The organism is Actinoplanes couchii (genome assembly GCF_016862075.1).
GTDB classification, from domain to species: Bacteria; Actinomycetota; Actinomycetes; order Mycobacteriales; family Micromonosporaceae; genus Actinoplanes; species Actinoplanes couchii.
Window position 1 is genome coordinate 55,082 of the sequence record NZ_BOMG01000027.1, and the last position, 57,671, is coordinate 112,752.

Sequence of the window (57,671 nt, forward strand, 5' to 3'; positions counted from 1 at the left end):
GTCCTCGGCGCGCAGGTCGGAGCGGACGGTCAGCCGTCGGCGTTCCTGGCCGCCCGCCTGGAGATCGCCCGCCAGCTGCTGGAAGCCGGCAAGGTCAAGGCGATCCTGGTCTCCGGCGACCACGGCGCCTGGGCGTACGACGAGCCCGGCGCCATGCAGAACTGGCTGGTGGCCCGCGGAGTCCCCGCCGACCGGGTGGCCCAGGACCACGCCGGCTTCGACACCTACGACTCGTGCGTGCGGGCCAACAAGATCTTCGGCGTCCGCGAGGCCATCGTGGTCACCCAGGACTTCCACCTGCCCCGGGCGGTGGCCCTCTGCCGGGGCCAGGGCATCGACGCCACCGGAGTGGGCGACTCGACGGTCCGGGTCTTCAAGCAGATGTGGCTACGCGGCGAGGTCCGCGAATACGGCGCCGCGGTGAAGGCAGCCGCCGACGTCCTGACCGCCCGCGACCCGATCTTCCTGGGCCCGTACGAGACAAGCGTCGACCAGGCCGTGAGCCGAGGCTGACCGCCCTCCATCCCGCCCGCTCCGCCCGCCCTGGCCCTCCTGGCCCTCCTGGCCCTCCTGGCCCTCCTGGCCCCGCGACCTTGCCGGCCGCTCGGCCTTCCCTGCCCTTCGGTCTTCTCGCGCAGGGGTGGTGCGGCCGTCTCCTCGTCGGCGGTCGCCTCGATCTCAGGACATCAGGTGGGCGGTCCGGCCGTGCATGATCAGGGTCTCGGCGGTTCCGGAGATCGTTCCGGCGTGCCAGACGTGCTGGTGCGGTCCGATCGTCGCGAAGCCCAGGCGGTGGTAGAGCCGGATCGCCCCGGCGTTGCCCACCTCGACCTCCAGGGTGATCTCGGTGCGTCCCCGGGCCGCGACCAGGCTCGCGACATGCCTGATCAGACCGGTACCGATCCCCCGGCCACGCCGATCCGGCCGGACCTCCAGCGCATAGAGCAACGGTCGCACCGGATCGTCACAGCCGCCGCTCCACCGGATACTGACGATCCCGGCCGCACCCGCACCCGGATCCGGCAGGTCGGCCACGAGCAGCACCTCCTCGCCCGCCCGGGAGAGGATCAGGCGCCGGTCGAAACGGTCCGGGTGCGGCCAGAAGGTCAGCACCGCCGCCCGGTCGTCCGGTACCGCGTCGCGGATCACCAGGCCACCGGGCACGGTTCCTCCGTCAGAGAAGGTCGGCTGCGAGACTCACCCGCAGGTAGGCATCGGCCCAGGCGTGGGCGGTCTCCATCCCCGGGTCGGGGCTGAGCCGCGCGGACAACTCGTCGAAGGCCGAAGCCACCCGATGCAGCCCGACCCGATTCAGCGAACCACGGGCGGTGTCCAGCCGTGCGGCATAACCGGGTGGCAGATGAGCGAGCCCGCTGTGCGCCGCCTCAGCCAGCGCCTCCCGAGCCGACGCGACCACCGCCGCCAGCACATCAGTGGTCTCGTCATCAACCGGAACGACACCACCACCAGCACTCCCGACACCCGCGGCCGCCCCCAATCCCGCCCCGACGGCGTCACCGACCGACGTCCCATCCCCCGCAGCAGGGACCGAACCGTCCTCAGGAGCATCCCCCGTTGCCGGAACCGAGCCGTCTTCCGGAACCTCTCCCGCCGCCAGGTCCGCAACCGCCTCCGGGCCATCCACCGTCGCCGGGCCCGGATTCGCCGCCGGGCCACCGTCCCCCGCCGGGACGGGATTCACCCCCGCGTCGCCTTCTCCCGCCGGGACCGGACTCGCCTCCGGGTCGCCCTTCCCCGCCGGGGCCGGGACGGACTCCGCGTGTGGGGCGAGGAACGGTGGCAGGTCTGGGCCTCCGGGCAGGGACATGGCGGGGAACGTGTCCGGGGATTCCAGGTCGGGGACCACCGGTGGGCCGTCGGCGGCGATCGCGTAGGGGTCGATGACCAGGGATCCGCCGCTTCGGTGGACGGTTCCGGCCACGAAGCGGGGGCGGCCCCGGGCACCGAGCAGGGCCGCGGCCACCGCGTCCAGGCGGGCCGGGGCCACCGACGTGTGGGTGGCGGTCACCGTGGCCTGGTTGCCGTGGGTGTCGCGGATCTCCACCGTCAGCCGCTGGGCACCGGGCTCGTAGTGGCTCCCGCCCACCTCGGCGATCTCCAGCACCCGGACCAGATCCGCCCGGACCCGGGCCCGGACCGGCCGGGGTGGCATGGCGTCCAGCTCGGCGGCGAGCTTCGCGTAGTCCCCCACCCGCAGACCGGGCGGCAGATGCTCCCAGGCGCCGGACGAGACCGTCACCGTGGACTTCGCGACCCGGCTCGCGGTCAGGCGCACCGACCGGCTGGCGCTCCGGACCGCCGACTCGGTCACCAGGGTTCCGGCGGCCAGCGCGGCGACCGTCGCTCCGGCCAGGCGCCGCTTCGACAGGGCCGGGCCGTCGTCGGGGCCCGGCCACTGCCGGTGCGACACCAGGACCACACCACTGGCCGCCTGACCGTGGAAGATCTCCACCCGGCGTTCGTCGTCGATCGCGGTGACCCGGGCGCCGAGCCCGTCCAGGCGTACCCGCCGCAAAGGGGTTTCCGCTGCCTCCTCCGAACCGAGAACCCGGGAGCGAACCGACACGCCGCCACCCGCGGTGACCGCACGGTGCCGGGCGAACAGCTCGGCGATCAGGTCGGCGAGAAGCTCCGGGGAGTAGCGGGCGCCGCGGTCCCGGTAGGCGGCGAGCTGACCGGCCAGTTCGGTGGCGGCGTCCAGCGGCCAGCGCAGGCCGTTCTTCTCCAGGGCGGTGATCTGGCCGGTGGCCATGGCGGCCAGCCCGGCGCCCGCGTGCACGGCACCGGCCCGCAACACCTCGGCGGCGAACTCCACCACCGACTCCAGCCCGGAACCGGAACCCGCGGCCACGGCCCGTGACCCGCCGACGTCGACCACCAGATCGCCGGCGTCCGGCTGCTGCTCGTCGGCGGCCCGGAACGCCCACACGGCCAGGGCGATCACGTCGTCGCGGACGCCCGCCTTGGCATCGGTGTGCACATACCCCAGGTCGTTCGGCACCAGGAACCGGACCGTCGCCGCGGGCAACTCGGCCACCGGAACCGGTCCACGCCGGATCCGGGCGGTGTATCCGCCCCGTTCCGCCCGGCGAGCCGCGTCGACCAGCCGCGACCCGATCCGTTCGATCAGATCAGCGTCGGTGAAAGCACCCGGCGACCACGATCCGGCACCGGCCGGCCCGGCACGGCCCGACTCGGCAGCGGTCGGCCCGGCGGGGGCCGACTCGGCCGAGGTCGTCTCGGTCGCTCCCTCGGTGGCGGTTTTCCCAGCGACGCCTCCGGCAGCAGTCTTCCCAGCTACGGCTCCGGCTGAGGTATTCCCGGCGACAGCTCCGACGGCGGTCTTCCCGGCTACGGCTTCGGCTGAGGTCTCTCCGGCAGCGGCTCCGGCGGCTTCCCCGGATGCGGCATCCGTGGCTGCGGCTTCCGTGGCGGCTGGCGCCGACTCGGCGGCGGGTTCCCGCTGGTAGGCCAGGATCAGGCCGATCAGGTGGCGGCACACTCCGGATGCCCCGCACGAGCAGGTGCCCCGGTCCAGGCCGCCACCGGGAAGCGCGGTGCGAACCCCGTCGGCCCAGTCGGCGACGACCGTGTTCTCCTCGGCGGACAGCTTCGGGGCGTCCCGCTCGACCTCACGGGCGGCCCGCTTCACCAGCCCCCGGTTGGCGAGGGCAGCAAGCGCGCCGTCATCGAGAGCAAGCAGATCAGGCCGGACGGGCAGGCTCATCGCGACACCTCCGCTGCGCTCCGGCCTCGCGACAAGGCATTCCAGACTTCTTTGCGGTACGCCTGCCCGCTGCCCTGTACCTGACCCGCTGATGGCTGACCGGCGGCTGGTGGCTGACCCACGGCTGATGGCTGACCCGCGGCTGGTGGCTGGCCGCCTCGTGACGGGGCGCGGCCCCGCTTCGGCCCGCTCATCGGCCGATCCTCTCGGCGACGAATGCGGCCAACTCGCCCGGGGTCATCGCGCCGACCCAGGCGCCGACGTCGGCAAGCCGTTGCGCGCAGGCCCGGTCGAACGCCGGATCCGCCTGCTCGTCGAGAGCCGCCAGACCGAGAACGATCGTGCCCTGCTCGACGAGTTCCCGAACCGACCGCACCAGGGCCGCCTCCGATCCGCCCTCGTAGAAGTCGCTGATCACCGCCACGATCGTCCGCCGGGGCTGCTCGACCAGCTGGGCGGCGAACCGGACCGCGCGCCCGATGTCCGTACCGCCGCCCAGTTGGGTCTTCATCAGAAGCTCGACGGGGTCACTGACGTCGGAGGTGAGGTCGACGACGTCGGTGTCGAAAGCGATCAGATGAGTACGAACCCCGGGCAGCCCCCACAGGCAGGCCGCCGTGACCGCCGAGTGGATCACCGAGTCGAGCATCGACCCGGACTGGTCGACGAGCAGGATCACCTGCCACTGGGTGAGCTGGCGCCGGGTCCGGGACGCGAAGTACGGCGTCTCGACATAGATCCGCTGCTCATCCGGCCGGTAGTTGCCAAGATTGGCCCGGATCGTCCGTCTCGGATCGAAATCACGGGCCTGTTTGAACCGGCTGGACCGCCGGGACCGGGCACCGGAGAAACTCTGCCGGACCTCGGTGGCGAGCCGTTCCATCAGTTCCCGGACGACCTGCTCGACGATCCGCCGGGCCAGCCGCAGCACCTCCGGGTTCATCAGGTGCTTGGTCCGGAGCACGGCGCGCAGCAGTGACGGGTTCGGCTCGATCCGTTCGAGCACTTTCGGATCGGTGACGATGTCGTCGATCTCGTACCGTTCGACGGCGTCCCGCTGCAGCCGCTCCACGGTCTCCTTCGGGAACAGCCGGGTGATGTCGTCGAGCCAGTCGACCGTGGTGATCTGCGACTCGCCGGAACCACCCTGCCGCCGCCGGATGTCACGCCGGTCCAGCTCACCGTCCCGGCCGTACAGCCAGTCCAGGGCCGCGTCCCGGGCACCCGCGTCACCGGACAGACCACCGAGACTGCCACCGGCGGGTTCCCCCAGAATCAGCCGCCACCGCTCCAGCCCGGTGTCACTCATGACGCCTCCCCCGCGCTGACGAGCCCGGCGCGCACGAGCCGCCGTTCGATGGATTCGTCCAGGGCCATCCCGGCCGCCACGGTCCGCGGATCGACGGTGGCCCGCATCAGATCCCGACCCGACCCGGCCAGCCCACGCCGCGCGAGCAGCCGATCGCCGATGGCCTCCCGCTCCCGAGGCGGGAAGTATCCGAAGGCCTGCCGCAGAGCCGGCAACGCGACCAGGAAGTCATCACCCCCGAACCCGCCGATCAGATCATCGAGCAGGTCAAGAATCCCGCCGGGCGCCAGCACCGGTTCCCGGGCCACCCCGAACAGCCCCGCCAGCCAGTCCCCCGCGGTCCCAGCCGCAAAGGCCCCCCGGACAGCCTGCTCCGGAGCCGGAAACGTCCCACCCCCGACAGCCGGACCAGAGCCAAGATCATCCGCCGGTACGCCGACAGCCAAAGCAGACGCCCCGACGAACGGCGCGGCAGTGGGCGAAGCAGACGCGGCGCTGATGGCCACGGCAGGCGAGGCAGCAGGCGAGACCGCCGCAGACTCGGCCGAGGACGTGGTGGCGGAGGGCGCGGCCGGGGTGGCCGAGGTGGTGGCCTCGAGGATGGTGAGGGCCAGGAGGGTTCGGCCCAGGCCGTAGAAGGCGCCTCGGAGGTCTGGTGGGGCGGCTCGGTCGGCGGCGATGCGGCCGGCCACATCGATTGCGGCGGTACGGTCCACGCCCACCGGGACGGCGTGCAGTGCGGCGTCGCGTACCGCTACGACCGCGGCGATTCTGTTTCGGTCGGCGGGGGCGCCGGGTGCGTGCCAGCCCTCGGCCAGCCACAGGATGCGCCTGGTCGCGGCGGCGATCACCGTGCCCAGGGTGTCGCTGCCCGCGGTGCCGAGCAACCGGTCGTGCCGCCACAGGGCCAGCGTGACCGACAGGACCCGGCCCAGCTCGGTCACGTCGCTACCGGCGGCCACACCACGCTCCAGTAGGGCGGGGACGTCGGCGCCGAGATCGGTGACCCCGCTCAGCGCTGCGTCGAACAGGGCGTCGGCGAGGCCGGCCAGGTTCCCGGCCGCACCGGCGATGCGCTGCGTGATCAGGGTGGCGGTGGCGGCCTCCAGCGTCGGGCCGTAGCCGCCGGCCTCGATCAGGGCGGCGAGCCGGTGCTCGTGCACGCTGATGGTCCATTGTTCCCGCAGCACCGGGTCGATGCCGGTGGCCGGCCCGGTGTCCCGGCGGAAACCCGGCACCCCCAACACCCGGAGACGATGCAGGGCCCGGCTGACGGTACGCCCGTCTGCCTCGGTGAGATCGGCGGTGTGTTCGCCGGGTTTGTCGAGGCGGTGGCGTTCCAGCTCGGCGGTGGCCGAGTGGACCAGCGGCGGCAGCGGGGTGTCCGGGTGCAACCGCCCGACACGTTCGCCACTGAGCGCGGCGGTCATCTCGACCACGGCCGGATGCTGCCCGGCGCTGACGGTACCCCGCACCGCCCATGGGAGCGGAACCTCCAGCGCTTCACTGATCAGCGCGGACGCCAGCCCGTCCAGGATGTCGACCCGCGCCGGCCGATCGTGCCCACGCAGCAGCGCGAGAGCTTCGGCCCCGGCCCGGGCGGCGATCAGATCAGCCGTGGAGACGGGTTGCCCCCGCTTCCGGAGACGCCCGGCGACAGCGCTGACGAGATACCGCCCGGCGTCCTCCGGCCCGCTCTCCCAGAGCCGCTGGTAGTACTCCGGCGACGGCATCCCCGACTGGTATCCCCCGAACGCGTCCAGCCGCCGGAACGAGTAGGGCACCAGATAACTGCCGGCCGTGGCCCCCTCCGGAGGAGCGGGAATCTCCGGCCACACCACATCCGCCACCGCCAAGGCACGACCAGCACCGTCAGCGTCCGTGGAGGTGGAGGTGGAGGTGGAGGTGGCCCCGCCCGGCAAGGAGGAGGAAGGGGCAGCCTCACCCACCAAGGAGGGACCAGAGGTGGTCCCGGGCGTCGGGGAGGGGGGTGCGGAGGTGCCGGAGGAAGCGGAAGGGGCGGAGGGGGCGGAAGTGGCCAGGCGGAGCAGGGCCGGGCGGTGGAAACCGCCGACCACGGCCACCACCGGGCGGTCGCCGGCGGCCTGGCAGGCGGCTCGGAGCCAACCGGCCATGTACGCCTCGCGGGCCGTGTCGGACGGGCCCGCCTCGGTGTCGCCGCGGATCAGGTCGAAGTAGGCGGTCAACCTGTCCTGCAGGCCGTCCGCGGGCGCCATCTCCACGACGTGGTCCCACAGGGCGTCGCTGTTGTCGACGCCGAACTCGGTGCACAGGCGGTCGACGGCCTCGACATAACGCAGCTCGGCGTCGGCGTACCGGTTGTCGCGGTCGGCGAACGCCTCGTGCCAGGCCGGCAGGTCGATGAAGCGGAGCTCGGCCCCGCACTCGCGGCCGGCCCGCAGCGCCTCCCACTCGGGGGAGTATTCGCAGAACGGCGACCACGAGCCGTGCCGCCGCCGGTCGTCGAGGTAGCTGGTGAAGACCGCCACCGGCAGGTCGTGGCCGAGCTGGAGCTCACCGATCCGCTCGTTCATGTCGGCGGGCCCCTCGATCAGCACGTACGCCGGCCGGAGCGCGGCGATCGTGGAACCGACCAGCCGGGCACAGGCGGGGCTGTGGTGCCGGACCCCGATGACGGTGAGGTTCATCCGCCGGGCAGTTCCCGCCGCGCGTCCCGCAGCTCACGCCACTGCGGGCCGGACCGCCACGAGGTGTGCTGTTCCAGGTAGCGGCGCAGTTTCGCCAGGTCTTCCGGGCTGTCCTTGGCAGCGGTGCCGGCCAGGCAGGAGACCAGGTCGGCGGTGGTCCCGGCGGTCCCGTTGAGGAACCAGCCGCGCAGCCCGACGGCGTGCGCGACCGACACCGCCTCGGCGGTGCTCATCACGGACGACAGCTTCTCCATCTCGTCGCCGCGCCCGGTGCGCCCGGTCCGCAGCTCCCGAAAGGCCGTGACCAGCACTTCGAGTACGTCCCGGCGAGGCGGCGCGGTGACCCCGGATCGGCGGAGCAGCGCCCCGGCCTCGGCTTCGACAAGCGCGAGCTCGGTGTCGAAGTCGCCGATCGGGAAGACCGTCTCGAAGTTGAAGCGCCGTTTCAGCGCCGAGCTCATGTCGTTGACACCACGGTCCCGGGTGTTCGCGGTGGCGATGATGTTGAAACCTTCCCGGGCGAACACCATGCTCTCGGCGCCGGGCAGCTCAGGCACCGCGAGGACCCGGTCGGAGAGCGGCGAGAGCAGGCAGTCCTGCACTTCCAGCGGGCAGCGGGTGATCTCCTCGAAGCGGACCACCTTGCCGCGGGCCATGCCCTGCAGCAGCGGCGCCGGGACCAGCGACCGCTGGGTCGGGCCCTCGGCGACGAGCAGGGCGTAGTTCCACGAGTACTTGATCTGGTCCTCGGTGGTGGCCGCGCCGCCCTGGATGGTCAGGGTCGAGTCGCCGCTGACGGCAGCCGCGAGCAGCTCGGACAGCAGCGACTTGGCGGTGCCGGGCTCGCCGACCAGCAGCAGCCCGCGGCTGGTGGCGAGGCTGACCAGGGCCCGGTCGATGAGCGACGGGTCGCCGACGAACTTGCGGGTGACACCGAGTTTCTCGTCGCCGACGACGAACGCGCGGGCGGCCCGCAGGCTGAGCGCCCAGCCGGGCGGGGTGGGCGCGTCGTCCGCGGCCCGGAGCCGGGCCAGCTCGTCGGCGTAACGCACCTCAGCCGGTGGCCTCTGCACATGATCGGCCGAAGCCGCCGCAGCCACCGAAGGAGAGGCGGAGGACGAGGCAGGAGCGGGGGAACGGGTCACGGGAGCACCTCGGAGAGTTCGCGCAACGCCTCGGCGGCGGTGATCGGGTCGAGTTCACTGATGTGGTCGTCCTGGCCCGGGCGGGACCAGTGGTCGGCGGCGGACGGCGCGACGAAGATCGCCTCGATCGTCTGGTCGCCGAGGATATCCACCGCGCCGACCGGGATGCCGGGGTCGATGGCGACGACCAGATGCCGGGCGCCGGGCACGTCGCGCTCGAACCAGTGCTGCACCCCGGCGTCCTGGGGCCGGCCACGCCGCCATCCGCGTCGTTCCAGCCCGAGCAGGGTGGTGCTGGGCGCGGTCCGGCCGACCAGGCCGGCGGCGCGCTCCCGGGTGAGCGGCTCGGTGCCGCGGCCGAGTTGCTCGAAGGGCTGGAGGATCTCGTAGTCGGCGAACAGCTCGGCCCAGGTGGTCAGCTCGGCACTGAGATGCAGCGGATGACCGATCCCGATCAGCGCATCGCCGGGCAGCGTGACGATCTCGTCGGCGCTGTCGGCCAGGGTGCCGTCCTCGGCGAGACGCAGCCCGCCCAACGGCTGCCCGCTCTGGTCGAACCGCACCCAGACCAGCCGCCGGACCAGGTGCCGCAGCAACGGGTGCCCGGCCAGGAACTGCTGGAAGTCGGCGCCGCTCCACCGCCGCTGATCGGCCATCGCCCGCTCCAGGCGGCGCACCTGGTCGGTGGCGATCGCCCGGACGTCCTTCTTCAGGGCGGTGAACCGCTGGTACGCCTCCGGGGCGAGGACCGGGTCGTCGGTCGTACCCGGCTTGGGAAGGGTTTTGAGTTTCTTGCCGGCCGCGTCGGTGACGTAGGGCTTGAGCTGCTCGTCGAAGCCGACGGTGAAGGTGCGCCGCCCGTAGTCGAGGGTGAGGCCGCCGCCCTCGCCGAGACCCAGGTCGGGCACCAGACGATCGGCGAGCTCCTCGGTGCTGAGGCCGAGCCCGGCGGCCAGCTCGGCGATCTTCTCCTCGGCGCGCTCCTTCAGGCCCTTGAACTTGACCTTCTGCGCGATGCCGTGCAGATACATCAGGGCGACGTCGGTGCCGATGGCGGCGAGCACGTCGAGGCCGGTGACCGCGCGGGTGTGGCCGCCCTCGCCGGGCCAGGCGCGGATCACCGGGGCCAGCCGCCGGACCGTCTCGTCGTCGCCGAGCAGGCCGAGGGCGTCGAGCGGCCAGCTCGCCTTGGCCGGGTGCCCGGCCTCGCGCCACTCGGTGAACAGCGCCCAGGCGAACTCGGCCAGGCCGGCCGGCTCGCACTCGGCGGCGACCACGATAAGCCCCGGGTAGACGCTGTCCAGGCGGGACAGGGCAAGCATGGTGAGCAGGTGCCGGACCGCGCCGGCGGGCAAAGCGCCGCGGCCGCCGGTGAGGCGGACCGGCGGCAGCACCGCCGGGTTGGCCCAGTCCGGGACCGGCGGGATCGTCCTGGGCAGGATCGTCACCGGGTCGACGGCCAGGATCTCCTCGGCGGCGGCGACGGTCTCCGGGCCGTAGCCCGCGGCGGCGGTGCGGACCTGGTCGCGGGGCAGCGCCCGGAGCGCGGCCTCGGCCTCGGTGCGGGCCTTGCCGGTCTTCCCCACGGCGACCGGGAGCAGTGCGCGGGCGGCGAAGGCGGTGTGCCGGGCGAACCAGGCCTGGGCGGTGGTGCGGATCGCCCGGGACCGGGGGAGCCAGCCGGCCATCAGCAGCGCCACCTCGGCGGTGGCGACCGGCAGCAGGATCGGCGCGCCCTGGGCCGGGGACCGGCCGGCCAGCGCGACCAGGGTCGGGACGGCGTCGAGCTGGTAGCGGGCGAGCAGCTCGGGGCCCCAGTCGTCGAGGAAGTAGGCCCGCTCCGGCTGCCACCCGGCGATCCGGGGCCGGGTCAGCTCGTCGGGGCCCCGGAGGAAGAAGAACGTCTCGCTCCACGGGTCGGAGCGGCTGGTGCCGAAGTCGGCGACGATGGTGGCCCAGTCGTCGGAGCCGCCGTGCCGGGCCGCCCAGGAGTCGTCGCCCCAGCTCTCGCGCTCGCCCGGCTGCCAGACCACGCTGCCCGGATCGTCGCTGCTCAGGCCGGTGACGACGAGCGGTCTGCGGACCACCGGATCGATCCAGGGCGGGGTGACCAGCAGGGGCGGCAGGTCGGCCGGGGCGGCCGCGTCGGCGCCGGCGGCGGCCAGCACGGCGTGCGCGGCGTCGAACCGGCCGGCCGCCTCGTCGGTGAGCAGCGGCCGGACCTCGCCGGCCAGGTCCGGATGGTTGGCCAGGTGGTTGCGGAGCAGCCGGTCACCGGCGGGCGCCTCGGCCAGCAGGCGCATGGCCGAGGCCGGGGCGCGGCCGGCCGAGTCGGCGATCGCGGCCGTCACGTCCGGCTCGCCGGCCCGGTCGAGCAGGGCGGTGAACGCCGCGTCGCCGCCGACCGCGGTCAGCATGGTGAGGAGCTTGCGCCGGTACTGAGCGTCGTCGACCGTCTCGTCCAGCCAGTGCGCCAGGGCCGGGGCGGCGGCCGGGCCGAGCGTGGCGGTGAAGGTGTAGATCACCTCGTTGAAGTTGAGCACCTGCCACGGATGGAGCCCGAGGGCCAGGCGGACGGCCGGGCCGGCGTCGGTGAGGACGGTGAGCATCAGGGCCTTGAGCCCGTCCCGCCCACCCAGCGCCAGCAGGGCATCGGTGATGCCGGTGGCCCAGCCGGCCTCGTCGGGGGCGATCACCGAAACGGTGACCTGTTGCGCCAGCGACGGCCCGCGCACGGCGGCCAGGGCGGCGACGACCCGCGCATACTCCTCCGGCGGGGCGACGACGGCGGCCCGCCGGAGCCGGAAGGCCATCGGCAGGACCACCCGGAGGCCGAAACTCTGGAAGTCGTGCTCCGGCACGGCCCGGGTGATCTGACGGCCGACCTCGTGGGTGCCGTGGTAGAGGGTGACCAGCTCGGCGACGGCGGCGGCCGCGAAGGGCAGACCGTGCCGCTCGCGCCACAGCTCGGTGAAGACGAGCACCTCGTCCTGCCGCCGCCACTGCAGCACGTTGGCCATCGCCTGGGCCACCACCGCGGCGCCGAGCGGGGTCGGCGCCTCGCCGGAGAGCTGAGCGTGGCCGGCCGCGGATAGATCACCGGGGGTGCGCCGGTTGCCGAGCGAGGCGCGCACGTCGCCGTCGAAGGCGGTCAGCAGGCCCTCGGCCGTGGTGACGTCGACGGCCTTGACCGCGGGGAACGCCGGGGCGTCAGCACGGCGCGGCAACAGGAACCGTTTCCACCCGGACGGCACGACGAAACTCACGGCCCACACTCCCCCGGCATCGCTCGATCGGTCGGCTGAACCCTAGCGACCCCCACCGACAAAAACCCGCAGACATCGACACTCATGGAATTCCCTATAGGGTGGGGGCAGTCGGCGCGGGCCGTGCAGGCGGCCGGCCCGCGCCGGCGCTTGCGGGAGACCACCCGTCCGTGACAGGCTCTGCGGGCGGTCGTGCGACAACGCACGATCCCCCTCGTGATGCTTTCCGAAAGAGTGACGCCAATGCCCTCGGCCCGGCCCCTCGGCCGCCGCTGACGCACGCATGCCCGGCAGGCGGCCCACGCACCGCGTTGGCAACCGTTCCTCTGGCGACAAAGGCTTTCACTCATCATGGATCTGCGCATCCAGCGTTCCGTCGTGTCCCACCTCCGTACCCGTCCGAAGGCTCTCGAGATCGGCCCGTTCGTGGCCGGGCTCGACCCGGACACCGAGAGTCCCTTCATCAACTACGCCTCCCCGGTGCCCGGCGCCCCGATCACCGCGGCCGACGTCGCCGCCCTGGTCACCGCCTTCACCGAGGCAGGTCGCAAACCCCGGCTGGAGTACGTCACCAGCTGCACGCTGGAACTCGAGGCACTGCTCCTCGGGGCCGGTTTCACCGTCGAGGTTCGCAACCAGTACCTGATCTGCACCCCGTCGACGCTCGGCACCCCGCCCGTACCGGCGGATTTCGATCTCCGGGAGCCGGAGACGGACCGGGACCGGGCCGCCGTCATCACCGCGCAGAACGAGGCGTTCGGCGATTTCTCCGGCGACCCGTCGGAGGACGCCGTCGCCCGGATGCGCCGTCATCAGGAGAACGGCGGCGTGACCCTGGGCGCCCGCACGAGAGACGGTGTCTGGGCCGGTGGCGGCCAGGCCGTCCCACCGAACGACGGCCTGAGCGAGGTCGCCGGCATCGCCGTGCGGGAGGCGTTCCGGCGGCGCGGGCTGGGCGGGGCGATCACCGCGGGCATCACCCGGCGGCTGTTCGACCGCGGCGCGGAGGTGGCCTGGCTGGAGGCGTCCGGCGACGACTCCTGGCGGGTCTACGAGCGGATCGGGTTCGTCCCGTCCGGGTACCGGCTGTACATCTCCAGGGACTGACCGGGAACCGCCCGGGTCGGGTGCGGACCGGTGCGACCATGACGCCATGACGGTCGACCACACGGTGCGGCTGCGGTTCTCCGAGGAGTCACGGGCCGCTGCCACCCACACCAACCTGTCCGCGATCCGCCTCGACGGGCGGGCGCTCTGGATCGCCGGCGACGAGACGGCGACCGTCGAACGGCTGCTCGCCGACGATCCGGAGCGCCCCACCGAGTTCGGGGCGGAGGCCCGGTTCCGCCTGGCCGATTTCGTCGATCTGCCGGGCGCCGACGCCGACGAGGAGGCGGACGTCGAGGGCCTGGCCCGGACCGGCCGCTTCCTCTGGGCGATCGGTTCGCACAGCCTGCGCCGCAAACAGATCAAGGAGCACCACGAGGGCCCGAAGGCGCTGCGCCGGCTGGCCCGGGTGGAGGGCCAGGACAACCGGCAGATCCTGGTCCGGCTGCCGATCGCCGACGTGGACGGGCTGCCCACCCCGGTCCGGGAGCTGCACGCCGACGGGGTGGTGCACCGGGCCGCGGCCCTGGGCCGGCGCGACGATCTGCGGCGGCTGCTGCGCGACGACGAGCACCTGGCCCGGTTCCTGCCGATTCCCGGCAAGGACAACGGCCTGGACATCGAAGGGATCGCGGTACGCGGGGACCGGGTCTTCGTCGGGTTGCGCGGCCCGGTCCTGCGGGGCTGGGCGTTCGTGCTGGAACTACGGCCCTACGTGCTCGACCACGACCCGACGAGGCTGCGGCTGCACCGTTTCGAGGACGGGTCGCCGTACCGCAAACACGTCCTTGATCTTGATGGTCTGGGGGTCCGCGACCTCTGCCCGATCGGGGACGACGTGTTGATCCTGGCCGGGCCGACGATGGACCTGGACGGGCCGGTGCGCATCTACCGCTGGCACGGCGCGTTCGCGGCGGAGGTGCCGACGATCGTGCGCGACGACCTGATCAGCCGGGTGCTGGAGCTGACCTTCGGCGAGGGTGACGATCACGCCGAGGGGCTGAGCCTGCTCGGCGGCGACCGGGTGCTGGTGGTCTACGACAGCCCGGCCCCGGTCCGGCTCGGCGCCGACGGCTCGGTCATCGCCGACGTGCTGAAGCTGCCCTGACAAGAAGCCGGCGTGCGGAAACTGCCCTGTGAAGGCCGGGCCACCAGGGCCCGGCCTTCACAAGAGACGGTTACGCGCCGCGCAGGGTCGCCCCGAACCGGTCGGTGGCCAGGGCCACCGCGGCGTCCCGGGCGGCGATCGTCTCCTCCGAGGTGAGGGTCCGATCCGAGGCCCGGAAGGTCAGCTTGTACGCGAGGGACCGCTTGCCCGCACCCAGCTGGGCCGACTCGTAGACGTCGAACAGCGCCACCGACTCCAGCAGCGGCCCGGCGCCCTCGGCCAGCGTGGCCCGCACCTCGGCGGCCGGCACCCCGGAGTCCAGGGTCAGGGCCACGTCGAGCAGGGCCGGCGGGAACGTGGAGATCTTCGGAGCCTCGACCACCGGGGCCTCCGGCAGCGCGTCCAGGTCCAGCTCCGCGGCCGACGTGCGCTTCGGCAGCTCCAGCGCGGCCAGCACGGCCGGGTGCAGCTCACCGGCGTGGCCCACGACGGCGTCGTCGACCAGGATCGCCGCGCACCGGCCCGGGTGCCACGGCGCGAGCTCGGCCGCGCGTACCGAGACCCGGTCCTCGGCGATGCCCGCCGCGGCGAGCGTGACGCGCGCCGCCTCGATGGCGTCCGCCCACGTCGCGGGCCGTCCCGCGCCCCACCAGCCGGCCGGGTCGATGTCGCCGGCCAGGACCACGGCGAGGTGCCACGGCTGCTCCGGGACGATCGCGTTGGCGGCCGCCCACTCGGCGTTGCTGGGCCGGCGGTCGACACCCAGGGTGGGCGGCGCGGTCGAGGTCAGGTGCGGCAGGAACACCGTGCCGGCCTCGAACAGGGCCACGTCCCGGCGGCCCCGGCCCAGGTTCCGCTTGAGGACGCCGAGCAGCGGGCCGAGCAGCGTGGTGCGCAGCAGCGGCTCCTCCTCGGACAGCGGATTGGTGAGCCGGACCGCGCTGCGGCGGGGGTCCTCGGGGGCGAGCCCGAGGGCGTCGGCGGTGCCGGGCGCGGTGAACGGGTACGACAGCACCTCGACGTAACCGTTCTCGGCGAGCGCCCGGCCGATCGACCGGCGCCGCTTCTGCGCGGGGGTGAGCCCACGGCTGGCCCCGGCCGGCGGCAGCACGCTCGGGATCTCGTTGTAACCGCCGAGCCGGGCCACCTCCTCGATCAGGTCGATCGGGGCGACCAGGTCGGGACGCCAGGTCGGCGGCACGACGCTGAGCACCTCGTCGCCGGTGACCTCGCAGCCGACCTGGACCAGGAACGAGTTGATCTCGGACGAGGTGTAGGGCAGCCCGATGAGACGCGCGGGCGCCGACGCGGGCAGGGTGAGCGCGACCGGCGCCACCACGTTGTCGACGTCCAGCACCCGCTCGTCGACGGTGCCGCAGGCGTGCTCGACCAGGATGTCGACGGCCTTCTGCAGCGCGGCGAGCGGCAGCGCCGGGTCGACACCCCGCTCCCAGCGCTTGGCGGCCTCGCTGAACAGCTTGTGCCGGCGCGCGGTGCGGCCGACCATGACCGGATCCCAGTGGGCCGCCTCGAGGAGCACGTTCACCGTGCCCTCCTGCCACTCGCTGGTCTCGCCGCCCATCACGGCGGCGAGCGAGATCGGCCCGGTCTCGTCGCAGATCACCATGTCCTCGGCGTCGAGCACCCGCGCGACACCGTCCAGGGTGGTCAGCTTCTCGCCGGCCCGGGCCCGCCGGACGACCAGGCCGCCACGGAGGCGGTCGAGGTCGAAGACGTGCATCGGCTGACCGAATTCGAGCATCAGGTAGTTGGTGATGTCGACGGGCAGCGAGATGGCCCGGATGCCGGCCTGGATCAGCCGCCGCTGCATCCACTCGGGCGACTTGGCGGCCGGATCGATGCCCCGGACCACGCGGGCCGCGAACCGGTCACAGCCGACGACGTCGTCGATCACGACCGGGTGCGGAACGTCCGCGGTCCCGGTGGGGGAAGAGACCGAGGCAGGATCGACGAAACCCACCTTGAAGTACGTGGACAGCTCCCGTGCGATGCCTCGCACGCTCATCTCGTAGCCGCGGTCCGGGGTGATCTCGACCTCGACCAGCACGTCGTCCAGCCCGACCACCGGCCGCGCATCGATGCCCGGGGTCAGCGAATCCGACGGGGGCAGCACGATGATGCCCTCGTGCTCGTCGGAGATCCCCAGCTCACGAGCCGAGCAGATCATGCCGTTGGAGTTGCGCCCGTAGGTCTTCCGCGCGCCGATCTTGAACCCGCCGGGCAGCTCGCCACCGGGCAGGATGACCACGACGAGGTCGCCCTCGGCGAAGTTCCGGGCGCCGCAGACGATCTCCTGCGGAGCGGACCGGCCGACGTCGACGGTGCAGAACCGGATCGGCTTCTTGAACCCGGTCAGCTCCTCGATCGTCAGCACCCGGCCGACGACCAGGTCACCGAGGATCGTGCCGGCCTGGTCGACGATGCCCTCGACCTCCATGCCGAGGTTCGTGAACGCCGTGTCCAGCTCCGAAGCGGTGATCCCCGCGGGCAGCTCGACGTACTCGCGCAGCCACGACAGTGACGTCTTCATCGCTTCAGGACTCCATTCCGAAGTTCGTGGTGAACCGCACGTCGCCCTCGACCATGTCGCGCATGTCGGAGACGCCGTTGCGGAACATCAGGGTCCGCTCGACACCCATGCCGAACGCGAATCCCGAGTAGACGGCCGGGTCGATGCCGGCCGCGGTCAGCACCCGCGGGTTGACCATGCCGCAGCCACCCCACTCGACCCAGCGCGGGCCGTCGCGGTGCTCGGCGAACCACACGTCGAACTCGCCGGACGGCTCGGTGAACGGGAAGTAGTGCGGCCGCCAGCGGGTCTTCGCCTCCGGCCCGAACATCTCCCGGGCGAAGTGGTCGAGGGTGCCGCGCAGGTGCGCCATCGTGATGCCCTCGTCGATGACCAGGCCCTCGATCTGGTGGAACACCGGGCTGTGGGTGGCGTCCAGCTCGTCGGTCCGGTAGGCCCGGCCGGGGCTGACCACGTAGATCGGCGGCTGCCGGTCCAGCATGGTGCGCACCTGACCGGGTGACGTGTGGGTCCGCATCACCAGGCCGGGCAGGTCCACGAAGAACGTGTCGGCGGCGCTGCGGACCGGGTTGTCCGGGCCGATGTTGAGCGCGTCGAAGTTGGCCCACTCCAGCTCCAGCTGGGGACCGTCGACGATCTCGTAGCCCATCCCGATGAAGATGTCGCCCATGTGCTCCATGAGCGTGGTCAGCGGGTGCCGGGCGCCGCGCGGGCGACGGGACCACGGCAGGGTGACGTCGACACGTTCCTCGACCAGGACGCGGGCGGCCCGGTCGGCCTCCAGCTCGGCCTGGCGGGCGTCGTAGGCGGCCTGCACGGCCTGACGGGCGATGTTGACACGCTTGCCGGCGTCGGATTTCGCGGCCGGCGGCAGCGAGCCGATCTCCCGGCGGGCCAGCGACACCGGGGAACGGTCACCCAGGTGCGCGGGTTTAAGTGCGGTCAGCGCGTCGAGGTCGGCGGCACTGGCGAACGCCTTCTCGGCCTCCGCCACAGCGCTCTCGAGCGACTCGGGCGCCAGCAGGACGGCCTGCTTCGGATCGTACGGATCGTTGCGGTAGGACATGGTAGGGCGAACTCCCTCACACCGGATAAGCCATCGGGCATTTTACGGGCGCGCGGCTGGGCCGCAGCCCGCCGGTCAGGGAGTTACGCGCAGGAGAGTCAGATCCGGCGCCCGCGACCAGCGGGCCGGATAAACAGGTATGACTCCACGCTCACCGGCCCAGCATACTCTCAGCGTTGCGCGCGGGCCGAGGCATATAGACAGACGGCGGCCGCGGCGGCCAGGTTCAGGCTCTCGGCTCCGCCGTAGATCGGGACACGAACACGCCGGTCCGCGGAGGAGAGCAGGTCGGCCGGCAGGCCATGCGCTTCAGAGCCGAACAACCATGCGGTACGGGGGGCGAGGTGCCCGCCGTCGAGCAGCGAGTCCACGTCGTCCTCGCCGGTACCGCTGGTGGCCAGCACCTGCAGTCCGTTGTCCTGCAGCAGGTCGACCACGCTCAGCGGGGAACGGACCACGTCCACGTGGAACAGCGAGCCGGCCGAGGACCGGACACACTTGCCGTTGTAGGGGTCGACGGCGTCACCGGCGAAGATGACCGCCCCGGCCCCCGCGGCGTCCGCGGTGCGCAGCACGGTCCCGGCGTTACCCGGGTCGCGGATCTCGGCGACCACCGCGACCAGCCGCGGCTCCTTGGCCAGGGCCTCACCGATCGAGACGTCGTTCTGTTCACAGATCGCGACCAGGCCCTGGGGCTGGACGGTCTCGGCGAGCGCGGCCAGGGCGTCGTCGGTGACCGGCGACAGCTCCGGGGCCTGCGCGGCCAGGTCGGGGTACCGCTCGATGGCCGCGGGGGTGGCGAACAGTTCGAGCACCGCGTCGGCGGCGAGCGCCTCACGGACGGCCTGCGGGCCCTCGGCCAGGAAACGACCCGTCTGGTCCCGGTCCCGGCGGCGTTGCAGACGGCGGGCGGCGACGATGCGGGGGGTGCGGGGCGTGAACATGGTCTCCTCATCACGAAAGCGCCTCCCGATCCGTGGACCGGGAGGCGCCTCACAAAAGTGCTTCGCGTAAGTGGAGGTCGTTCGCGACGGTGGAGACAGCCGTCGCCGGCCCGCCCTCGAGCGAACTCAAGGTAAGTCGCGAACAACCTCCATCAGGCAGCAGCCTGCTTGGGGGCGCCACCGGTGCCCTCGGCCGCGACGGCCGCACGCGCGACCTCGACGATGGCGGCGAACGCGGCCTCGTCGTGGACCGCGAGGTCGGCCAGGATCTTGCGGTCGACCTCGACCTCGGCCAGCTTCAGGCCCTGGATCAGGCGGTTGTAGGTCATCCCGTTCGCGCGGGCAGCCGCGTTGATACGGGTGATCCACAGCTGACGGAAGTCGCCCTTGCGGTCACGGCGGTCACGGTACGAGTACTGCATCGAGTGCAGCACCTGCTCCTTGGCCTTCCGGTACAGGCGAGAGCGCTGACCGCGGTAGCCGCTCGCGGTCTCGAGCAGGGTGCGGCGCTTCTTCTGGGCGTTTACCGCCCGCTTGACGCGTGCCATTTCTAGTTACTCCTTCAGGAAAAACCGGGTCAGGCGCGCGTCAGCGGCCCAGAAGCTTCTTCACACGAGCGGTGTCGGCCTTGGCCACGACGACCGTACCGGTCATCCGGCGGGTCACACGGGTGCTCTTGTGCTCGAGGTAGTGGCGCTTGCCAACCTGCTCACGCACGAGCTTTCCCTTGCCGGTGACCTTCACCCGCTTACCCATGCCGGTGTGGCTCTTCATCTTCGGCACTTGACGCCTCTTTCTGGTCTTTCCCCGCTACCAGGGGGACGGGGAAAAGCTGTTTACTCTGCGGTGGTCTCGGCCGGAACAGCGGCCTCTGCCTCGACGACATCGCCCTCGCGCGGCTCACGTGCGGGCTTGGCGCCGGCGGCGACGGCAGCAACGGCAGCGGCCTTGGTGGCCCGATGCGGAGCCAGCACCATGATCATGTTTCGGCCGTCCTGCTTCGGACTGGCCTCGACGAAACCGAGCTCCGAGATCTCCTCGCTGAGCCGGCGCAGGAGCCGGAAACCCAGCTCCGGGCGGCTCTGCTCGCGACCGCGGAACATGATCGTCACCTTGACCTTGTCGCCCGCCTTGAGGAACCGCACCACGTGACCCTTCTTGGTCTCGTAGTCGTGCGGGTCGATCTTCGGCCGGAGCTTCATTTCCTTGATGACGGTCTGCTGCTGGTTGCGTCGCGCTTCGCGGGCCTTGAGTGCGCTCTCGTACTTGAACTTGCCGAAGTCCATGAGCTTGCACACCGGCGGCCGCGCCATCGGAGCAACCTCGACCAGGTCCAGGTCGACGTCCCCGGCCAGCTGGAGAGCGCGCTCGAGCGGCACGATGCCGACCTGCTCACCCTCCGGACCGACCAGACGGACCTCACGAGCCCGGATCTGTTCGTTCACGCGTGGTTCGACGCTGATGGGGCCTCCTCAGTTGATACCTCGCCCGGCCGTTGAGGACGGACGCTGCCAATGTCGGTCGGCCCCGAGTGTCCCGCTGGCCGCGGGACGCCGGGAAAGCAGAAGGCCCCGCGGCGGTTTCGAAAAACCGCACGCCGGGGCCCGCTCGACCGGTCATCGGCGCCCACGAGGAGACGCACACCCGACAGGAAATATTCCCTGACAGGGAGACCGGACCCGGCCACACGTGGTGACTCGGGTGGGAACCAGCGGGCTCCTCTTTCGCGTCCATAACGAGGCATGGACGTGGTCGACTGCCCGCAAGCCTACCAGCCTGGCATCAGGCGTGATGTGCCAGGGGCATCACGCCTGATGCGTCAGCCCTCGTGAGAGGCGCTGTGCAGAGCCCGCAGAGTGCGCACCCCGTCGACGGCGTAGTCCTTGTCGACGGCCTGCAGGGCGTGGATCGGCACCTGATCGTCGTTCTCCAGCTCCAGGTGCGCCCACGCCGAGTTCCGGTCGAACCGCACCGCCCGCACCACATCCCACGGCAAGTCGTAACCACCGATGACGTTGCGCACCCGCACACCGGCGTCGTCGGCGGTGACCCGCGGCCGGCAGAACAGCAGCACCCCGAGCCCGAGCAGGATCCCCAGCCCGATCATGGCGAGCTGGTCGCCACGCTGGAAGCTGGCGTTCTGGTTCTGGAAGCCGGCCGAGCCGGTCAGCCCGAAACTGATCACCGTGAAGAACAGCGCGAGGGCGATCGCCAGCGGGACGGCCACCCAGCGGATCTTCTTCGGGCGATAGAGCACTGCGGTCATCTCAGAGCCTGCAATTCGCGATGGCGGTCACCAGGATGGCCCGCGCGCCGAGGTCGTACAACTCGTCCATGATCCGGTGCACGTCGCTGCGCTGGACCATCGCCTGGACGGCCACCCAGCCCTCCCGGTGCAACGGCGAGACGGTCGGTGACTCGATGCCCGGGGTCAGTGCGGTGGCCTGGTCCAGCAGGTCGGCCCGGACGTCGTAGGCCAGCATCACGAAGCTGCGGGCCACCAGCACACCGTGCAGCCGGCGCAGCAGCTGCGCGGCCGGGCCGGCGGCCTCCGCGTCGCGACCGATCAGGATCGCCGACGACTGCATGATCGGGTCGCCGATGGTGACCAGACCCGCCTGGCGCAGCGTCGCGCCGGTCTCCACCACGTCGGCGATCAGGTCGGCGACACCGAGACGGACCGCGTTCTCCACCGCGCCGTCCAGGCGGACCACGTCCGCCGTCAGCTCGTGCTCGGCCAGGTAACGCCCGACCACACCGGGGTACGCGGTGGCGATGCGCCGGCCACCGAACTCGTCGACGCTGGTCAGCGTCCCGGCCGGGGCGGCCCAGCGGAACGTGGCCCGGCCGAAGTTCAGGTCGAGCAGCTCGGCCGCCGGAACGCCGGAGTCGACGAGCAGGTCCCGGCCGGTGATGCCGAGATCCAAATCACCGGAGCCGACGTACGTCGCGATGTCCTTCGGCCGCAGGTAGAAGAACTCCACGTTGTTGGATTCGTCACGGCAGATCAGGTCTTTGGGGTCGGTGCGCTGGCGGTACCCGGCGTCCCGCAACATCTGTGACGCGGGAGCCGAGAGGGTGCCCTTGTTCGGAATGGCGATGCGCAGCATGACGTGCTCCTTCGATCTGTGAACGGGCCGGTGGACGCGCGTTCACAGATGTCGGTAGACGTCCTTCAGCTCCAGTCCGGAGGCGATCATCAGGCACTGGGCCTGGTAGAACAGCTGGGAGATCTCCTCGGCGGTGCGTTCCGGCCCCTCGTGCTCGGCGGCCATCCACGACTCGGCCGCCTCTTCGACGACCTTCTTGCCGATGAAATGGACTCCTCGCTCGAGCGCCTCCACGGTGCCCGACCCGGGTGTCTTGTCCGCCGCCTTGCTTTGCAACTCGGCAAACAGTTCTTCGAACGTCTTCACGAGATCCGATTGTGGCAGCTCATCACGTCTTGACGACGAACGGCCCCAGCCCGTGGGACGTCTTCTAGAGTTCCGGGCATGGTTCGCCGTTTCCCCTTCGTGGCCGTCGGTGGCGCAGCCCTGCTGCTCACCGCCGTGACCGCCTGCTCTCCGATGGACGAAGAGAGCCCTGACACCGCCGCCTCGTCGGCCGCCTCCGCCACCTGTGACCCGGCGTCGATGAAGACACTCACCGCCGGGAAGTTCACGATCGGCACCGACACCCCGGCCTACGAGCCATGGTTCAGCGACAACAAGCCGGACAACGGCAAGGGCTTCGAATCCGCGGTCGCGTACGAGGTGGCCGAGCGCCTCGGGTACCAGAAGACCGACGTGGTGTGGGCCAGTGTGACGTTCAACAACGCGATCGCGCCCGGCCCCAAGAAGTTCGACATCGACATCAACCAGTTCTCCATCACCGACGAGCGCAAGCAGGCCGTCGACTTCTCGTCGCCGTACTACCTGGTGCGGCAGACCGTGATCACCACCAAGGGCTCGAAGATCGCCGGCGCCAAGTCGCTGGCCGACCTGAAGGGCGCGAAGCTGGGCGGCCAGGTCGGCACCACCAGCTACACCGCGATCACCGACCTGATCAAGCCGGACGCCGCCCCGTCGGTGTTCAACAACAACGACGACGCCAAGGCGGCGCTGGTGAACGGCACCGTCGACGGCATCGTGGTGGACCTGCCGACCGCGTTCTACATGACCGGCGCCGAACTGGACAACGGCGTGATCATCGGTCAGCTGGCCCAGGTCGGTGTGCCCGAGCAGTTCGGCCTCGTGCTGGACAAGGGTTCGGCGCTGACCGGTTGTGTCAGCAAGGCCGTCGACCAGCTCCGCCAGGACGGCACCCTCGCCGTGCTGGAGAAGACCTGGCTCGCCGACACCGCCGGAGCCCCTGAACTGTCGTGAAGCACCAGCCCAGTACCAGGCAACTGGAGCGGATCGCCTACCGTCGCGGACGGGCGATCCGCTCCGTTCTGCTGGCCGCCGCATCGACAGCGGTCGTCGGCACCCTGCTCGCCGTCGGGATCACCGGCGCTCCCGGCTGGGACCGGGTCAAGCAGTCCTTCTTCGACCCGGACGCGGCGGTCAAATACCTGCCGGAGATCCTCGAAGGCCTGTGGCTCAACCTGAAGCTGCTGGTGGTCTGCGCGACCCTGGCGCTCACCCTGGGCCTGATCATCGCGGTGCTCCGCACGCTGCGCGGGCCGGTGTTCTTCCCGGTGCGCGCGCTGGCCACCGGGTACACGTACTCGTTCCGTGGCCTTCCGCTGATCATCGTGATCTACCTGTTCGCCTTCGGCATCCCCGGGCTGCGCCTGAACGGCACCCCGGACGTGCTGTGGCTGGGCGCCGCGGCGATCATCGTGACCTACGGCGCCTACCTGGCCGAGGTGTTCCGGGCCGGCATCGAATCGGTGCACCCGAGCCAGATCTCCGCCGCCCGGTCGCTGGGACTCAGCTATCCGCAGGCGATGCGGCACGTGGTGCTCCCACAGGCGGTCCGCCGGGTGTCCCCGCCGCTGCTCAACGACACCGTGGCCCTGCAGAAGGACGTCGGCCTGATCTCGCTCGCCGGGCCGATCGACGCCATCCGCGCCGCCCAGATCGGCGTGGCCCAGGACGCCAACTTCACCCCGTACATCGTCGCCGGGGTGCTCTTCGTCCTTCTCGCCCTGCCGCTGATCGGGGTCACCGACTGGGTGACCCTGCGCGCGGCCCGTCGCCAGAACGCGGGGACGTAAGTGCTGCTCGAATGTCACCAGGTCCGCAAGGTCTTCGGCGATAACGTCATCCTGGACGGACTCAGCCTGGACGTCGGCGAACACGAGGTGGTGGCCCTGATCGGCGCCTCCGGCTCGGGCAAGTCGACCCTGCTGCGGTGCGTCAACCTGCTCACCGAGATCGACGACGGCACCATCCACCTGGACGGCGACGAGATCACCGACCCGCGGGCCGATCCCGATCAGGTGCGCCAGCGGATCGGGCTGGTGTTCCAGAGCTACAACCTGTTCCCGCACATGACAGTGCTCGACAACATCACCCTGGCTCCGGTACGCGTACACAAGAAGCCGTTGACCGAGGCTCGTGACCAGGCGAGGCAGTGGCTGGACCGGGTCGGGCTGGCGGACAAGGCCGGCAGCTATCCGGACCGGCTGTCCGGGGGCCAGCAACAGCGGGTCGCCATCGTCCGGGCGCTGGTGAACAACCCGCGGCTGCTGCTGCTCGACGAGGTCACGTCGGCGCTCGACCCGGAACTGGTCGGCGAGGTGCTGACCATGATCCGGGACCTCAAGGGCGAGGGCATGACCATGGTGCTGGCCACCCACGAGATGGGCTTCGCCAAGCAGGTGGCCGACCGGGTCGCGTTCCTGGACGGCGGCAAGGTCCTCGAACAGGGGCCGCCGGAGCAGGTGCTCGGCGACCCCGTCGAAGCGCGGACCAGGCAGTTCCTGGCCCGCATCATCGAAGCCGGCCGGTTGTGAGAACGGCCCGCATCACCGGAGCCGTTCGGTCGTGAGAACGGCCCGCATCACCGGAGCCGTTCGGTCGTGAGAACGGCCCGGGTCACCGGAGCAGGAAGGCTTTGGCCCGCTTCTTCACGGCGCCGGCCAGGCGCTTCGGGTCACGCAGCCGGGCCACCCGGCTCAGCGTCGAGGCGACCTGGGCCGACCGGCCGCTCTTGAGCCGGCGCAGCTCGTCGCGCAGGTTGCGCAACTGCTGCTCCCGGGTGCGCAGCTGCTGGTCCCGGAAGCGCATGGTCCGCTCCAGGCCGAAGATGTGCCCGGCCTGCTCCTTGATGGTGGTCCGGGCTTCCTCGTCGTCGGCCAGGGCGGTCCGCAGATCGGGCCGCCCGGCCGGCAACGTCGCGGCGATCTCCCGCCCGCGGGCCAGGATCTCGTCGGTCGGCTCGACCCCGGACATCGCCAGCCAGGTCTTGACCAGGTCGTCCCCGTCCGCCATCCACGGCGGCCACGGGTGCCGGTGATGCCCACCGATCAGCCGATCCCGGAATCGGAACCACGCCGCGGCCGGCGTGACGTCACCGTCGGGGCGTCCGGGAACCACGTCGAACCAGGTCGGTTCCACCGTCGCGGCGTAGGCGCGGAAGCCCGGCACGTCCTCGGCGGCGGCCAGCCGGAGCAACACCGTCTCGGCGTCCTCGGCATCCGGCAGGACCCGGTCGCCGACCTTCCAGCCGTCCGCGGTCAGGTCGGCGGTGCCGGTCGCGGTGTAAGCGGTCCGGGTCGTGCCGCCGGTGCCGAGCACCACCAGCCAGCCGGGGGCCACGGCGTCCAGCATTCCGGCGCGGGCCGCGGATTCGACGGCGTCGGCCACCGGCGCGAGGAGCGGCGTGTCCGAGGTCTCCAGCGCGGCGGCCGCGAGGCGCATGGCCGGAAACCCTGCTTGGGTACGGGTGAGCACCCCCGACTCCACCAGGGTGTCCGAACCGAAGCGCGCATACCGCCGCTCCACCCCGCCGAGCAGGTCGTTCACCTGTGCCGCCGAGCCGGGACGCCGCGGGTCGTCGTGCAGCGGCCGGAACTCGTCGTCGCCGTAGCGGTCCTTGAGCGGGCGCCGGTCCAGCAGCCCGGTGATCGAGAAGCCGTTCTCCACCCCGATCACGACAAGCGCCGCCGGTCCGGCCAGCCCGCGCAGCAGCGCCGCCCGCTCCGGCCAGTCCAGGGCCGCCGAGTCCGGGCCGAGCAGCCGGTCCAGGCCGTCCGCGGCGATCACCACGTCGAACGGCTCCGGTTTCGCGTCGGCAAGGCCGTCCAGCGATCCGGTGACCACCGCATATCCGCCGTCCGGCGGCTGGGCGGCGGCCAAGGCCTGTGCGTCGCTGACCGAGCGCAGCAGCACGGTCACGTCGTCGCTACGGCTCGCGGCCAGGGCGAGCACGTCGCTGTCGTGCGGCCCGGCGATCAGCGTCCGCCCGGCCCGGGCCGGCAGCAGGTCGGCGAGGAAACCGGTCAGCGCCGGTCCACCGGCCGGGTTCCGGTCGGTCCACGGCTGGACCTCGCCACGGACAACGGTCGGCATCGTACGGTCAGTCACGAGGGTTCCAATCGAAAAGCATGCGCATCTCGGCCGGCGGCATCAGGTGGTGCCGGCCCAGTTCGACGTCGGTGGTGGCGCGGGCCGCGGCGAGGTCGATCTCCTTGCCGAGCATCTCCGGCCAGAGCCGGGCGATCCGGGCCTGACCGCCGAAGAGCGGGTTGTCGCCCTCCAGCTCCATCGGGTCGCCGTAGACGGCCGGCACACACCCGGCCGCGACGCCGAAGAAGATCGCGGTGCTGAGCCGGTTCGCGGCGACCCGCTTGAACCCGCGGAACGCCTTCAGCTGCTTGTAGAGGAACCGCCGGTCGGTGCCCTCGTAGTTCCAGCCGCGTTTGCCGAAGCAGATCACCTGGAAGCCGGCCTGCTCGTAGGCTCGCCGGACCTCGAGCCGCTCGAACTCGGTGTAGTAGAGGCTGATCGTGACCGGCTCGGTCTCGGTCTCCTTGATCTCGGAGATCAGCCGCGCGTGGTCGCCCTCGATCTTGCCGCCCTTGCCGCCGCCCTCCCAGCCGTGGAAGAGGAACCAGAGCGTGCCCTCGCGCTCCTGCTCCGGCACCGTACCGAGGTCGGGTTCCAGCTCGGACAGGTAGAGGAACGGCGCGCCGACCACGTGGTAGTTCCGGCGCCCGAGGGTGTGCCCGCGCCGCCGCGGCGGGTCGCTCCAGGTGTACCGCCAGGCGCCGTCGAAGAACTCGTGCACCGGGTTCCAGCCGCAGCCGACGTTCCACCCGTGCTGCAGGTAGCCGCGGATCCGGGGCGGGTGCTGGTCGTCCAGGCCGGCCCAGCGGGCCAGGATGTGCGACTGCCCGTAATAGTGGTTGTGGTGATGCATGCCGATCAGCTCGTCTCGAGGTGCAGGGTGCCGGCCCGCGCGTAGAGGCGGTGGCGGGACAGCCGGCGGGGCAGGCCGGTGAGCGCGAACGTCTCGACCTGGACGGCGTACGGCAGCCCGTCCTCCTCGCCGGCGAACAGCGTCCAGTCGGTGACCTCACCCGGCCCGAGATCCACCAGATCCGTCAGGTCCACCCGGGCCGACCAGGTCGCGCCGTCGGTGGCCACCCGGCAGACGGCGTCCACGGCGTCGTCGGAGTTCGGCAGGAAGCGCCGCCACACGATCCGCTCGTGATCGACACCGGGCCGGCACTGGCCGCCGACGGTGATCCGCTCGCCGTCCACCGCGATCTGCGCGGCGCTGACCCGGGCCGGGCCCTCGATCAGGTTCAGGTACTGCCCGGGTGAACGGGAGACGCTGACCACCCGATCGCCGTGCTGCACGCCGACCGACCGGTCCAGGCCGGTGATCAGGATCAGCTTGCCGCCGATCTTGGGGATGAGCACCGTACGGCCGAGGAAAGGATCGTCGGGGTTGGTCGCGTCGACCACGTCACCGACCGGAATCCGGGCGGTGAAGACGTCGCCGGCACCGAACTCCAGGGGCACCCGGATCTCGCCGGCCGCCCGGGTCAGCCGCAGCACCGGGTCGTCGGTGCCGTTCGGCAGCCGACCGGTCAGCACCAGGGTGTCCCCGTCGGCGACCGCACCGGTCAGTTCCGGGTCACCGTTCATCCGGCGCAGCAGCAGGCGGCCGTCGTTGGCCCGGACCGGCTGGATCCAGTCGGTGCCGACCCGGGCGCCGACCGGGTACTGCGCCTGCACGGTGATCAGCTTGCGGCGGCGCACACCGCCGTCGCGCATGGTGGCCAGCAACTGCACCGCGTCGCGGCCGGCCGGCATAGCCGCGAGCAGGGACCGCGGCACCCGGGCGGTGAACCCGGCCGGGCGGTTCTCGCCCCGGGCGTCCGGCACGTCGAACCGCTCGGATTCCAGCGGCGTCTCGCGTATCCCGGCGAGCAGCGAGATCCGCAGGGAGGCGTCGGCGGTGGCCGGCAGGTGGTGGATCTCCGCCGTGCCACGGACCACCAGGGCGTCGTCCTTCCAGCTCAGCTCGGTGACGGCGGCGCGCAGGCTGAGGTCCTCGCGGGACAGCCGGTAGACCTCGGACGGCACCCCGGCGGTCTCCGGCAGACCCGGGTAGTGCCCGCGGAAACGCCACGGCAGCACCGGGTGACGACGGGCGCGCGGCCCGGCGGCCAGCCCACCGTCGGCCCGGAACCGGGCCAGCCGCTGCAGCATCTCCACGTCACCGGACTGCAGCCCGTGGTACTCCATCCGCTGGAACGCCGACGACTTCTCGAACACCTCGGGCAGCAGCCGCTTCGTCAGGCGCCGGCCCAGGTCCAGCAAGGCGGTCAGCTCGTGGTCCGGCGCCGTGCCGAACGCCTGCACCACCGTGGTCAGGTCGATCTGGGCGAGGTGGCCGTGCACGGTGGGCCGCAGGTCGGGGGCCTTGCGGTCGACCACGTCGAGGACCTTCTCGGCCGAGACGACACGGTCCTCCAGGTTGCCGATCTGGAACTTCAGCTGGGTGATCGACTCACCGGACTCGCGCTCGCGCCAGTAGTAGACCGGCGCGGCCAGGCAGTCCACGGTCACCGCGTCGATGTGCGCCTTCAACGTGACCGGGTAGTCCTCGTACCGGATGGCGGGGAACTTGAAGTCGAACTGGTCCCAGAAGCGCCGGCGGTAGACCTTGTTCCAGACCATCCGGTCGATGGCCAGCTCGGGGAGCTCGAGCACGTGCGTGGCGGGGCGGTCCTTGGCGTAGGCGAGCCGGTGCACGTACGACTGGCGTACGCCCGAGGTGTTGTTGAACCTCCGGGCGTTGCCCCCGGCGATCGACGACGAGGTGCGATCCAGGGATCCGACCATCAGCTCGTACGCGTGACGCGGAATGAGGTCGTCGCTGTCCACGAACGTGAGGTACTCCCCCCGCGCGTGCTGCACCCCGGTGTTGCGGGCCGGGCCGAGCCCCTGGTTCTCCTGGGTGATCAGCCGGAACCGCGAGTCGCGCTCGCAGAAGTCACGGGCGATCGCCGCGCTGCCGTCCCGCGAGCCGTCGTCGACCAGCAACACCTCGAAGTCCCGGAACGTCTGCCGGGCCAGGGAGTCGAGGCACGCCGCGATGTAACGCTCTACGTCGTAGAACGGCACGACGATGCTGAGCCGAGGAATCAACTGCTCATCTCCGGAATAGGCGGCGGACCGGGGAAGCTTCCCCGTGCCGAGCGCCTATTCCGGGAACGTGAAGTGTCGTCCGGGTGAAGTCAATCTATTGCTTGGCCACCTCACGGATGGCCAGCGCGGCGTCCAGGACGGCGACGGTGCTCTGCCAGCCCTTGTCCTCGATCGAGTCCTCCAGACCGGCGCGGTCCCGGGCCTGACCGAGGCTCCCCACGGTGAGCACGCCGTGCGCGACCGGGGTGCTCTCGTCGAGCGCCACCCTGGTCAGCCCGGCCGTGACCGCGTCGCAGACGTACTCGAAGTGCTGGGTCTCGCCCTTGATCACGACGCCCAGGGCGACCACCGCGTCCAGCTTGCGGGCCAGCGCCTGGGCGACGACCGGCAGCTCGACCGACCCGGCCACCCGCACCACCACCACGTCGGTCACCCCGCACGCCTCGGCGGCCGCCTCGGCCCGGCTGATCATGTGGTCGACCAGGTCGTTGTGCCACCGGGAGCCGACGATGCCGAGCCGCAGCCCGGCCGCGTCGACGGTCTGCAGATGTGGGTCACCGAAACCTGCCATGTAAAGCCCCCTCTGTCGTCATTCTTCACTCTCCGGCGGGCCGGTCAGGCCAACTCGGCGAAGACGTGATCCCGTTTGGCCCGGACCGGCATCCGCAGCACCGTGCCGACCCGGCCCAGGTGATCCGCCAGGTCCGCGATGGTGATCAGGCTGAGACCGTGCTCGGCGGCGAACCGCTCCAGGTCCGGACGGCGCTGCATGGTGCCGTCGTCGTTGACCATCTCGCAGAGCACCCCGGCCGGCCGGGCCCCGGCGAGCAGCGCCAGGTCGACGGCGGCCTCGGTGTGCCCCGGCCGGCGCAGCACACCACCCGGCTTGGCCCGCAGCGGGACGACGTGACCCGGGCGGTTGAAGCTGTCCGGGCCGCTGTCCGCCGCCGCCAGCAGCCGGATGGTGTGCGCGCGATCGGCGGCCGAGATGCCGGTGGTGATCCCGTGCCGGGCATCGACGGTCACCGCGTACGCCGTCTTCAGGTTGTCCTGGTTCGTCTTGACCATCGGCGGCAGATCCAGCCGGTCGGCCTCGGTCTCCGGGATGGCCACGCAGATGTACCCGGACGTGTAGCGGACCATGAACGCGACCAGCTCCGGCGTGGCGAACTCGGCCGCGAAGATCAGGTCACCCTCGTTCTCCCGGTCCTCGTCGTCCACCACGATCACCGGCTTACCGGCCGCGATGTCCTTGATCGCGCGCTCGATGCTCTCAGACATGACGACTCCCCAGCATCTTCTCGACGTACTTGGCGATCACGTCGACCTCGAGGTTGACCGGATCTCCGATGGCCTTGCTGCCCAGCACGGTCAGCTTCGAGGTGGCCGGGATCATCCCGACGGCGAAGCTGTCCTCGTCCACCGTCATGACGGTCAGCGACACGCCGTCGACGGTGATCGACCCTTTCTCCACCACGTACTTCGCCAGCTCGGGCGGCAGCGAGAACCGCACCACCTCCCACTGGTCGGCCGGCTCCCGGGCGATGATCCGCGCGACGCCGTCCACGTGGCCCTGCACCAGGTGACCGCCGAGGCGGCTGCCCAGGGCGGCGGCCCGCTCCAGGTTCACGTTGCTGCCGGTGCGCAGCGCGCCGAGCGAGCTGCGCCGGAGCGTCTCACCCATCACGTCGGCGGTGAACACGCCGCCCTCGTTGTCGATCACGGTGAGACAGACGCCGTTCACCGAGATCGAGTCGCCGTGCCGGGCGTCGGTGGTGACCACGGGACCGCGGACGGCGATCACCGCGGAGTCCTCGGCCCCTTCGGTCAGGCGCACGATCTCGCCCAACTCTTCAATGATTCCGGTGAACATCGCTATCAGATCCGTTCTTCCGATTTACGGGTGGTGGGCGGGGCGGTCGGATGGCTCTCCTTGGGACGGAGTGTTGCCGTGAACCGCAGGTCGCCACCGATCTGCGTGATTTCCAGGAAGTTCAGGTCGACGGCGTCGGCGATGGTGCCGATCCCGGCGTCGACGAGCGCGGTCCGGCCGGCGCCGAGCAGCTTCGGCGCGACATAACCGATCACCCGGTCCACCAGGCCGGCCGCCAGGAAGGCGCCGGCCAGCGTCGGGCCGCCCTCCAGCAGGACGTTGCGGACGCCGCGGGCGAACAGTTCGGTGAGCATCACGGAGAGGTCGACCCGGCCGTCCGGTCCGGCGCCGGTCTCGGCCGCCGTGACGATCCAGGTGGGCGCGGCGGCATCCCGGACCCGGGCGTTCTCCGGCGTACGCCCGGACGAGTCGACCACCACGCGCAGCGGCTGTTTGATGGCGAGCGTGCCGTCCCGCAGATCCCGGACGGTGAGCTGCGGATCGTCGGCGACCACGGTGCCGACCCCGGCGACGATCGCGTCGACGGTGCTCCGCAGCACGTGCACGTCGGAGCGGGACTCGGCCGACGAGATCCACTGGCTGGTGCCGTCGGCGGCGGCCGACCGGCCGTCCAGGGTGGCCGCGAACTTCCACGTCACGTACGGGCGGCCGCGGCGCACCGCGGTCAGCCAGGCCACGTTGCCCGCCTCCGCCTCGGCCCGGCGGACCCCGGTGGTCACCTCGATACCCGCGGCCCGCAGCCGGGCGGCGCCGCCCGCGGCCACCGGAGTGGGGTCGTCGACGGCGATCACCACGCGGGCCACCCCGGCGTTGATCAGGGCGTCCGAGCACGGGCCGGTCCGGCCGGTGTGGTTGCAGGGCTCCAGGGTGACCACGCAGGTGCCGCCCCGGGCGCGCTCACCGGCCTGGGCCAGGGCGACGATCTCGGCGTGCGGTCCGCCGGCGTAGGCGTGGAAGCCCTCACCGACCACCTCGCGACCTTGACCTGCTTGCCCCACCCGGCCGCCTTGTCCCGCCCGGCCGCCTTGTCCCGCCTGGACGTCTTGTCCCGCCCGGCCGCCTTGTCCCGTCTGGACGTTCTGTCCCGCCTGGGCGCCTTGCCCCACCCGGCCGCCTTGCCCCGCCTGGGCGTCTTGCCCCGCCTGGGCGTCTTGTCCCGCCCGGGCGTCCTGTCCCGCGGGGCTGAGGGCCGAGCCGACCACCTCGCCGCCCGGGCCGAGCAGGACGCAGCCGACCACCGGGTTCGGGCTGGTCGTGCCGAGGCCCCGGGCGGCCAGCGCGACAGCGCGGCGCATCGCCTCGTCCTCGGTCACCATCCGAGGCTCCGGGCGGCCGGCGCCACAGCGCGGCGCATCGCCTCGTCCTCGGTCACCATCTGGCGGTCCTCTCGCGCGGTAAACGGCACGCGCTGAGAGTGCTGGTGGGAGAAACGCCAGGAATCGGACACTGAGGGTACGCTTCGCGCACCCCGGCGAAGTCGCGCCCACGAAGGCACGACCCGTCCGATTCCGCGCGCTGTCTCCCATCCGGACTGTCTGACCAGCATCAGCTGATCAACCGTCGGCCCTGGAGTCTCACCAGGTCAACCGCTCGCCCTTGGTGGGGCGACCGGGTCGCGGGCTTACCGTCGCTCTCGCGTCGGATCACCGCCGGTTCGGAATTTCACCGAGTCCCGCCAGCGCGTGGTGGGTCACCCCCGAGTCTTGCACGGGTTCGCGATTTTGCCACCTGCCAGGGGATCTACTTCACATCAGCGATCACCCAAACCGCCCTGACCAGGACAGACGGGCATGTCACGAAGGCCACATCACCCATGGGAATAGGGGATTAACCCCGATCCAGGTCCGGTGTGGCAGACCCCGCGGGAGCGAGGCGAGGTCCAGGTGGTGGCTGCCACACCGGACCTGGGGGCTGTTTCGGAATTCGGCCGGGGCTACGGCGAGGCCGAATGCCCAAACAGCCCCTAGTCGGCGTCTTCCCGGCGGCGGTCGATGGCGACGTACGACCCCGGCTGTGATTTTGCGACCTTCTTCATCTCCGAAGCGACCGCGATCACCGCCCGCGGATCGGTGAACCGCCGCCCGTCCTCGGTCGCCTGCGCCACCCCGATCGACAGGGTGACCAGCGCCGCCTTCTGCTTGTTGCCACGGCGGTCCGGCACCTCGATGTAACCCCGCTGGGCGTCCTTCGGCTCGTACAACCGGTCCGCCGCGGTCTCGAAATCGGTCACCGTGCGCTGGGTCAGCGGCAGCACCTGATCGGGCTCGCAGATGAACACGAAGTCGTCGCCACCGATGTGCCCGAGGAAGATCGACGGCTTCCCGGTCTGGCTGGACGCCCGCTGCAGGCTCCGGGCCAGGGCGATGATGAACTCGTCGCCGCGGTCGAACCCGTACACGTCGTTGACGCTCTTGAACCGGTCGACGTCGATGTAGCCGACCGAGTAGTCCCGGCCGGACCGGATCCGGTCGCTGATCTCCCGGCGCACCCGGGCGTTGCCGGGCAGACCGGTCAGCGGCGACACCTCACGCGCGTCCTTGTGCCGGCGCAGCGTGTTGCTGACCCGGGCGATCAACTCGGCCAGGTCGAACGGTTTCACCAGGTAGTCGTCGGCGCCCGCCTGCAACCCGTGCACCTTGTCGCCGGTCAACCCCATCGCGGTCAGCATGATCACCGGCAGCGCCGAGGTCAGCGGCTCGGCCCGCAGCTGGCGGATCAGCTCGACCCCGTCCATCCCGGGCATCATCCAGTCGATCACCGCGAGGTCGGGCCGGTGGTTCTCCATCAGGTCGAGCGCCTCCCGGCCGTCCCGGGCCCGGATCACCTCGAAACCGTGCAACCGGAGATTGAACTCGACGAAGCCGGCTATGTCCTGGTCGTCGTCGACCACCATGACCAGGCTCGGACCCTCTTCGGAGTCCAGCTCGGGATCGATCTCGGGGAGCGGCTCAACCTTGCTCATCGCACCTTCCAGCCCAGCGGTCGTCAGGGTCGATAATGGTCCTCAGCGCGCCGTCACGCCAGTCCCATCGGGCCCGCGGCTCCCGTCGAGCCTGCGGCTCCCATCCGGCCCGCGGCGAGGGCGCGCAGCTTGGCGATGGCCTCCACCGGGTCGGCCGCGCCGTAGACCGCGGTGCCGGCGACGAAGGCGTCCGCACCCGCCTCGGCCGCCTGCTCGATGGTGTCGGCGGCGATGCCACCGTCCACCTCGATGCGGATCTGCAGATTGTTGACGTCGGCCCGGCGGCGCACGTCACGCACCTTGCCCAGCAGCTCCGGCATGAACGCCTGCCCGCCGAACCCGGCCTTGATCGTCATGATCAGGATGGTGTCGAGGTAGGGCAGCAACTCCAGGTACGGCTCGACCGGGGTGTCCCGGTCGATCGCCAGACCCGCCTTGGCGCCGGCCGCCCGCAGATTCTTCGCCAGGGCCACCGGGTCGTCGCACGCCTCGGCGTGGAACGTCACGTTGTAGGCGCCCGCCTCCGCGTAGGCCGGGGCCCAGCGCTGTGGGTCGTTGATCATCAGGTGCACGTCGAACGGGATCGTGGTCGCCTTGCGCAGGCTGGTCACCACCGGCAGGCCGAGCGTCAGGTTCGGCACGAAGTGGTTGTCCATGACGTCCACGTGCACCCAGTCGGCCGCTCCCTCGACGGCCCGCACCTCCTCCCCCAGCCGGGAGAAATCGGAGGCGAGGATGCTCGGCGCGATGATGGGTTCCACGGCGTGAAGTCTATGACCTGCGCTCCGCACCGCACCGCGGCCCTTCGACCCGATCCCGGATCCCGGATCCCGCCCGGCGCTCCTCCGCGCCTCGCCCCTCCGCACCGCACCGCCCTCCGGCCCGATCCCGGCCGGCGCCCCTCCGCGCCTCGCCCCTCCGCGCCGGCCGGCCTTCGCGGCGGTCCCTCGATGCGAGAAGGCCGGGCCCGTCGTGGGCCCGGCCTTCACAGACGCATTTGCGGTACGCCCAACGAACCTCAGCTGGTACGGCGCAACACGGCCAGGAACATCGCGTCGGTGCCGTGCTTGTGCGGCCACAACTGCACCGTGGGCCCGGGGCCCAGACTCGGCATGCCCGGCGGCAGCAGCGGCCGCGCGTCCACGAAGTCGACCTCGACGCCGCTGCGCCGGGCCCCCTCGCTGACCGTGACCTGCGTCTCCACCATGTGCGGGGAGCACGTCACATAGGCCACCACACCGCCCGGCCGGACCGCCCGCAGCGCCGCCACCAGCAGCTCCCGCTGGAGCCGGGTGAGCGGCGGCAGGTCGGCCGGCTGCCGGCGCCAGCGCGACTCGGGCCGGCGCCGCAGCGAACCCAGCCCGGTGCACGGCGCGTCCACCAGCACCCGGTCGAAGCCCTCCTCCGGCAGATCCGGATCCCGGCCCACCGACCGGCCGTCCATCGGCAGCACCGTCACCGGCATGCCCTCGGTGGCGATGTCGACGAGCCGGGCCCGGTGCTCGGCCACCTCGACCGCGGTCACCTCGGCGCCCCGGCCGGCGGCGATCGCGCCGATCAGGCCGGTCTTGCCCCCCGGGCCGGCGCACAGGTCCAGCCAGCGGGTGTCCTGACCCTCGATCGGGGCCGCCAGCAGCGCCGCCGCCACCAGCTGCGAACCCTCGTCCTGGACGTGCGCGCGGCCCTCCCGGATCGCGGCCAGGTCACGCGGTGCGCCGCCGTTGAGGTACACCGAGTACGGCGAGAACGCCCCCGGCACCCCGCCGACCTCGTCGGCCAGCTCGACCGCGTCGGCCCGCCCCGGCCGGGCGCACAGGTGCACCGCCGGCGGCTGGTTGTCCTCGATCAGCAGCCGGGCGGTGTCCTCCAGGTCGCCGCCGAGCGCTTCGGCGAACGACCGGATCACCCACTGCGGGTGGTGGTGGATCACCGAGAGGTGCCCGATCGGGTCGCTCTCGTACGACGGCGCCAGCCGCTCCAGCCAGGTGTCCAGCGGCGTCTCGGAGATGGTGCGCATCACCGCGTTGGCGAACCCGGACGCGCCCGGGGCGACCGAGCGCACCAGGTCGACCGTCTGGTTCACCGCGGCGTGCGTCGGCACCCGGGTGTAGAGCAGCTGGTAGGCGCCGAGCCGCAGGGCGTCCCGGGCCGGCGGGTCGATCCGGGAGACCTCACGCCCGGCGGCCTCCGCGATGATCAGGTCGAGGGTGCCGACCGCGCGCAGCGTGCCGTACGTCAGCTCGGTCGCGAACGCCGCGTCCCGCCCGTGCAGGCCCATCCCGCGCAGGATGTCGGAGAGGACCAGGTTCGCGTACGCGTCGTCGCGGTGCACGGCGGCGACCGCCTCGTACGCCGCCTGCCGTGCCGGGTCCGCCGGTGGCCGCCCGGCCCGCGGGGCACGCCCGCTGCGATCGTCCCGGGGATGGCCGGGCCCGCTCGGCCGATTCGGCCGGCCGCCGTGCGGCCGCGAAGCCCTGTGTTCCGTCACGCCAACTTCTCCCCTGCTTCGATACGCATACCGCGGGCCCAGTCCGTCGCGGACATGGGCTTCTTACCGGCCGCCCGGACCTCACCGAGCTGCACCGGCGTGGTGGCCGTGCCGGCCAGTACCTGCTTGCGCTCGACCAGCAGCTCACCGGGCTTCAGCGCCGGGGCGTTCGCCACCGGCCGCACCGGGCCCAGTTTCAGCCGCTCGTCACGCAACGTCGTCCACGCTCCCGGCGCCGGGGTACAAGCCCGGATCCGCCGGTCCACCGCGAACGCCGGATCGTCCCACCGCACCCGGGCGTCCTCCGGCGTCAGTTTCGGCGCGTGCGAGATCCCGTCGGCCGGCTGCGGGTGCGCCCGCGCCGTGCCCGCCTCGATCGCGTCCAGCACCGCCACCAGCAGCCCCGCACCCTCCACGGCCAGCCGTTCCAGCAGGTGCCCGGAGGTGTCGGTGAACCGGATCTGGTCGGTCAGCGTCCCGTACACCGGGCCGGTGTCCAGCCCCGCCTCCAGGTCGAACACGCTGGCGCCGGTGACCTCGTCGCCGTGCAGGACCGCGTGCTGCACCGGCGCCGCGCCACGCCAGGCCGGCAGCAGCGAGAAGTGCAGGTTCACCCAGCCGAACCTCGGGATCTCCAGCGCGGTCGGCGGGACCAGCGCCCCGTAAGCCACCACCGGCACACAGTCCGGCGCGATCTGCCGCAGCCGCTCCTGGAACTCCGGATCCCGCGGCTTCTCCGGGGTCAGCACCTCGATGCCGCGCTCGTCGGCCCACGCCCCGGCGGGTGACCGGACCAGACGGCGGCCACGACCGGCCGGAGCGTCCGGGCGGGTCACCACCGCGGCCATCTCGTGCCCGGAGGCGGCGATCGCGTCCAGGCTGGGAATCGCTACCGCCGGGGTGCCGGCGAAGACCAGGCGCATCCGGTCACCGCCCCGAACTGAACAGGCCGGCCCCGAAGATCCCGCCAGCGTGCGGGTTCTCCTTGACCGTCGGCGGCTTGGCGGCGTCGTACCACTCGGCGGCGCGGATCTGCTTCATCGCGTCCTTGCGGCCCGCGGCGTCCAGCCGGTCCAGGAACAGCACCCCGTCCAGGTGGTCGGTCTCGTGCTGGACACAGCGCGACATCAGGCCGGTGCCGACCAGCTGGACCGGGTCACCGAACTCGTTGAAGCCGTTGGCCACCACGTTCTGCCGGCGCTTGGTGTCGATGTAGATGCCCGGGATCGACAGGCAGCCCTCTGGGCCGTCCTGCTCCTCCTCGTCCGGGAACGAGAGCACCGGGTTGACGATGTGCCCGACCACGTCGTCGACGTCGAAACTGAACACCCGCAGACCCACGCCGAGCTGTGGCGCGGCCAGGCCGGCGCCACCCTCGTCCTGCATGGTCTCGATCAGGTCCTTCACCAGCTTGCGCAGTTCCTTGTCGAAATCGACGACGTCGTCGGCCGCGGTGCGCAGCACCGGATCGCCGAAAAGACGGATGGGCTGAACGGTCACGCGGTGAGACTCCTGACTCTGGTGGGCAGCACCTGCCCAGTCTACGGAGTGACGCGCGCAACGCCGCGCTGACAGTGACCGCACGGCACCCGCCCCCATCACCTGACGGACCACACCCGCCAGCGCTCCCCGCCGCACTTCCGGCCGGCCTTCTCGGGAGCCGCCGGACCGTGCCCGGCGGCTCTCCCCGGAATCGGGCGAACCGCGCCGGGCGGCCGTCAGAACAGGTCGGCCGGGTCCACCTGGATCCGCACCGGCAGGGACGCCTTGCGGGCGCTGCGCACCCCGGCCGCCTCGTGCAGGGCGTGCGCCAGATCCGCGGCCTTCGACCGGGCCACCCGCAGCAGCATCCGCTCCTGCTCCTCACCGGCCGGAACCGGCCCGAGCACCTCGGAACCCTCCGGCAACCGGGCCAGCCCCAGCAGCTCGTTGACCGCGGCCGTGACCCCGGTGACACTCGCCATCCGGGCCGCCGGCGGGAACCCCAGATCCCGCCGCTCGGCCAGCTCCCGAGCCGCGAACCAGCCCGGATCCCAGCGCAGCAACGCCTGCACCGGGGCCAGCGAGCCGTCCGCGACAACCACGACCCGCCCGCCGTCCGACGCCGGCCGGGCCAGCGCCGCCGCGTTCAGCCAGCGCCGCATCGTCTCCTCCGCGGCCCGCAGATCGGCCCGGCTGAGCAGCGCCCACGTGTCGAGCAGCAGCACCGCGCCATACCCGCCGTCGGCCACCGGTTCCGCCCCCGGCGTCGCCACCACCAGCGCCGGGCCGGCCGCGACAGTGGTCAGGATCTCGTCCCGCCCCGACGTGCGCACCGGGAACCCGGAGAACGCCCGCCCCATCTCCTCCGCCGTCCGCCGGGCCCCGATCACCGAGGCCCGCAGCCGCCGGTCGTGGCAGACCGGGCACTCCCAGGCCGCCGCGGCCCGCCCGCACCAGTGGCAGACCGGCACGTCCCGGGCACCCTGCAGCCCGAGCGGCCCGGAACAGTGCGGGCACCGCGCCGGAGTCCGGCACTCGGCACACGCCACCGACGGCAGATAACCCCGCCGGGGCACCTGCACCAGCACCGGCGCACCGGCCTGCAACGCCTGCCGCGCCGCCTGCCAGGCCACACTCGGCAGCCGGGCGACGACCGCACCGGGATCCCGCGCCAACTGCGAGTCGTCACCGGTCGGCATGATCAACGGAGACCGGGCCCGGCGCACACCACGGTCCGCGGCTATCTCCCGGGCCCATCCGGTCTCCAGGAGCAACTGCCCTTCGCCGGTACGCGCGAACCCCGCCACCAGCGCCGCACAGTCCGCCAGGCGCGCTCTGGTCAGCAGGACGTCGCGCGCGTGCGGGTAGGGCGCCCGGGGCTCGGCGTGCACGTCGTCCCCGTCATCCCAGATGATCACCAGCCCGAGCTCGGCGACCGGCGCCCACATGGCCGCCCGGGTACCGACCACCACCGGAACCCGGTGCCGGCTGGCAGCGAGAAACCGCCGGTACCGTTCGGCCGGCCCGAGAGCAGCGTTCAGCGCAACGTGCAGCCCGTCCCCGAGAGCGTCGGTGAGAGCCCGGTCCACCCGCTCCAGATCCCGGGCATCCGCAACGACGATCACCACCCCACGCCCACCGAGCACGGTGGCCGCGGCCGCCTCGGCAAGCCGGGCAGGCCAATCCTCCCCCGGAAGCCCCGACCACACAGCCCGAGCACCCCGCCCCTCCCGAAGCGCCCGAAGAAAAGCCCCCCCACTCAGATACGAATCCCACCCCCCGACAGCAGGCGGCCGAACCCCAGAAAGATCCACCCCACCCCGGCCCGGCCTTTCACCCGCACCGGCTCCCTCACCCTCGGGCTCGGCGTCGGGGTTGGACCGGAGGCCTTCCTTCACCTCGGCATCTGACGCTGCCGCCGCAGCTCCTGGCGCCGCCACTCCTGGCGCCGCCACTCCTGGCGCCACTACCGCTGTTTCTGCTGCTGCCGCTGTTTCTGCCTTTACTGCTGGCGCGCCCGCACTCCCAGCAGACCCAGCCCCATCGCCGACAGGCGAATCGGAACCCGTCCCGACAACCGTCCCCGTGTCCGTCGCCGAATCCGCCACCGAGCGCCCACCAGCCACCGACAACCCGTCAGCCCTCGGCAAGACCTCACCGCCAGCCGACCGGAACGCGGCGTCGGCCGGCCCGGTCTCTGACTGCACAACCTCAGACAAACCGGCCTCAGCCGGCGCGGCCCCACCTGGCACGCCCTGGGCCAGCGCGGTGCCGGGCGGAGCGGTATCGGATGGAGCGGCTTTTTCGGCCGGGCGGGGCGGGGTGGTGGTCTGGGCCTCGACGCGGGCGTGGCGAGGTGGCACCGCGAGGCGTAGGACGTCGGCGAGGTTTCCGGCATAGCGGTCGGCGACGGCCCGCGCCAACCGGGCGATCTCCGGATCGAGAACCCGCTCGGCCGAGACCACTTTCTCCAGATAGGAGAGCTTCCCGCCGTGCTCCGAACTCTCGGCCCGGGACAACAGGAACCCACTGACGAGCTGCCCGGCGAACCGGACCTTCACCCGAACCCCGGGCTGAGCCGCCTCGTCATCAGCGGCAGAGACCAGGTAGTCGAACGGCCGATCCAGGTGAGCCAGAGCCACATCCACACACACCCTGGCGACGGGCAGCCGCTCAGCCGGCTCCCGTTCCGCACGCACCCCTTTACCGACCATCACCGAACATTCTGCCCGCTCGGTATGACACTTCCGCCGCCCTCACCCCACCCACCGATCATGAAGCGCCCCACACCCCACCCCGACAGGAATTCCCGCAAGCCAAGGCGGCACGGGGCGAGGGGCGAGCGCGGCGAGGGGCGGGGCGAGCGCGGTGAGGGGCGGGGCGAGCGCGGCGCGGCGAGGGGCGAGCGCGGCGCGGCGAGGGGCGAGCGCGGCGAGGGGCGGGCGCGTCGAGGGGCGGGCGCGTCGCGGGAAGGACAGCGCGGCGCGGCGAGGGGCGGGCGAGGGGAGGGGCGGGCGAGGCGCGGGAAGGACAGAACGGCACGGGAAAGGCACCCGGGGAGGGAAGGCGGCACGGCGCGGGTTGTAGCCGCGCCGAGCCGTGGGCGTCAGTGGGTCAGGAAGTTCACGGTTGCGGCCTTCAAGTCGATTTCCAGGATGTCCGGGAAGCGCAGGTCGGCCCAGAAGGCGGCCGGGTCGGTGGCCAGCTGGTAGCGGCTCGCCATCCACACCGTCGGGGCCAGGCCGTGGGTGCCCAGGATCAGGGTGCGGTTCTGGGCGGCGGCGTCGGCCGCGTGGCGTACCACCGCGGCGTCGAATCTCTCGATGACCTGGTCGCGCGGCTCCCAGCCGTCGGGGCACTCGCCTCGCGCGTATGCCAGGGCCGCCGCGTGGTAGCCCTCGTCGGTGAACCACACGTGCGGGCGGTGCACCTCGGCGAGGCCGGCGTCGCGGACGACCCGCTGGACGCCGGCGATCTCCTGCATGGTCTGTGCGGCCTTGGGTTCGGTGCTGGCCACGTAGTACGCCGGATGGCAGACGTGCAATCGGAGCAGGCGGGCCGCGACCCGGCTCTCCTGGGCGAGCTGCCACTGCTCGGACGGCACGTCCGGATCGACCGCCGGCATGGCGTGGCGGACGACGATCACCCGTTCACCCTGGACCGCCGTCATCACCGGAGCGTAGCCGCCGGAACCACCCACGAGACTCATGCGAACAAACACGCAAACCGAGCCCCGAAGGATCAAGCAGGTAACAAAAGTTCGAGCCGGAGATGAAGGACAGCCGGCGACCCCGCGACGGGGTGCCGGCTGTTCGACTCGACAGAAAGCTCAGGAAGCGGCGTTCTTCAGGTCCTGGGCGCGGTCGGTGCTCTCCCACTTGAGGTCGGGGAGGTCCCGGCCGAAGTGACCGTAAGCGGCGGTCTGCTGGTAGATCGGGCGCAGCAGGTCCAGGTCGCGGATGATCGCGGCGGGACGCAGATCGAAGACGTCCTTGATGGCCTTCTCGATCCGCTCGACCGGCACGTTCTCGGTGCCGAAGGTCTCCACGAACAGGCTGACCGGGTGGGCCTTGCCGATCGCGTAGGCGACCTGGACCTCGCACCGCTCGGCGAGACCGGCGGCCACCACGTTCTTCGCCACCCAGCGGGTCGCGTACGCCGCGGAGCGGTCCACCTTCGACGGGTCCTTGCCGGAGAACGCGCCGCCACCGTGCCGGGCGTAACCACCGTAGGTGTCCACGATGATCTTGCGACCGGTCAGGCCGGCGTCACCCATCGGGCCGCCGATCTCGAACCGGCCGGTCGGGTTGACCAGCAGCCGGTAGCCCTCGGTCTCGATGCCGAGGCCCTCCAGCTCGGGCGCGATCACGTGGTCCCGGATGTCCGGCGTGAGCAGCGACTCCAGGGAGATGTCCGCGGCGTGCTGGGTCGACACCACGACGGTGTCGAGGCGGACGGGGCGCAGACCGTCGTACTCGATGGTGACCTGGGTCTTGCCGTCCGGCCGCAGGTAGGGGATCGTGCCGTCCTTGCGCGCGGCGGACAGGCGCCGGGCCAGGCGGTGCGCGAGGGCGATCGGCAGCGGCATCAGCTCGGGCGTCTCCGAGCAGGCGAAGCCGAACATCATGCCCTGGTCTCCGGCGCCCTGGGAGTCGAGCACGTGCTCGCTGTCACCGGAGCGCAGCTCGATGGCGCTGTCGACACCCTGCGCGATGTCGGGCGACTGGGAGCCGATCGAGACGCTGACGCCACAGGACGCGCCGTCGAAGCCCTTCTTCGACGAGTCGTACCCGATGTTCAGGATCGTGTCGCGCACGATCTTGGGGATGTCGGCGTAGGCCTGCGTGGTGACCTCACCCGCCACGTGCACCTGGCCGGTGGTGATCAGGGTCTCCACCGCGACGCGGCTGCGCGGGTCCTGGGCGAGCAGGGCGTCGAGAATCCCGTCGCTGATCTGGTCAGCGATCTTGTCCGGGTGGCCTTCCGTGACCGACTCGGAGGTGAACAGGCGGCGTGCCACGGTGCTCCTCAGATTTGTCGAATACAACGTAACGCGGAAGTCTAGCCAGGGCGGCTGGTCAACGGCCTACCTGGGCTTCAGGCGGCTCACCACCTGGTCGAAAATCATATCGGCCACATCGTCTTTGGGGAGTTCCCCATGAGTGGCGGTGAGACCGTCCGACCCCAGGATGGTAACGGTGTTCCGGTCCTGCCCGAACACCTTGTCAACCCCGACTTCATTGATGACTATCAGGTCCGCTCGTTTCCGGACCAGCTTGCCGCGGGCGTTCTCCAGCGCGTCGTGGGTCTCCGCGGCGAACGCGACGAGCACCTGGCCGGGGCGCTTGGCCGCACCCAGTTCGGCCGCGATGTCCGGGTTCGTCACCAGGGCGATCGGGGCGGGCGTACCGTCGTCGGACTTCTTGATCTTCTGCTCGGCGACCGACGCGGGCCGGAAGTCGGCGGGCGCGGCGGCCATCACGACGACGTCCGCCGCAGCCGCCGCGGTGACGGTGGCCACCCGCAGCTCCTCGGTGGTGCCGACCCGGACGAGATCCACCCCGGCGGGGTCGGGCAGCGACACGTTCGCCGAGACGAGAGTCACCCTGGCGCCGCGGGCGACGGCGGCTTTCGCCAGCGCGTAACCCTGCTTGCCGGACGACCGGTTGCCCAGGAACCGCACCGGGTCCAGCGGCTCCCGCGTCCCGCCGGCGGTCACCACCACGTGCCGGCCCTCGAGATCGAGATCAAGACCCCGCTTGAGTACGCGGACCGCGGTCTCGAAGATCGCCGCCGGGTCCGGGAGCCGCCCCTTGCCGGTGTCCTTGCCGGTCAGGCGCCCGACGGCGGGCTCGATCACGATCGCCCCGCGGGACCGCAGGGTGGCCACGTTGGCCCGGACGGCCGGGTTCTCCCACATCTCGGTGTGCATCGCCGGCGCGTAGACGACCGGGCAGGTGGCGGTGAGCAGCGTGTTGGTGAGCAGGTCGTCGGCGATCCCGTGGGCGGCCCGGGCCAGCAGGTCGGCGGTGGCCGGGGCGACCACGACCAGCTCGGCGGCCCGCCCGATCCGCACGTGCGGCACCTCGTGCACGTCGTCCCAGACCCCGGTGGCGACCGGCCGACCGGACAGCGCCGCCCAGGTCGGCTCACCGACGAACTCGAGCGCCGACGCGGTCGGCACCACCCGCACCCCGTGACCCGATTCGGTGAACAGCCGCAGCAGCTCACACGCCTTGTAGGCGGCGATCCCGCCCCCGACCCCCAGCACGACCTCGGTCACAGTTCCACCCACTTCATGATTCACGTCACCCCGCACCGACACGGGAGGGGTAGCACCCCTCCCCGCTCACCGTGACCTGCCGTGACGCGGGGTCCGAGGGCTCGGCCCCGGGTAGGCGAATAAACGGAGTGCCCCCGGTTCGCGCTTTCCGCGAACAGGGGGCACCTAAGTCACTTCGGTTACGGGTTGTCGGTCGCCTCTGCGGTGAGCAGACCGGCGTTGATCTCGCGCATCGCGATCGACAGCGGCTTCTCCTGCGGCGTGGTCTCCACGAGGGGACCGACGTACTCCAGCAGACCCTCACCGAGCTGGCTGTAGTAGGCGTTGACCTGGCGGGCGCGCTTGGCCGCGAAGATCACCAGCGAGTACTTCGACGAGGTCTTGTCGAGCAGCTCGTCGATCGGCGGGTTGGTGATGCCTTCGGGGTTCGCGATGGTTCCCACTGTGGTGAAGTCCTTAATCCTCGGAATATCAATGCTCGTGTGCGAGGTGTAACGAACCGAGCAATCCTACCAGCTCATCCGCTGCACGCTCGACGAAGTCGTTGACGACGGTGTGGTCGAACTCGGATTCCGCGGCGAGTTCCTCGTCCGCGTGAGCCAGACGGCGCTTGATCGTCTCCTCGTCGTCGGTCCCCCGGCCGATGAGGCGCCGCTGCAGCTCCTCGACGCTCGGCGGGGCCAGGAAGACCAGCTGGGCTTCCTTCATGGCGGCACGGACCTGCCGGGCGCCCTGTAGGTCGATCTTCAACAAAACAGGCCGGCCCTGTCGGAGCCAGCCCTCGACCTGCGCGCGGGGTGTGCCGTAGAGGTTGCCCGCGAATTCCGCCCACTCCAGGAGCTGATCACCGTCGACCAGGCGCTGGAACTCGGACCTGCTTACGAAGTGGTAGTGCTCGCCGTCGGTCTCGTAGTCGCGCATCTTGCGTGTCGTCACCGACACCGAGAGTTTGATCCACGGCGAGCGCGCCCGGATCAGCTCGATCACACTGTCCTTCCCGACCCCGGAGGGGCCGGAGAGAACAGTGAGGCGGGCTGCCGGGCGCGCGTCGTCATCCATGCTCACGGCTCATTCCTACACGAGCCGATGAGTCAGTTCGCAGCGAACTCCCCCAGGAGGGCCTTGCGCTGCTGGTCGCCGAGACCCCGGAGCCGGCGGCTCTCGGCGATCTTCAGCTTCTCCATGATCTGCGTCGCGCGGATCTTGCCGATGCCCGGCAGTGCCTGAAGCACAGCCGAAACCTTCAGCTTGCCGACGACCTCGTCGCCTTCCGCGCGCTCGAGCACGGCGGCGAGGGTGGTCTTGCCGGACTTGAGCTGTTCCTTCAGCTCAGCCCGAGCCTTGCGAACTTCCGCGGCCTTCTCCAGCGCAGCCTGACGCTGTTCGGGGCTCAATGACGGGAGCGGCACCAGTTCTCCTCAGGTCCCTGAGCGGCGGTAGTTCAATACCGGCGCTTCTGTGAAACGTGGTGTGCCAGGGAACCAAAGGGGCATGTGGTTCCCTAGCGCCGGGAAAACTAGCGGTCAAAACCGCTTTCGGCAACGTGGGGGTACCCCGGAAACGCCTGATCGGAACCCTGCTATGCAGGCCGTTTCACCCGAGCGCGGTCCGGACGCCGTCCAGAACGCGCTCCGTCGCGGCCCGCAAATCGGCGATCGACGGCCCGGCGGACAGAACTTCGCGTGAGTACGACGGCAACACGTTGTGAAGGCTCTCACCGAAGACCGCGCGCAGGTCATCAGGGGTTCCGCCCTGGGCTCCGAGGCCCGGCGCGAGCAGCGGCCCGTTGACCGCGGAGAGGTCGTGGCCGGTCTCGCCGATCGTCGCGCCGACGACGAGCCCGAGACTTCCGAGCGGCCGCGCACCCGCGTTGACCTGGGAAATCTCATCGATCACGGTTTGCGCGACGGTCCTGCCCCCGGCGCCGACGGCGTGCTGGACGGCCGGCCCCTCGGGGTTCGAGGTGAGCGCCAACACGAAGACACCACCCCCGTGAGCGGCCGCGGATTCGAACGCCGGGGCCAGCGAACCGACTCCGAGATAGGGACTCACCGTAATCGCGTCACTACAGAGAGTGCTGGCCGGATTCAGATACGCGTCGGCGTACGCGGCCATCGTCGAGCCGATGTCGCCGCGCTTCACGTCCAACAGGACAAGAGCGCCGGCCTCTTTGGACTGTCGGATAGTTGACTCTAGAACCGCGACGCCGCGTGACCCAAATCTCTCAAAAAAAGCTGACTGCGGCTTCAGAACAGCTACCCGATCGGCCACCGCTTCGACGACCGTACGGGCGAAGCGTTCCAGGCCGGAGACATCGTCCGGAAGGCCCCAGCGGGACAGCAGAGCGGCGTGCGGATCGATGCCGACGCAGAGGGGACCACGCTCCGCTACCGCCGCATGGAGTCGTTCACCGAAGGTTTCCATCAACAATTCCCACTTTCGAGTCAGCCGGCAGCCACCGCGGCGGCGATTCCGGCGGCGATTCGGGCCACGTCCGCCTCCTCGGTGACGAACGGCGGCATGGTGTAGATCAGGTCCCGGAACGGCCGCAGCCACACGCCCTCGGCGACGGCCGCGGCGGTCGCCCGGGGGATGTCCACGTCGTGATCGAGCTGAACGACGCCGATAGCGCCCAGGACCCGCACGTCGGCGACCCCCGGCGCCCCGCGAAGCGGCTCCAGACCGTCCCTGAGGCCTTTTTCGATCTTTCGTACGGGTTGGACCCAGCTCTCCCCCCGCAACAGCCGCAGAGAGGCTCCGGCGACCGCGCAGGCGAGCGGATTGCCCATGAAGGTCGGCCCGTGCGCGAGCCCGCCGCCCTCCCCCGCCGAGATCGCCTCGGCCACCGCGGCGGTGCACAGGGTGGCGGCCAGGGTCAGGTATCCCCCGGTGAGGGCCTTGCCCAGGCACATGATGTCCGGGCTGACACCCGCGTGATCGGCGCCGAAGAACCGCCCGGTCCGGCCGAAACCGGTGGCGATCTCGTCGAAGATCAGGAAGATCCCGTGCGCGGCGGTCGCCTCCCGCAGCACCCGCAGGTACTCCGGATGGTGGAACCGCATCCCGCCGGCGCCCTGCACGACCGGTTCGACGATCACCGCGGCGATCTCGTCCGCGTGCCGCTCGATCATGGTGACCAGCTCGGCGGCGTAGGCCTCGTCGAACTCGGCGGGCGGCGGGCCGGCGAAGACCTGGGCGGTCAGCACCCCGGTCCAGAGCGAGTGCATGCCGCCGACCGGGTCGCAGACGCTCATCGGGTGGAAGGTGTCACCGTGGTAACCGCCGCGCCAGGTGGCCAGCCGCTGCCGGCCCGGCCGCCCGAGAGCGCGCTGGGCCTGCAGGGCCATCTTGATCGCCACCTCGACCCCGACCGAGCCGGAGTCGCAGAGGAAGACATGCTCCAGGCCGGCCGGGGTGATCTCGACGAGTTCGGTGGCCAGGGCGATGGCCGGCTCGTGGGTGAGCCCGCCGAACATCACGTGGCTCATCCGGCCGGCCTGCTCGGCCAGGGCCGCGTCCAGCACCGGGTTGCGGTACCCGTGGATCGCGGCCCACCACGACGACATCCCGTCGACCAGCTCCCGGCCGTCGGCCAGCCGCAGCCGGACGCCCTCGGCGCTCTCCACCAGGTAGGGGTCGCTGCGCCCGGGCATCGGGCCGTACGGGTGCCAGACGTGCGCCCGGTCGAGTGCGATCAGTTCGTCGCGCCCGGCCGGGCTCATCGTGCGGCGGACACCCGGGACGGGCGGGCCCCCCGGGCGACTTCGAGCACCAGGTCCGGGCCCCGGTAGATGAACCCGGAGTAGAGCTGCACCAGCGCCGCCCCGGCGTCCAGCATGCGGGCGGCGTCGTCGGCCGACATGATCCCGCCCACCCCGATGATCGGCAGCTTCCCGCCGGTCTCGGTGTGCACGAACCGGACCACCTCGCGGGCCTTGGCGGTCAGCGGGGCGCCGGACAGGCCGCCCGCCTCGCTCGCCAGGTGCTGGTCCTCAGGAGCGAGGCCGTCCCGGGACAGCGTGGTGTTGGTCGCGATGATCCCGGCCGCGCCGTGGTCCAGGCAGACCTCGAGAAGCTCGGCGATGGCCGGCTCGGTCAGGTCCGGGGCGATCTTGACGAGCACCGGGACCGGGCCGGCCAGCGCCTTCAGCAGCCCGGCGATCGCGTCCTTGTCCTGCAACGTACGCAGGCCGGGGGTGTTCGGTGAGGAGACGTTGACCGCGATGTAGTCGGCGTACGGGTGCAGCAGCCGGTACGAGGTCAGGTAGTCCTCGACCGCGTCCTCCAGCGGCGTGACCTTGGACTTGCCGAGCGAGATCCCCAGCGGCACGTCGAGCGGGCCCAGCTCGGCCAGCCGGTCGGCGAGGGCCGCCGCGCCGGCGTTGTTGAAGCCCATCCGGTTGACGATGCCCTCGCTGGCCTTGGCCCGGAACAGGCGCGGCTTGTCGTTGCCCGGCTGCGGTTTCGCGGTGACCGTGCCGACCTCGACGAAGCCGAACCCGAGCGCCGGCCAGGCCCGCAGCGCGAGCCCGTTCTTGTCGACGCCGGCGGCCAGGCCGACCCGGTTCGGGAACCGGACGCCGAAGACCTCGACCGGGTTGGCGAACGTGTACCAGCGGCGCATCGCGGCCAGCGCCGGAGCGGGCAGCTTCGCCAGCTGGTTGAGGGTCCACTCGTGGGCGTGCTCGGCGTCCCCGCCGCCCAGCCGGAACAGTGCCGGCCGGGCGACGCTGGTGAAGAGACCCATTACGAGCTCCGGAGCATCTTGTGCAGCTCCTGCAGCGGCCGGACGCTCATGTCACCGGCGCGCAGGGCCTCGATGCCCATCACCGCGGCGGCCGCGCCGGGCACCGTGGTGATGCTCGGCACGTCGGCGGTGACCGCGGCGCTGCGGATCTCGTACCCGTCCCGGCGGGCGCTCGCGCCGGACCCCTGCGGGGTGTTGATGATCAGCGAGATCTCGCCGGCCAGGATCAACTCGACCGCGTTCTTCGTCGACGGGTCCTCGTAGTGCTTGGGGACGATCTCGCAGTCGATGCCGTACCGCCGCAGCACCTCACCGGTCCCGGCCGTGGTGACGATGCCGAAGCCCAGGTCGGCGAGCCGCTTCACCGGGAAGATCATCGAGCGCTTGTCCCGGTTCGCGACCGAGACGAACACCTTGCCGGACGTCGGCAGCGATCCGTACGCGGCGGCCTGCGACTTGGCGAACGCGTGACCGAAGCCGGCGTCGATGCCCATCACCTCGCCCGTCGACTTCATCTCCGGGCTGAGCAGGCTGTCCACGTTCTTGCCGGAGAGGGTGCGGAACCGCTTGAACGGCAGCACCGCCTCCTTGATGGCGATCGGCGCACCGGCCGGGACGGTGCCGCCGTCACCGGTGGGCAGCAGCATGCCCTCCGCGCGCAGCTCGGCGATGGTGGCGCCGAGCATGATCCGGGCGGCCGCCTTGGCCAGCGGGACCGCGGTCGCCTTGGAGACGAACGGCACGGTCCGGGAGGCGCGCGGGTTGGCCTCCAGCACGTAGAGGGTCTCGTCCTTGAGCGCGTACTGCACGTTCATCAGGCCGCGCACGCCGATGCCCCGGGCGAGGGACTCGGTGTAGCGGCGGACCTCGGCGATGTGCGAGGCGGCCAGGGTGATCGGCGGCAGCGAGCAGGCCGAATCGCCGGAGTGGATGCCGGCCTCCTCGATGTGCTCCATCACGCCGCCCAGGTAGACCTCGCCGGTGGCGTCGCAGAGCGCGTCCACGTCGATCTCGATGGCGTCGTCGAGGAACCGGTCGACGAGCACCGGGTGGTCCGGGGAGATCTCGGTGGCCCGCTCGATGTAACCCTGCAGGGTCGGCTCGTCGTAGACGATCTCCATACCCCGGCCACCCAGCACGTACGACGGCCGGACCAGCACCGGGTAGCCGATCGTGTCGGCGATCGCCTTGGCCTCGGGGAAGCTGGTGGCGGTGCCGTGGTCCGGCGAGCGCAGATCGTTGTCGGACAGCAGCGTGCCGAACAGGCCACGGTCCTCGGCCAGGTCGATCGACTCGGGGCTGGTGCCGACGATCGGGACGCCGGCGGCCTTGAGCCGGTTCGCCAGGCCGAGCGGGGTCTGCCCGCCGAGCTGGACGATCACGCCGACGACACCGGGACCACCGGCGGCCTTACCGGAACTGTCCTCGGCGTGGACCACCTCGAGGACGTCCTCGAAGGTCAGCGGTTCGAAGTAGAGCCGGTCGGCGGTGTCGTAGTCGGTGGACACCGTCTCCGGGTTGCAGTTCACCATCACGGTCTCGAAGTCGACACCCCGCAGCGCCTGTACGGCGTGGACACAGGAGTAGTCGAACTCGATGCCCTGGCCGATCCGGTTCGGACCGGAACCCAGGATGATCACCTTCGGACGGTCGCTCGGGACGACCTCGGTCTCCTCGTCGTACGACGAATAGTGGTAGGGGGTGTTCGCCTCGAACTCGGCCGCACAGGTGTCGACGGTCTTGTAGACCGGCCGCAGCCCGAGCCGGTGACGCAGGGCGCGGACCCCGTCCTCCCCGGCGAACTCCGGCCGCAGCCCGGCGATCTGCTTGTCGGACAGCCCCGCGCGCTTGGCCCGGCGCAGCAGCTCCTCGTCGAGGACCGGCGCGGCCAGGATCTCCTCGCGCAGGTCGACCAGGGCCTTGATCTCGTCCAGGAACCAGGGGTCGATCCGGCCGGACGCCTCGTGCACCTGCTCGACGGTGGCGCCCAGGCGCAGCGCCTTCTCCACGGTGTAGAGACGGCCGTCGTGCGGCGTCCGCAGCGCCTCCAGCAGCTCCGGAAGATCGTCCGACAGGTTCGGCCCGGTCCAGAAGCCGGCGAAGGAGGTCTCCATCGAGCGCATCGCCTTGTTCAGCGCCTCGCTGAAGTTGCGGCCCAGGCTCATCGCCTCGCCGACCGACTTCATCGTGGTGGTGAGTTCCTTGTCGGCGCCGGGGAACTTCTCGAACGCGAACCGCGGGATCTTGACGACCACGTAGTCCAGCGCCGGCTCGAAGGCGGCGGGCGTCTTGAGCGTGATGTCGTTCGGGATCTCGTCCAGGGTGTAGCCGATGGCCAGCTTCGCCGCGATCTTGGCGATCGGGAAGCCGGTCGCCTTCGACGCCAGTGCCGACGAGCGGGACACCCGCGGGTTCATCTCGATCACGATCATCCGGCCGTCGTCCGGGTTGATCGCGAACTGGATGTTGCAGCCGCCGGTGTCCACGCCGACCTCACGCAGCACCGCGATGCCCAGGTCGCGCAGCTTCTGGTACTCCCGGTCGGTGAGCGTCATGGCCGGGGCCACGGTCACGCTGTCGCCGGTGTGCACGCCCATCGGGTCGATGTTCTCGATCGAGCAGACGACCACGACGTTGTCGTGCTTGTCGCGCATCAGCTCGAGCTCGTACTCCTTCCAGCCGAGCACGCTCTCCTCGATGAGCACCTCGGTCACCGGGGACGCGGCCAGGCCGGCGCCGGCGATCCGCTCCAGGTCCTCGGGGCTGTGCGCCATGCCGGAACCCAGGCCGCCCATGGTGAACGACGGCCGGATCACGACCGGCAGGCCAATCTCGGCGACGGTGTCCCGGACCTCGTCCATCGAGTGGCAGACCCGCGAGCGCGGGGTCTCGCCACCGGCGAGCGCCACGATGTCCTTGAAGAGCTGCCGGTCCTCACCCTTGCGGATGGCGTCCACGTTGGCGCCGATCAGCTCGACGCCGTACTTCTCCAGGACGCCCGCCTCGTGCAGGGCGATCGCGGTGTTCAGCGCGGTCTGGCCGCCCAGGGTCGGCAGGATCGCGTCCGGCCGCTCCTTGGCGATGACCAGCTCGACGAACTCCGGCGTGATCGGCTCGACGTAGGTGGCGTCGGCGAACTCCGGGTCGGTCATGATCGTGGCCGGGTTGGAGTTGACCAGCGAGACCCGGATGCCCTCGGCCCGCAGCACCTGGCAGGCCTGGGTGCCGGAGTAGTCGAACTCGCAGGCCTGGCCGATGACGATCGGGCCGGACCCGATCACCATCACATGTTTGATGTCCTCGCGCTTCGGCACTGAACTCAGCCCTTCTTCTCGACGAGCTCGACGAAGCGGTCGAACAGGTAGTCGGCGTCGTGCGGGCCGGCGGCGGCCTCGGGGTGGTACTGGACGGTGAAAGCCGGGACCTCCAGGCCCCGCAGGCCCTCGACCACGTTGTCGTTGAGGCAGACGTGCGAGACCTCGACCCCGCCGAACTCGGTGTCGATGCGCTCGCCGATCGGGGCGTCCACCGCGAACCCGTGGTTGTGGCTGGTCACCTCGACCTTGCCGGTGGTCCTGTCGAGCACCGGCTGGTTGATACCGCGGTGGCCGTAGCCCAGCTTGTAGGTGCCGAAGCCGAGCGCCCGCCCGAGGATCTGGCTGCCGAAGCAGATGCCGAACAGCGGCACCTCGCGGCGCATCACCTCGCGTGCCAGGGCGACCGGGCCGTCGGCGGTGGCCGGGTCACCGGGGCCGGGCGAGAAGAACACCGCGTCCGGGCCGACCGCGAGCAGGTCCTCGATGCTCGACGACGCCGGGAAGACGTGCGTGGTCACGCCCCGGGAGGCGAGCCGCCGGGAGACGTTGCGCTTGATGCCCAGGTCCAGTGCGGCGACCGTGTACCGGTGCTCGCCCTCGGCCTCGACGACGTACGGCGAGGAGGTGGTGACCTGCGCGGACAGGTCGGCGCCGAGCATCTGCGGCTGGTGCAGGATCCGCTGGCGCAGCTTCTCGGCGTCCAGGTCGAGCGAGGAGATGCCGACCCGCATCGCGCCCCGGTCCCGCAGGTGCCGGGTCAGGGCCCGGGTGTCGATGCCGCTGATGCCGACGACACCCTCGTCGGCCAGGCGGTCGCCCAGGTCGCCGGTGGAGCGCCAGTTCGACGGGCGGCGGGCCGGGTCGCGGACCACGTAGCCGGAGACCCAGATCCGGTCCGACTCGTCGTCCTCGGCGTTGACGCCGGTGTTGCCGATCTGCGGCGCGGTCTGCACCACGACCTGCTTGTGGAACGACGGGTCGGTCAGCGTCTCCTGGTAGCCGGTCATGCCGGTGGTGAACACCGCCTCACCGAACGTCTCACCGACGGCGCCGTAGGAGGTGCCGTGGAACGTGCGACCGTCCTCCAGCACGAGGATCGCCTTGGTCACTTGACTGCCTTTCCGTCCAGAACCGTGGCCTCGCCCCGCAGGAAGGTCGCGACGATGCGACCGGGCAGGGTCATGCCGGCGTACGGCGTGTTGCGGCTGCGGCTGGCCAGCTCGGCCGGGTCGACGACCCGCTGCACCGAGGGATCCACCAGCGTCAGGTTGGCCGGGGTTCCGGCCTTCGTCAGGTCACCGCCGTGCCCGTCCAGCCCGGCGATGCGGGCCGGGGCGATCGACATCCGGTCGGCGATCAGGTCCCACTGCGGGCCGAAGACGCTCAGCACGATCGGCAGGGCGGTCTCCAGACCGAGCATGCCGGGGCGGGCGTACGACCACTCGCATTCCTTGTCCTGCACCGCGTGCGGGGCGTGGTCGGTGGCCACCACGTCGATGACCCCGTCGAGCAGGGCCCGGCGGAGGGCTTCGACGTCCTTGCGCGTACGCAACGGTGGGTTGACCTTGAAGACCGGGTCGTAGCCGGCCGCGAGCTCGTCGGTGAGCAGCAGATGGTGCGGGGTGACCTCGGCCGTCACGCGGACGCCGCGCGCCTTGGCCTGGCGCAGCACCTCGACCGAACCGGCGGTGGAGACGTGGCAGACGTGCAGGCGGCTGCCGACGTGCTCGGCGAGCAGCACGTCGCGGGCGATGATCGCCTCCTCGGCGACCGCGGGCCAGCCGGTCAGACCCAGGCGGGTGCTGACCTCGCCCTCGTGCATCTGCGCACCCTCGGTGAGCCGGGGCTCCTCGGCGTGCTGGGCGATGACGCCGTCGAACGCCTTCACGTACTCCAGGGCACGGCGCATCAGCTTCGGGTCGGCGACGCAGAAGCCGTCGTCGGAGAAGATCCGCACGTTGGCCGCCGAGGTGGCCATCGCGCCCAGCTCGGCCATCTGCTTGCCGGCCAGGCCGACGGTGACGGCGCCGATCGGCTGCACGTCGACCAGCCCGGCCTCCCGGCCCAGGCGCCAGACCTGCTCGACCACACCGGCGGTGTCGGCGACCGGCGAGGTGTTCGCCATCGCGCAGACCGCGGTGTAGCCGCCGAGCGCGGCGGCCCGGGATCCGGTGTCGACGGTCTCGGCGTCCTCCCGGCCCGGTTCGCGCAGGTGGGTGTGCACGTCCACCAGGCCGGGCAGGGCGACGAGGCCGGCGGCGTCGATGACCTCCGCGCCGTCGACCGGTTTGTCGGAGATGACGCCATCCGCGATATAAAGGTCCGTCGGCGAAGCACCGAGGATCGAGACGCCCTTGAGCAGGTACGCCATCACTTGCCTCCCAGCAGCAGGTAGAGGACGGCCATCCGGACACTGACGCCGTTGGCGACCTGTTCGACGATGGTGGAGCGGGGCGAGTCGGCGACCTCGGGCGCGATCTCCATCCCCCGGTTCATCGGGCCGGGGTGCATGACGATCGCGTGCTCCGGCAGCTTCCGGAGCCGGGGCACGTCGAGCCCGTAACGGCGGCTGTACTCCCGCGCCGACGGGAAGTAGGAGTCCTGCATGCGCTCGGTCTGCACGCGCAGCATCATCACCACGTCACTGTCCGGCAGGACGGCGTCCAGATCGTACGAAACCTGGGCCTTGTCGGTCAGATCCAGCGGGATCAGCGTGGGCGGGCCGACCACCGTGACCCGCGCTCCCAGCGTCGACAGCAGCAGGATGTTGGAGCGGGCGACCCGGCTGTGCAGCACGTCGCCGACGATGGCCACCTTGAGGCCGTCGAGACGACCCAGGCGGGACCGCATCGTGTACGCGTCGAGCAGAGCCTGCGTCGGGTGCTCGTGGGTGCCGTCGCCGGCGTTGACGACCGAGCCCTCGACCCAGTTCGCCAGCCGGTGCGGCGCGCCGCTGGCCGAGTGCCGGATCACCACGGCGTCGGCGCCCATCGCCTGCAGGGTCAGCGCGGTGTCCTTGAGGCTCTCGCCCTTGGAGACGCTGGAACCCTTGGCGGAGAAATTGATCACGTCGGCGGAGAGCCGCTTGGCGGCCGCCTCGAACGAGATCCGGGTGCGGGTCGAGTCCTCGTAGAAGAGGTTGACCACGGTCCGGCCGCGCAGCGCGGGCAGCTTCTTGACCTCGCGCCCGGACAGCGCCGCCATCTCGGCCGCGGTGTCCAGGATCAGGGTGGCGGTGTCCGCGTCCAGGTCGGCGGCGGAGCGCAGGTGCTTGATCAACTCAAGCCTCCGATCAGGCGTACCTCGTCGGCGCCGTCGGTCTCGGTGAGGGCCACCTTGACACTCTCGGCGAGCGCGGTGGGGATGTTCTTGCCGACGTAGTCGGCGCGGATCGGCAACTGCCGGTGACCGCGATCGACCAGCACCGCGAGCTGCACCGAGCTGGGCCGGCCGAGGTCCTTGAGCGCGTCCAGCGCGGCGCGCACCGAGCGGCCGGAGAAGAGCACGTCGTCGACGAGGATGACCCGCAGGCCGTCGATGCCGGCCGGCGGCAGCTCGGTGCGGCCGAGCGCGCGGGTGGCCTTGAGGCGCAGATCGTCGCGGTAGAGCGTGATGTCCAGGGAGCCCACCGGGACCTCGACGCCCTCGAAGGCGTGAATCCGGGCGGCCAGCCGGTGCGCGAGCGGAACACCGCGGGTGGGGATGCCGAGCAGCACGGTGCCGGTGGCGCCGGAGGTCTTCTCGAGGATCTGATGCGCGATGCGGTCGACGACCCGATGCAGGTCGGACCCTTCCAGAATGATCTTGCTGGGCGCGTCTGCGCGTGGCTGCGCCACGGCGGACCTCCTTCCCCGCCTCACGGGACGGGTCGTTAAAGGATGTCGGTCAGGCTGGGAAAACCCGGCCCGATGGCTGACGCTACGTTACCAGTGAACGCAGCGTTGACCATGGTGACGTGCCTGACTGGAGCAGACCGGACATATCACGTCTACTTGGGATACAGCCGGTGACTTTGTGGCCGAACCTCGCGACTCATCGGTAACCAACACTTGACCGGCGGTCGCAAACTCCGTACCGTCACGCAGCGTAGCGATCCGTGGGGAAAGAAGCCCCCGCGGTGCCAGCACAGTACCGGGAGTGTCCATATGCCGTCTGAGTACGCGAAGTCGCTGGGCGCTCGCCTGCGCTCCATCCGCCAGCAGCAGGGCCTGTCCCTGCAGGGCGTCGAAGAGAAGTCCAACGGCCGCTGGAAGGCGGTCGTGGTGGGCTCGTACGAGCGCGGCGACCGCGCGGTCACCGTGTCGCGTCTGGCCGAACTGGCCGACTTCTACCGTGTTCCCGTCTCGGAACTGCTGCCCGACGGCAGCGGCATCCGCCTCGAGGCCACCAACAAGATCGTCCTGGATCTCGAGAAGCTGTACGACACCACCGGCGAGGACCTCGCCTACGTGGCTCGTTACGCCCGGGCCATCCAGCAGCAGCGCGGTGACTACAACGGCCGCGTCCTGTCCATCCGGGCCGACGACCTGCGCGCCCTCGCCATCGTCTACGACATCTCGCCGTCCGGCCTCATCGAGCGCCTGACCGAGCAGGGTGTCCTGGTGGCCGACCCCCGCGCGTTTTTCGCCAGCTGATCCAGCAAGCGTTTTCCTCATCTGAGCCAGCCACTCAGCTGAACAAAATCAGCAACACCCAGTAGCGCCCCCCGTAAAGCCCGCGTCCCCACGGCGCGGGCTTTCGCATTTCCCGGATCTGGACAAGGAAAAGGCCCGGATCAGATGATCCGGGCCTTTTCGTATGAGATCAGCGTGTCGCGAAAGCCGCGATCCGGTCCAGCAGACCGTTGAGGAACCGCGGGCTGTCGTCGGTCGACATCTCCTTCGCCAGCTCGACCGCCTCGGTGATCGCCACCGGGTCGTCGACGTCGGGCTCGAAGAGCAACTCGTACACCGCGATCCGGGCCAGATTCCGGTCCACCGCCGGCATCCGG

At 71.2% G+C, this 57,671-nt stretch carries 49 protein-coding genes, 1 pseudogene and 1 riboswitch (2 of these 51 running past the window's edge); of the genes and pseudogenes, 7 read left to right on the forward strand and 43 right to left on the reverse strand.

Features of this window, described 5'->3' with window-relative positions; all coding sequences use genetic code 11:
- Positions 1-513, forward strand: partial view of a SanA/YdcF family protein gene (locus Aco03nite_RS08175; protein ID WP_203794166.1) — the 3' portion only. 318 nt of this gene lie to the left of the window's left edge; only the last 513 of its 831 coding nucleotides appear in the window; its start codon lies beyond the left edge, outside the window; the stop codon is at positions 511-513.
- A 165-nt stretch (positions 514-678) separates the two neighbouring features.
- Here the strand turns inward: Aco03nite_RS08175 and Aco03nite_RS08180 are convergent, their stop codons facing one another.
- The 6 genes from Aco03nite_RS08180 to Aco03nite_RS08205 all read right to left on the reverse strand — a co-directional run bounded on the left by Aco03nite_RS08180 (position 679) and on the right by Aco03nite_RS08205 (position 12,137).
- Positions 679-1,164: a GNAT family N-acetyltransferase gene (locus Aco03nite_RS08180; protein WP_203794167.1), complete on the reverse strand. Its 486-nt coding sequence runs from the start codon at positions 1,162-1,164 to the stop codon at positions 679-681.
- A gap of 10 nt (positions 1,165-1,174) precedes the next feature.
- On the reverse strand, positions 1,175-3,748 hold the full coding sequence (locus tag Aco03nite_RS08185) for a YehQ family protein (protein ID WP_203794168.1): 2,574 nt from the start codon (positions 3,746-3,748) through the stop codon (positions 1,175-1,177).
- A gap of 190 nt (positions 3,749-3,938) precedes the next feature.
- Positions 3,939-5,057 carry a VWA domain-containing protein gene (locus Aco03nite_RS08190; protein WP_203794169.1) on the reverse strand — a complete coding sequence of 373 codons (1,119 nt, stop codon included), beginning with the start codon at positions 5,055-5,057 and terminating at the stop codon, positions 3,939-3,941.
- Positions 5,054-7,726, reverse strand: a complete 2,673-nt coding sequence (locus Aco03nite_RS08195) for a DUF5682 family protein (protein WP_203794170.1) — start codon at positions 7,724-7,726, stop codon at positions 5,054-5,056. Before Aco03nite_RS08195 ends, Aco03nite_RS08190 begins: the two co-directional genes overlap by 4 nt.
- On the reverse strand, positions 7,723-8,826 hold the full coding sequence (locus Aco03nite_RS08200) for an ATP-binding protein (protein ID WP_373872585.1): 1,104 nt from the start codon (positions 8,824-8,826) through the stop codon (positions 7,723-7,725). Before Aco03nite_RS08200 ends, Aco03nite_RS08195 begins: the two co-directional genes overlap by 4 nt.
- A 41-nt stretch (positions 8,827-8,867) precedes the next feature.
- Positions 8,868-12,137, reverse strand: coding sequence for a DUF4132 domain-containing protein (locus Aco03nite_RS08205; protein ID WP_203794171.1), 3,270 nt, complete (start codon positions 12,135-12,137; stop codon positions 8,868-8,870).
- A gap of 378 nt (positions 12,138-12,515) precedes the next feature.
- Between Aco03nite_RS08205 and Aco03nite_RS08210 the strand changes: the two genes are divergently transcribed.
- Both Aco03nite_RS08210 and Aco03nite_RS08215 read left to right on the forward strand, forming a co-directional pair.
- The gene (locus Aco03nite_RS08210; RefSeq protein ID WP_239144993.1) at positions 12,516-13,244 is read left to right on the forward strand and encodes a GNAT family N-acetyltransferase; all 729 of its coding nucleotides are present in this window, start codon (positions 12,516-12,518) and stop codon (positions 13,242-13,244) included.
- 46 nt (positions 13,245-13,290) lie between these two features.
- Positions 13,291-14,352 (forward strand): DUF3616 domain-containing protein, encoded by a 1,062-nt coding sequence (locus tag Aco03nite_RS08215; protein WP_203794173.1) that lies wholly within the window; start codon positions 13,291-13,293, stop codon positions 14,350-14,352.
- Between the two features lie 70 nt (positions 14,353-14,422).
- On the opposite strand, the gene pheT is transcribed toward Aco03nite_RS08215, so the two are convergent.
- The 9 genes from pheT to Aco03nite_RS08260 form a co-directional block, all read right to left on the reverse strand.
- Positions 14,423-16,903, reverse strand: coding sequence for a phenylalanine--tRNA ligase subunit beta (gene pheT / locus Aco03nite_RS08220; protein WP_203794174.1), 2,481 nt, complete (start codon positions 16,901-16,903; stop codon positions 14,423-14,425).
- A gap of 4 nt (positions 16,904-16,907) precedes the next feature.
- Complete coding sequence (locus Aco03nite_RS08225) at positions 16,908-17,969, reverse strand: phenylalanine--tRNA ligase subunit alpha (RefSeq protein WP_203794175.1); 1,062 nt, start codon at positions 17,967-17,969, stop codon at positions 16,908-16,910.
- Positions 17,970-18,139: 170 nt separating this feature from the next.
- Positions 18,140-18,913, reverse strand: a complete 774-nt coding sequence (locus Aco03nite_RS08230) for a TrmH family RNA methyltransferase (protein ID WP_203794176.1) — start codon at positions 18,911-18,913, stop codon at positions 18,140-18,142.
- Positions 18,914-19,065: 152 nt separating this feature from the next.
- A complete protein-coding gene (gene rplT, locus Aco03nite_RS08235; RefSeq protein ID WP_203794177.1) occupies positions 19,066-19,461 on the reverse strand; it encodes a 50S ribosomal protein L20 in 396 nt (131 codons plus the stop codon).
- Between the two features lie 40 nt (positions 19,462-19,501).
- Positions 19,502-19,696 (reverse strand): 50S ribosomal protein L35, encoded by a 195-nt coding sequence (rpmI, locus tag Aco03nite_RS08240; protein ID WP_203794178.1) that lies wholly within the window; start codon positions 19,694-19,696, stop codon positions 19,502-19,504.
- Positions 19,697-19,749: 53 nt separating this feature from the next.
- The gene (gene infC / locus Aco03nite_RS08245) at positions 19,750-20,358 is read right to left on the reverse strand and encodes a translation initiation factor IF-3 (RefSeq protein WP_203794179.1); all 609 of its coding nucleotides are present in this window, start codon (positions 20,356-20,358) and stop codon (positions 19,750-19,752) included.
- A 374-nt stretch (positions 20,359-20,732) separates the two neighbouring features.
- Entirely contained in the window at positions 20,733-21,179 is a 447-nt protein-coding gene (locus Aco03nite_RS08250; protein WP_203794180.1) for a PH domain-containing protein, read from the reverse strand.
- A gap of 1 nt (position 21,180) precedes the next feature.
- Positions 21,181-22,023 (reverse strand): ATP phosphoribosyltransferase, encoded by an 843-nt coding sequence (hisG, locus tag Aco03nite_RS08255; protein WP_203794181.1) that lies wholly within the window; start codon positions 22,021-22,023, stop codon positions 21,181-21,183.
- A gap of 42 nt (positions 22,024-22,065) precedes the next feature.
- The gene (locus Aco03nite_RS08260) at positions 22,066-22,329 is read right to left on the reverse strand and encodes a phosphoribosyl-ATP diphosphatase (RefSeq protein ID WP_203794182.1); all 264 of its coding nucleotides are present in this window, start codon (positions 22,327-22,329) and stop codon (positions 22,066-22,068) included.
- A gap of 78 nt (positions 22,330-22,407) precedes the next feature.
- Between Aco03nite_RS08260 and Aco03nite_RS08265 the strand changes: the two genes are divergently transcribed.
- From Aco03nite_RS08265 to Aco03nite_RS08275, 3 genes are read left to right on the forward strand one after another with little or no spacing between them, the layout of a single operon-like run.
- A complete protein-coding gene (locus tag Aco03nite_RS08265) occupies positions 22,408-23,280 on the forward strand; it encodes an ABC transporter substrate-binding protein (protein ID WP_203794183.1) in 873 nt (290 codons plus the stop codon).
- Positions 23,277-24,116 carry an amino acid ABC transporter permease gene (locus Aco03nite_RS08270; protein ID WP_203794184.1) on the forward strand — a complete coding sequence of 280 codons (840 nt, stop codon included), beginning with the start codon at positions 23,277-23,279 and terminating at the stop codon, positions 24,114-24,116. The genes Aco03nite_RS08265 and Aco03nite_RS08270 overlap by 4 nt, the downstream gene beginning before the upstream one ends.
- Positions 24,117-24,857, forward strand: coding sequence for an amino acid ABC transporter ATP-binding protein (locus Aco03nite_RS08275; RefSeq protein WP_275415844.1), 741 nt, complete (start codon positions 24,117-24,119; stop codon positions 24,855-24,857).
- Between the two features lie 82 nt (positions 24,858-24,939).
- On the opposite strand, the gene Aco03nite_RS08280 is transcribed toward Aco03nite_RS08275, so the two are convergent.
- From Aco03nite_RS08280 to pyrR, 27 genes and pseudogenes are all read right to left on the reverse strand, one after another.
- Complete coding sequence (locus Aco03nite_RS08280) at positions 24,940-26,430, reverse strand: hypothetical protein (RefSeq protein WP_203794185.1); 1,491 nt, start codon at positions 26,428-26,430, stop codon at positions 24,940-24,942.
- Positions 26,423-27,265, reverse strand: a complete 843-nt coding sequence (locus Aco03nite_RS08285) for a hypothetical protein (protein WP_203794186.1) — start codon at positions 27,263-27,265, stop codon at positions 26,423-26,425. Before Aco03nite_RS08285 ends, Aco03nite_RS08280 begins: the two co-directional genes overlap by 8 nt.
- Before the next feature lie 5 nt (positions 27,266-27,270).
- Entirely contained in the window at positions 27,271-29,508 is a 2,238-nt protein-coding gene (locus tag Aco03nite_RS08290; RefSeq protein ID WP_203794187.1) for a glycosyltransferase family 2 protein, read from the reverse strand.
- Positions 29,509-29,602: 94 nt separating this feature from the next.
- Positions 29,603-30,079 (reverse strand): 6,7-dimethyl-8-ribityllumazine synthase, encoded by a 477-nt coding sequence (ribH, locus tag Aco03nite_RS08295; RefSeq protein ID WP_203794188.1) that lies wholly within the window; start codon positions 30,077-30,079, stop codon positions 29,603-29,605.
- A 74-nt stretch (positions 30,080-30,153) separates the two neighbouring features.
- Positions 30,154-30,789, reverse strand: a pseudogene (gene ribB / locus Aco03nite_RS08300) (3,4-dihydroxy-2-butanone-4-phosphate synthase); the annotation flags it as partial.
- Positions 30,782-31,381, reverse strand: a complete 600-nt coding sequence (locus Aco03nite_RS08305; protein ID WP_203794189.1) for a riboflavin synthase — start codon at positions 31,379-31,381, stop codon at positions 30,782-30,784. The pseudogene ribB and the gene Aco03nite_RS08305, both read right to left, overlap by 8 nt.
- A 5-nt stretch (positions 31,382-31,386) precedes the next feature.
- Complete coding sequence (gene ribD, locus Aco03nite_RS08310; protein ID WP_203794190.1) at positions 31,387-32,718, reverse strand: bifunctional diaminohydroxyphosphoribosylaminopyrimidine deaminase/5-amino-6-(5-phosphoribosylamino)uracil reductase RibD; 1,332 nt, start codon at positions 32,716-32,718, stop codon at positions 31,387-31,389.
- A 194-nt stretch (positions 32,719-32,912) separates the two neighbouring features.
- A riboswitch (FMN riboswitch) is annotated at positions 32,913-33,086 on the reverse strand.
- 279 nt (positions 33,087-33,365) lie between these two features.
- Positions 33,366-34,295, reverse strand: coding sequence for a GGDEF domain-containing response regulator (locus tag Aco03nite_RS08315; protein WP_373872586.1), 930 nt, complete (start codon positions 34,293-34,295; stop codon positions 33,366-33,368).
- A gap of 122 nt (positions 34,296-34,417) precedes the next feature.
- Entirely contained in the window at positions 34,418-35,125 is a 708-nt protein-coding gene (rpe, locus tag Aco03nite_RS08320) for a ribulose-phosphate 3-epimerase (RefSeq protein ID WP_203794192.1), read from the reverse strand.
- Between the two features lie 257 nt (positions 35,126-35,382).
- Positions 35,383-36,852 (reverse strand): RsmB/NOP family class I SAM-dependent RNA methyltransferase, encoded by a 1,470-nt coding sequence (locus Aco03nite_RS08325; RefSeq protein ID WP_203794193.1) that lies wholly within the window; start codon positions 36,850-36,852, stop codon positions 35,383-35,385.
- A complete protein-coding gene (fmt, locus tag Aco03nite_RS08330; protein WP_203794194.1) occupies positions 36,849-37,775 on the reverse strand; it encodes a methionyl-tRNA formyltransferase in 927 nt (308 codons plus the stop codon). The genes Aco03nite_RS08325 and fmt overlap by 4 nt, the downstream gene beginning before the upstream one ends.
- 4 nt (positions 37,776-37,779) lie before the next feature.
- Positions 37,780-38,352, reverse strand: coding sequence for a peptide deformylase (gene def, locus Aco03nite_RS08335; protein ID WP_203794195.1), 573 nt, complete (start codon positions 38,350-38,352; stop codon positions 37,780-37,782).
- Between the two features lie 218 nt (positions 38,353-38,570).
- The gene (locus Aco03nite_RS54645; protein WP_425544576.1) at positions 38,571-40,982 is read right to left on the reverse strand and encodes a primosomal protein N'; all 2,412 of its coding nucleotides are present in this window, start codon (positions 40,980-40,982) and stop codon (positions 38,571-38,573) included.
- 458 nt (positions 40,983-41,440) lie between these two features.
- The gene (locus Aco03nite_RS08350) at positions 41,441-42,004 is read right to left on the reverse strand and encodes a histidine phosphatase family protein (RefSeq protein ID WP_203794196.1); all 564 of its coding nucleotides are present in this window, start codon (positions 42,002-42,004) and stop codon (positions 41,441-41,443) included.
- Positions 42,005-42,163: 159 nt separating this feature from the next.
- Positions 42,164-43,354 carry a methionine adenosyltransferase gene (gene metK / locus Aco03nite_RS08355; protein WP_203794197.1) on the reverse strand — a complete coding sequence of 397 codons (1,191 nt, stop codon included), beginning with the start codon at positions 43,352-43,354 and terminating at the stop codon, positions 42,164-42,166.
- Positions 43,355-43,420: 66 nt separating this feature from the next.
- Positions 43,421-44,617 (reverse strand): bifunctional phosphopantothenoylcysteine decarboxylase/phosphopantothenate--cysteine ligase CoaBC, encoded by a 1,197-nt coding sequence (gene coaBC, locus Aco03nite_RS08360; protein ID WP_203794198.1) that lies wholly within the window; start codon positions 44,615-44,617, stop codon positions 43,421-43,423.
- Between the two features lie 179 nt (positions 44,618-44,796).
- Positions 44,797-45,060 carry a DNA-directed RNA polymerase subunit omega gene (rpoZ, locus tag Aco03nite_RS08365; RefSeq protein ID WP_015623990.1) on the reverse strand — a complete coding sequence of 88 codons (264 nt, stop codon included), beginning with the start codon at positions 45,058-45,060 and terminating at the stop codon, positions 44,797-44,799.
- A gap of 28 nt (positions 45,061-45,088) precedes the next feature.
- Entirely contained in the window at positions 45,089-45,676 is a 588-nt protein-coding gene (gmk, locus tag Aco03nite_RS08370; RefSeq protein WP_203794199.1) for a guanylate kinase, read from the reverse strand.
- A gap of 32 nt (positions 45,677-45,708) precedes the next feature.
- On the reverse strand, positions 45,709-46,026 hold the full coding sequence (mihF, locus tag Aco03nite_RS08375) for an integration host factor, actinobacterial type (RefSeq protein WP_043528493.1): 318 nt from the start codon (positions 46,024-46,026) through the stop codon (positions 45,709-45,711).
- A 184-nt stretch (positions 46,027-46,210) separates the two neighbouring features.
- Positions 46,211-47,041, reverse strand: a complete 831-nt coding sequence (pyrF, locus tag Aco03nite_RS08380) for an orotidine-5'-phosphate decarboxylase (RefSeq protein WP_203794200.1) — start codon at positions 47,039-47,041, stop codon at positions 46,211-46,213.
- Between the two features lie 20 nt (positions 47,042-47,061).
- Positions 47,062-48,339, reverse strand: a complete 1,278-nt coding sequence (locus Aco03nite_RS08385) for an adenosylmethionine--8-amino-7-oxononanoate transaminase (protein WP_203794201.1) — start codon at positions 48,337-48,339, stop codon at positions 47,062-47,064.
- On the reverse strand, positions 48,336-49,364 hold the full coding sequence (locus Aco03nite_RS08390; RefSeq protein WP_203794202.1) for a quinone-dependent dihydroorotate dehydrogenase: 1,029 nt from the start codon (positions 49,362-49,364) through the stop codon (positions 48,336-48,338). Before Aco03nite_RS08390 ends, Aco03nite_RS08385 begins: the two co-directional genes overlap by 4 nt.
- Positions 49,364-52,678, reverse strand: a complete 3,315-nt coding sequence (gene carB, locus Aco03nite_RS08395) for a carbamoyl-phosphate synthase large subunit (RefSeq protein ID WP_203794203.1) — start codon at positions 52,676-52,678, stop codon at positions 49,364-49,366. Before carB ends, Aco03nite_RS08390 begins: the two co-directional genes overlap by 1 nt.
- Positions 52,679-52,683: 5 nt before the next feature.
- Positions 52,684-53,790, reverse strand: a complete 1,107-nt coding sequence (gene carA / locus Aco03nite_RS08400; RefSeq protein WP_203794204.1) for a glutamine-hydrolyzing carbamoyl-phosphate synthase small subunit — start codon at positions 53,788-53,790, stop codon at positions 52,684-52,686.
- Positions 53,787-55,055, reverse strand: coding sequence for a dihydroorotase (locus Aco03nite_RS08405; RefSeq protein ID WP_203794205.1), 1,269 nt, complete (start codon positions 55,053-55,055; stop codon positions 53,787-53,789). Before Aco03nite_RS08405 ends, carA begins: the two co-directional genes overlap by 4 nt.
- On the reverse strand, positions 55,052-55,960 hold the full coding sequence (locus tag Aco03nite_RS08410; RefSeq protein WP_203794206.1) for an aspartate carbamoyltransferase catalytic subunit: 909 nt from the start codon (positions 55,958-55,960) through the stop codon (positions 55,052-55,054). The genes Aco03nite_RS08405 and Aco03nite_RS08410 overlap by 4 nt, the downstream gene beginning before the upstream one ends.
- A complete protein-coding gene (gene pyrR, locus Aco03nite_RS08415) occupies positions 55,957-56,517 on the reverse strand; it encodes a bifunctional pyr operon transcriptional regulator/uracil phosphoribosyltransferase PyrR (RefSeq protein ID WP_203794207.1) in 561 nt (186 codons plus the stop codon). The genes Aco03nite_RS08410 and pyrR overlap by 4 nt, the downstream gene beginning before the upstream one ends.
- 309 nt (positions 56,518-56,826) lie before the next feature.
- Between pyrR and bldD the strand changes: the two genes are divergently transcribed.
- A complete protein-coding gene (gene bldD, locus Aco03nite_RS08420; RefSeq protein ID WP_014446326.1) occupies positions 56,827-57,315 on the forward strand; it encodes a transcriptional regulator BldD in 489 nt (162 codons plus the stop codon).
- Positions 57,316-57,484: 169 nt separating this feature from the next.
- On the opposite strand, the gene nusB is transcribed toward bldD, so the two are convergent.
- A protein-coding gene (nusB, locus tag Aco03nite_RS08425; protein ID WP_203794208.1) for a transcription antitermination factor NusB crosses the window boundary here: on the reverse strand, positions 57,485-57,671 show its 3' end. It continues 248 nt past the right edge of the window; the window shows 187 of its 435 coding nt (coding positions 249-435); its start codon lies beyond the right edge, outside the window; it ends in the stop codon at positions 57,485-57,487.

Excerpts from the sequence above, each read along its gene's own strand:
- pheT (WP_203794174.1), bottom strand. The coding sequence starts at position 16,903 with ATGAAGACGTCACTGTCGTGGCTGCGCGAGTACGTCGAGCTGCCCGCG.
- Aco03nite_RS08315 (WP_373872586.1), bottom strand. The coding sequence starts at position 34,295 with ATGGTGGTCGACGACGACCAGGACATAGCCGGCTTCGTCGAGTTCAAT.
- Aco03nite_RS08265 (WP_203794183.1), top strand. The coding sequence starts at position 22,408 with ATGGTTCGCCGTTTCCCCTTCGTGGCCGTCGGTGGCGCAGCCCTGCTG.
- gmk (WP_203794199.1), bottom strand. The coding sequence starts at position 45,676 with ATGGATGACGACGCGCGCCCGGCAGCCCGCCTCACTGTTCTCTCCGGC.
- ribH (WP_203794188.1), bottom strand. The coding sequence starts at position 30,079 with ATGGCAGGTTTCGGTGACCCACATCTGCAGACCGTCGACGCGGCCGGG.
- Aco03nite_RS08285 (WP_203794186.1), bottom strand. The coding sequence starts at position 27,265 with ATGCATCACCACAACCACTATTACGGGCAGTCGCACATCCTGGCCCGC.
- Aco03nite_RS08230 (WP_203794176.1), bottom strand. The coding sequence starts at position 18,913 with ATGTTCACGCCCCGCACCCCCCGCATCGTCGCCGCCCGCCGTCTGCAA.
- Aco03nite_RS08250 (WP_203794180.1), bottom strand. The coding sequence starts at position 21,179 with ATGACCGCAGTGCTCTATCGCCCGAAGAAGATCCGCTGGGTGGCCGTC.
- rplT (WP_203794177.1), bottom strand. The coding sequence starts at position 19,461 with ATGGCACGCGTCAAGCGGGCGGTAAACGCCCAGAAGAAGCGCCGCACC.
- hisG (WP_203794181.1), bottom strand. The coding sequence starts at position 22,023 with ATGCTGCGCATCGCCATTCCGAACAAGGGCACCCTCTCGGCTCCCGCG.
- fmt (WP_203794194.1), bottom strand. The coding sequence starts at position 37,775 with ATGCGCCTGGTCTTCGCCGGCACCCCGGCGGTAGCGATTCCCAGCCTG.
- Aco03nite_RS08190 (WP_203794169.1), bottom strand. The coding sequence starts at position 5,057 with ATGAGTGACACCGGGCTGGAGCGGTGGCGGCTGATTCTGGGGGAACCC.
- pyrF (WP_203794200.1), bottom strand. The coding sequence starts at position 47,041 with ATGGAAACCTTCGGTGAACGACTCCATGCGGCGGTAGCGGAGCGTGGT.
- Aco03nite_RS08305 (WP_203794189.1), bottom strand. The coding sequence starts at position 31,381 with ATGTTCACCGGAATCATTGAAGAGTTGGGCGAGATCGTGCGCCTGACC.
- ribD (WP_203794190.1), bottom strand. The coding sequence starts at position 32,718 with ATGGTGACCGAGGACGAGGCGATGCGCCGCGCTGTCGCGCTGGCCGCC.
- Aco03nite_RS08350 (WP_203794196.1), bottom strand. The coding sequence starts at position 42,004 with ATGACGGCGGTCCAGGGTGAACGGGTGATCGTCGTCCGCCACGCCATG.
- Aco03nite_RS08215 (WP_203794173.1), top strand. The coding sequence starts at position 13,291 with ATGACGGTCGACCACACGGTGCGGCTGCGGTTCTCCGAGGAGTCACGG.
- Aco03nite_RS08185 (WP_203794168.1), bottom strand. The coding sequence starts at position 3,748 with ATGAGCCTGCCCGTCCGGCCTGATCTGCTTGCTCTCGATGACGGCGCG.
- Aco03nite_RS08225 (WP_203794175.1), bottom strand. The coding sequence starts at position 17,969 with ATGTCCTACCGCAACGATCCGTACGATCCGAAGCAGGCCGTCCTGCTG.
- Aco03nite_RS08195 (WP_203794170.1), bottom strand. The coding sequence starts at position 7,726 with ATGAACCTCACCGTCATCGGGGTCCGGCACCACAGCCCCGCCTGTGCC.
- Aco03nite_RS08385 (WP_203794201.1), bottom strand. The coding sequence starts at position 48,339 with ATGAGCCCGGCCGGGCGCGACGAACTGATCGCACTCGACCGGGCGCAC.
- bldD (WP_014446326.1), top strand. The coding sequence starts at position 56,827 with ATGCCGTCTGAGTACGCGAAGTCGCTGGGCGCTCGCCTGCGCTCCATC.
- Aco03nite_RS08390 (WP_203794202.1), bottom strand. The coding sequence starts at position 49,364 with ATGGGTCTCTTCACCAGCGTCGCCCGGCCGGCACTGTTCCGGCTGGGC.